Source organism: Phenylobacterium zucineum HLK1 (genome assembly GCF_000017265.1).
Classification (GTDB): Bacteria; Pseudomonadota; Alphaproteobacteria; order Caulobacterales; family Caulobacteraceae; genus Phenylobacterium; species Phenylobacterium zucineum.
In genome coordinates, this window is sequence record NC_011144.1 from 3874411 (window position 1) to 3929310 (window position 54900).

Annotated in this window: 55 protein-coding genes (1 of these 55 only partly in view); 14 read left to right on the top strand and 41 right to left on the bottom strand. The window is 71.9% G+C overall.

Translation table 11 applies throughout. The features are described 5' to 3' along the window. Positions 1-112 carry the 3' end of a 4-hydroxy-tetrahydrodipicolinate reductase gene (gene dapB / locus PHZ_RS18930; protein ID WP_041373715.1) on the top strand. Its footprint begins 662 nt before the window's first position, so the window shows 112 of its 774 coding nt (coding positions 663-774); the start codon falls outside the window, past its left edge; the stop codon is at positions 110-112. 22 nt (positions 113-134) lie between these two features. Here dapB and dut read toward each other — a convergent pair whose 3' ends face one another. Together dut and coaBC are read right to left on the bottom strand one after the other, a co-directional pair. After that, positions 135-590 carry a dUTP diphosphatase gene (gene dut / locus PHZ_RS18935; RefSeq protein ID WP_012523969.1) on the bottom strand — a complete coding sequence of 152 codons (456 nt, stop codon included), beginning with the start codon at positions 588-590 and terminating at the stop codon, positions 135-137. A 10-nt stretch (positions 591-600) separates the two neighbouring features. Next, the gene (gene coaBC / locus PHZ_RS18940; protein WP_041373716.1) at positions 601-1794 is read right to left on the bottom strand and encodes a bifunctional phosphopantothenoylcysteine decarboxylase/phosphopantothenate--cysteine ligase CoaBC; all 1194 of its coding nucleotides are present in this window, start codon (positions 1792-1794) and stop codon (positions 601-603) included. A gap of 115 nt (positions 1795-1909) precedes the next feature. On the opposite strand from coaBC, the gene PHZ_RS18945 reads away from it, so the two are divergent. Next, complete coding sequence (locus PHZ_RS18945) at positions 1910-2464, top strand: hypothetical protein (RefSeq protein WP_012523971.1); 555 nt, start codon at positions 1910-1912, stop codon at positions 2462-2464. 128 nt (positions 2465-2592) lie between these two features. On the opposite strand, the gene ubiB is transcribed toward PHZ_RS18945, so the two are convergent. Then, the gene (gene ubiB, locus PHZ_RS18950; protein WP_012523972.1) at positions 2593-4104 is read right to left on the bottom strand and encodes a 2-polyprenylphenol 6-hydroxylase; all 1512 of its coding nucleotides are present in this window, start codon (positions 4102-4104) and stop codon (positions 2593-2595) included. Positions 4105-4108: 4 nt separating this feature from the next. After that, complete coding sequence (locus tag PHZ_RS18955; RefSeq protein WP_012523973.1) at positions 4109-4867, bottom strand: class I SAM-dependent methyltransferase; 759 nt, start codon at positions 4865-4867, stop codon at positions 4109-4111. Positions 4868-4927: 60 nt separating this feature from the next. On the opposite strand from PHZ_RS18955, the gene mutM reads away from it, so the two are divergent. The 5 genes from mutM (at position 4928) to dnaA (ending at position 9705) form a co-directional block, all read left to right on the top strand. Then, complete coding sequence (mutM, locus tag PHZ_RS18960; protein ID WP_012523974.1) at positions 4928-5791, top strand: bifunctional DNA-formamidopyrimidine glycosylase/DNA-(apurinic or apyrimidinic site) lyase; 864 nt, start codon at positions 4928-4930, stop codon at positions 5789-5791. A 7-nt stretch (positions 5792-5798) separates the two neighbouring features. Further along, positions 5799-6659: a TraB/GumN family protein gene (locus PHZ_RS18965; protein WP_012523975.1), complete on the top strand. Its 861-nt coding sequence runs from the start codon at positions 5799-5801 to the stop codon at positions 6657-6659. Positions 6660-6689: 30 nt separating this feature from the next. Further along, complete coding sequence (locus PHZ_RS18970; RefSeq protein WP_012523976.1) at positions 6690-7469, top strand: enoyl-CoA hydratase; 780 nt, start codon at positions 6690-6692, stop codon at positions 7467-7469. Between the two features lie 115 nt (positions 7470-7584). Continuing rightward, on the top strand, positions 7585-7854 hold the full coding sequence (rpsT, locus tag PHZ_RS18975) for a 30S ribosomal protein S20 (protein WP_012523977.1): 270 nt from the start codon (positions 7585-7587) through the stop codon (positions 7852-7854). Positions 7855-8250: 396 nt separating this feature from the next. Further along, positions 8251-9705 carry a chromosomal replication initiator protein DnaA gene (dnaA, locus tag PHZ_RS18980; RefSeq protein ID WP_012523978.1) on the top strand — a complete coding sequence of 485 codons (1455 nt, stop codon included), beginning with the start codon at positions 8251-8253 and terminating at the stop codon, positions 9703-9705. A gap of 173 nt (positions 9706-9878) precedes the next feature. On the opposite strand, the gene pnp is transcribed toward dnaA, so the two are convergent. From pnp to PHZ_RS19010, 6 genes are all read right to left on the bottom strand, one after another. Beyond that, positions 9879-12026 (bottom strand): polyribonucleotide nucleotidyltransferase, encoded by a 2148-nt coding sequence (gene pnp / locus PHZ_RS18985; protein ID WP_012523979.1) that lies wholly within the window; start codon positions 12024-12026, stop codon positions 9879-9881. Positions 12027-12273: 247 nt separating this feature from the next. Then, positions 12274-12543, bottom strand: a complete 270-nt coding sequence (gene rpsO, locus PHZ_RS18990; RefSeq protein WP_012523980.1) for a 30S ribosomal protein S15 — start codon at positions 12541-12543, stop codon at positions 12274-12276. Between the two features lie 18 nt (positions 12544-12561). After that, entirely contained in the window at positions 12562-13491 is a 930-nt protein-coding gene (gene truB / locus PHZ_RS18995; protein WP_012523981.1) for a tRNA pseudouridine(55) synthase TruB, read from the bottom strand. After that, on the bottom strand, positions 13491-13928 hold the full coding sequence (gene rbfA / locus PHZ_RS19000) for a 30S ribosome-binding factor RbfA (protein ID WP_012523982.1): 438 nt from the start codon (positions 13926-13928) through the stop codon (positions 13491-13493). Before rbfA ends, truB begins: the two co-directional genes overlap by 1 nt. 102 nt (positions 13929-14030) lie before the next feature. Beyond that, positions 14031-14819, bottom strand: coding sequence for a dienelactone hydrolase family protein (locus tag PHZ_RS19005; RefSeq protein WP_012523983.1), 789 nt, complete (start codon positions 14817-14819; stop codon positions 14031-14033). Positions 14820-14854: 35 nt separating this feature from the next. Further along, positions 14855-15355, bottom strand: a complete 501-nt coding sequence (locus tag PHZ_RS19010) for a DUF2939 domain-containing protein (RefSeq protein WP_012523984.1) — start codon at positions 15353-15355, stop codon at positions 14855-14857. Between the two features lie 60 nt (positions 15356-15415). On the opposite strand from PHZ_RS19010, the gene PHZ_RS19015 reads away from it, so the two are divergent. Then, a complete protein-coding gene (locus PHZ_RS19015) occupies positions 15416-15916 on the top strand; it encodes a GNAT family N-acetyltransferase (protein ID WP_012523985.1) in 501 nt (166 codons plus the stop codon). Positions 15917-15987: 71 nt separating this feature from the next. Here PHZ_RS19015 and infB read toward each other — a convergent pair whose 3' ends face one another. From infB to PHZ_RS19050, 7 genes are all read right to left on the bottom strand, one after another. Continuing rightward, on the bottom strand, positions 15988-18972 hold the full coding sequence (gene infB / locus PHZ_RS19020; protein WP_012523986.1) for a translation initiation factor IF-2: 2985 nt from the start codon (positions 18970-18972) through the stop codon (positions 15988-15990). 72 nt (positions 18973-19044) lie between these two features. After that, positions 19045-19710 carry an RNA-binding protein gene (locus PHZ_RS19025; RefSeq protein ID WP_012523987.1) on the bottom strand — a complete coding sequence of 222 codons (666 nt, stop codon included), beginning with the start codon at positions 19708-19710 and terminating at the stop codon, positions 19045-19047. Positions 19711-19731: 21 nt separating this feature from the next. Continuing rightward, positions 19732-21417, bottom strand: coding sequence for a transcription termination factor NusA (gene nusA, locus PHZ_RS19030; RefSeq protein ID WP_012523988.1), 1686 nt, complete (start codon positions 21415-21417; stop codon positions 19732-19734). 14 nt (positions 21418-21431) lie between these two features. Continuing rightward, a complete protein-coding gene (gene rimP / locus PHZ_RS19035; protein ID WP_012523989.1) occupies positions 21432-21995 on the bottom strand; it encodes a ribosome maturation factor RimP in 564 nt (187 codons plus the stop codon). A 198-nt stretch (positions 21996-22193) separates the two neighbouring features. After that, positions 22194-24299 (bottom strand): TonB-dependent receptor, encoded by a 2106-nt coding sequence (locus tag PHZ_RS19040; protein WP_012523990.1) that lies wholly within the window; start codon positions 24297-24299, stop codon positions 22194-22196. A gap of 83 nt (positions 24300-24382) precedes the next feature. Further along, the gene (locus PHZ_RS19045; RefSeq protein ID WP_012523991.1) at positions 24383-24805 is read right to left on the bottom strand and encodes a hypothetical protein; all 423 of its coding nucleotides are present in this window, start codon (positions 24803-24805) and stop codon (positions 24383-24385) included. Positions 24806-24848: 43 nt separating this feature from the next. After that, positions 24849-25247: a GFA family protein gene (locus tag PHZ_RS19050; RefSeq protein ID WP_012523992.1), complete on the bottom strand. Its 399-nt coding sequence runs from the start codon at positions 25245-25247 to the stop codon at positions 24849-24851. 108 nt (positions 25248-25355) lie between these two features. Between PHZ_RS19050 and ppa the strand changes: the two genes are divergently transcribed. Next, the gene (gene ppa / locus PHZ_RS19055) at positions 25356-25889 is read left to right on the top strand and encodes an inorganic diphosphatase (RefSeq protein WP_012523993.1); all 534 of its coding nucleotides are present in this window, start codon (positions 25356-25358) and stop codon (positions 25887-25889) included. Positions 25890-25895: 6 nt separating this feature from the next. Here ppa and trmB read toward each other — a convergent pair whose 3' ends face one another. The 17 genes from trmB to PHZ_RS19140 form a co-directional block, all read right to left on the bottom strand. Next, positions 25896-26570, bottom strand: a complete 675-nt coding sequence (gene trmB, locus PHZ_RS19060; protein WP_041373718.1) for a tRNA (guanosine(46)-N7)-methyltransferase TrmB — start codon at positions 26568-26570, stop codon at positions 25896-25898. A 113-nt stretch (positions 26571-26683) separates the two neighbouring features. Further along, on the bottom strand, positions 26684-27904 hold the full coding sequence (gene metK / locus PHZ_RS19065) for a methionine adenosyltransferase (protein WP_012523995.1): 1221 nt from the start codon (positions 27902-27904) through the stop codon (positions 26684-26686). A 109-nt stretch (positions 27905-28013) separates the two neighbouring features. Next, positions 28014-28436: a helix-turn-helix domain-containing protein gene (locus tag PHZ_RS19070; RefSeq protein WP_041374442.1), complete on the bottom strand. Its 423-nt coding sequence runs from the start codon at positions 28434-28436 to the stop codon at positions 28014-28016. A gap of 57 nt (positions 28437-28493) precedes the next feature. Continuing rightward, entirely contained in the window at positions 28494-30068 is a 1575-nt protein-coding gene (lnt, locus tag PHZ_RS19075; RefSeq protein WP_012523997.1) for an apolipoprotein N-acyltransferase, read from the bottom strand. 8 nt (positions 30069-30076) lie between these two features. After that, positions 30077-30907, bottom strand: a complete 831-nt coding sequence (locus tag PHZ_RS19080; RefSeq protein ID WP_236611854.1) for a CBS domain-containing protein — start codon at positions 30905-30907, stop codon at positions 30077-30079. Positions 30908-30953: 46 nt separating this feature from the next. Further along, on the bottom strand, positions 30954-31418 hold the full coding sequence (gene ybeY / locus PHZ_RS19085; protein ID WP_012523999.1) for an rRNA maturation RNase YbeY: 465 nt from the start codon (positions 31416-31418) through the stop codon (positions 30954-30956). Beyond that, a complete protein-coding gene (locus tag PHZ_RS19090) occupies positions 31415-32374 on the bottom strand; it encodes a PhoH family protein (protein WP_012524000.1) in 960 nt (319 codons plus the stop codon). Before PHZ_RS19090 ends, ybeY begins: the two co-directional genes overlap by 4 nt. Continuing rightward, positions 32371-33723: a tRNA (N6-isopentenyl adenosine(37)-C2)-methylthiotransferase MiaB gene (gene miaB, locus PHZ_RS19095; protein WP_012524001.1), complete on the bottom strand. Its 1353-nt coding sequence runs from the start codon at positions 33721-33723 to the stop codon at positions 32371-32373. Before miaB ends, PHZ_RS19090 begins: the two co-directional genes overlap by 4 nt. Before the next feature lie 85 nt (positions 33724-33808). Then, entirely contained in the window at positions 33809-34216 is a 408-nt protein-coding gene (locus PHZ_RS19100) for a Fur family transcriptional regulator (protein WP_012524002.1), read from the bottom strand. 33 nt (positions 34217-34249) lie between these two features. Next, positions 34250-34705, bottom strand: coding sequence for a GNAT family N-acetyltransferase (locus PHZ_RS19105; RefSeq protein ID WP_012524003.1), 456 nt, complete (start codon positions 34703-34705; stop codon positions 34250-34252). Positions 34706-34715: 10 nt separating this feature from the next. Then, positions 34716-35348 carry a tRNA (adenosine(37)-N6)-threonylcarbamoyltransferase complex dimerization subunit type 1 TsaB gene (gene tsaB / locus PHZ_RS19110; RefSeq protein ID WP_012524004.1) on the bottom strand — a complete coding sequence of 211 codons (633 nt, stop codon included), beginning with the start codon at positions 35346-35348 and terminating at the stop codon, positions 34716-34718. Between the two features lie 40 nt (positions 35349-35388). Further along, on the bottom strand, positions 35389-35964 hold the full coding sequence (locus PHZ_RS19115) for a NifU family protein (RefSeq protein ID WP_012524005.1): 576 nt from the start codon (positions 35962-35964) through the stop codon (positions 35389-35391). A gap of 44 nt (positions 35965-36008) precedes the next feature. Continuing rightward, positions 36009-36485 (bottom strand): universal stress protein, encoded by a 477-nt coding sequence (locus PHZ_RS19120; protein WP_012524006.1) that lies wholly within the window; start codon positions 36483-36485, stop codon positions 36009-36011. Positions 36486-36540: 55 nt separating this feature from the next. Next, entirely contained in the window at positions 36541-37575 is a 1035-nt protein-coding gene (gene trpS / locus PHZ_RS19125; RefSeq protein ID WP_041373719.1) for a tryptophan--tRNA ligase, read from the bottom strand. Between the two features lie 125 nt (positions 37576-37700). Continuing rightward, a complete protein-coding gene (murJ, locus tag PHZ_RS19130; RefSeq protein ID WP_012524008.1) occupies positions 37701-39335 on the bottom strand; it encodes a murein biosynthesis integral membrane protein MurJ in 1635 nt (544 codons plus the stop codon). 32 nt (positions 39336-39367) lie between these two features. Next, positions 39368-41131 (bottom strand): DEAD/DEAH box helicase, encoded by a 1764-nt coding sequence (locus PHZ_RS19135; protein WP_012524009.1) that lies wholly within the window; start codon positions 41129-41131, stop codon positions 39368-39370. A gap of 9 nt (positions 41132-41140) precedes the next feature. Next, positions 41141-43957: a [protein-PII] uridylyltransferase gene (locus PHZ_RS19140; protein ID WP_012524010.1), complete on the bottom strand. Its 2817-nt coding sequence runs from the start codon at positions 43955-43957 to the stop codon at positions 41141-41143. Between the two features lie 113 nt (positions 43958-44070). Between PHZ_RS19140 and PHZ_RS19145 the strand changes: the two genes are divergently transcribed. Continuing rightward, on the top strand, positions 44071-44427 hold the full coding sequence (locus PHZ_RS19145) for a hypothetical protein (protein ID WP_148216920.1): 357 nt from the start codon (positions 44071-44073) through the stop codon (positions 44425-44427). Here PHZ_RS19145 and mutS read toward each other — a convergent pair. Next, on the bottom strand, positions 44408-47092 hold the full coding sequence (mutS, locus tag PHZ_RS19150) for a DNA mismatch repair protein MutS (RefSeq protein WP_012524011.1): 2685 nt from the start codon (positions 47090-47092) through the stop codon (positions 44408-44410). The two genes, PHZ_RS19145 and mutS, sit on opposite strands and share 20 nt — an antisense overlap. 79 nt (positions 47093-47171) lie before the next feature. Between mutS and PHZ_RS19155 the strand changes: the two genes are divergently transcribed. Continuing rightward, positions 47172-47729 (top strand): GNAT family N-acetyltransferase, encoded by a 558-nt coding sequence (locus tag PHZ_RS19155; RefSeq protein ID WP_049758351.1) that lies wholly within the window; start codon positions 47172-47174, stop codon positions 47727-47729. An 87-nt stretch (positions 47730-47816) separates the two neighbouring features. Here PHZ_RS19155 and PHZ_RS19160 read toward each other — a convergent pair whose 3' ends face one another. Then, a complete protein-coding gene (locus PHZ_RS19160; RefSeq protein WP_041373721.1) occupies positions 47817-48770 on the bottom strand; it encodes an ABC transporter ATP-binding protein in 954 nt (317 codons plus the stop codon). A 108-nt stretch (positions 48771-48878) separates the two neighbouring features. Between PHZ_RS19160 and PHZ_RS19165 the strand changes: the two genes are divergently transcribed. Next, positions 48879-49184 carry a zinc-finger domain-containing protein gene (locus tag PHZ_RS19165; protein ID WP_012524014.1) on the top strand — a complete coding sequence of 102 codons (306 nt, stop codon included), beginning with the start codon at positions 48879-48881 and terminating at the stop codon, positions 49182-49184. 143 nt (positions 49185-49327) lie between these two features. Here PHZ_RS19165 and dnaN read toward each other — a convergent pair whose 3' ends face one another. The 3 genes from dnaN to hrcA form a co-directional block, all read right to left on the bottom strand. Continuing rightward, complete coding sequence (gene dnaN / locus PHZ_RS19170) at positions 49328-50446, bottom strand: DNA polymerase III subunit beta (RefSeq protein ID WP_012524015.1); 1119 nt, start codon at positions 50444-50446, stop codon at positions 49328-49330. Positions 50447-50567: 121 nt separating this feature from the next. Then, positions 50568-51203 (bottom strand): nucleotide exchange factor GrpE, encoded by a 636-nt coding sequence (gene grpE / locus PHZ_RS19175; RefSeq protein WP_012524016.1) that lies wholly within the window; start codon positions 51201-51203, stop codon positions 50568-50570. Between the two features lie 13 nt (positions 51204-51216). Beyond that, complete coding sequence (hrcA, locus tag PHZ_RS19180; protein ID WP_012524017.1) at positions 51217-52317, bottom strand: heat-inducible transcriptional repressor HrcA; 1101 nt, start codon at positions 52315-52317, stop codon at positions 51217-51219. 79 nt (positions 52318-52396) lie between these two features. Between hrcA and rph the strand changes: the two genes are divergently transcribed. Beyond that, positions 52397-53113: a ribonuclease PH gene (gene rph, locus PHZ_RS19185; protein ID WP_012524018.1), complete on the top strand. Its 717-nt coding sequence runs from the start codon at positions 52397-52399 to the stop codon at positions 53111-53113. Here the strand turns inward: rph and PHZ_RS19190 are convergent. Further along, a complete protein-coding gene (locus tag PHZ_RS19190) occupies positions 53110-53349 on the bottom strand; it encodes a helix-turn-helix domain-containing protein (RefSeq protein WP_041373722.1) in 240 nt (79 codons plus the stop codon). The two genes, rph and PHZ_RS19190, sit on opposite strands and share 4 nt — an antisense overlap. Before the next feature lie 2 nt (positions 53350-53351). Further along, entirely contained in the window at positions 53352-53882 is a 531-nt protein-coding gene (locus PHZ_RS19195; protein WP_012524020.1) for a DUF2975 domain-containing protein, read from the bottom strand. 398 nt (positions 53883-54280) lie between these two features. Between PHZ_RS19195 and rdgB the strand changes: the two genes are divergently transcribed. Beyond that, positions 54281-54880, top strand: coding sequence for an RdgB/HAM1 family non-canonical purine NTP pyrophosphatase (rdgB, locus tag PHZ_RS19200; RefSeq protein WP_012524021.1), 600 nt, complete (start codon positions 54281-54283; stop codon positions 54878-54880). Positions 54881-54900: the final 20 nt, after the last annotated feature.

Genomic DNA, 54900 nt, shown 5'->3' on the forward strand with positions numbered 1-54900 from the left:
CCGGGACCGCAGCCTGTTCGCCCGCGGCGCCCTAGCCGCCGCCCGCTGGGTCGCGGGCCGCCCTCCGGGCGAGTACGACATGCAGGACGTGCTGGGGATGAAGGACGGCTAGGCGCCGGCCCGCCGCTGGGTTCCTACGCCGAGCCCGTCGAGCCGAAGCCGCCGGCCCCGCGGGCGGTCTCGTCCAGGCTGTCCACCTCGCGCCAGGCGGCCTGAACCACCGGCGCCACCACGAGCTGGGCGATGCGGTCGCCGCGGCGGATGTGGAAATCCTCCTCGCCGAGGTTCGCCAGGATCACCTTCACCTCGCCCCGGTAGTCGGCGTCGATGGTGCCCGGCGTGTTCAGGCAGGTGATCCCCGACTTCAGCGCCAGGCCCGAGCGCGGCCGCACCTGGGCCTCGTAGCCGGCCGGCAGGGCGAAGGCGAAGCCGGTCGGCACGGCCGCCCGCGCGCCCGGCTTGATCGTCAGGGTCTCGCCGTCGGCGACCGCCGCCCGCAGGTCCATGCCCGCCGCCTGGGCGGTCTCGTAGGCCGGCAGCGGCAGGCCCTCGGCATGGGCCAGGCGCAGGATCGGGACAGTCGGATTCACTTGGACTTCCTCAGGCGAAATGGGCGGCGATGCGCGCGGCGAGCCTCCGGGCCACCTCGGCCTTCGGCGCCCGCTCCCATCGCTCGATTCCGCCCTTGGAGACTATGGCCACGGCGTTGTCGTCGCCGCCCATGGTCCCCTGCACGCTGACGTCGTTGGCGACGATCCAGTCGCAGCCCTTCCTGTCGAGCTTGGCCCGGGCATGGGCCTCCACGTCGTTGGTCTCGGCGGCGAAGCCCACCACCAGCGCCGGCCGGGCCTTCGCCTTCGACAGCGTGGCCAGGATGTCGGGATTCTCCACCAGCGAGATCGGCGGCGGCCCGCCGTCGCCCTTCTTGATCTTCTGGGCGCCCAGGCTCTCGGGCCGCCAGTCGGCCACGGCGGCCACGCAGACGGCGATGTCGGCCGGCAGCGCCGCCTCGCAGGCCGCCAGCATCTCGCGCGCCGTCTCCACCGCCACGCGGGCGACGCCGGCGGGCGCCGGCAGGGCCGTCGGGCCGCTGACCAGCGTCACGTCCGCGCCCAGGGCCGCGAGCGCCTGGGCGATGGCGTAGCCCTGCTTGCCCGACGAGCGGTTGGTGATCAGCCGCACCGGATCGATCGGCTCGGCGGTCGGCCCCGCCGTGACGATGGCGCGCCGGCCCGTCAGCGGCCGGGCCGCCGCGCCCGTGAGCGCGTCGAGGATCGCCTGGAGGATGGCGGCCGGCTCGGCCATGCGGCCCGGCCCGAACTCGCCGCAGGCCATGGCCCCCTCGTCAGGCCCCACGAAAAGCACGCCGTCGCGCCTCAGGGTCTCGAGGTTCCGCCGGGTGGCCGGATGCTCCCACATGCGCACGTTCATCGCCGGCGCCATCAGCACCGGCTTGTCGGTGGCGAGCAGGGTCGTGGAGGCGAGGTCTCCCGCCAGGCCGTTGGCCGCCTTGGCCATCAGGTCGGCGGTGGCCGGCGCCACGACGACGAGGTCCGCCGAGCGGGACAGCTCGATGTGGCCCATCTCGGCCTCGTCGGTCAGCGAGAAGAGCTCGGAATAGACCTTGTCCTCGGCCAGCGCCGACAGGGACAGCGGCGTGACGAACTCGGCGCCCGCCTTCGTCAGGATCGGGCGCACGCCGACGCCGGCCTTGCGCAGCAGGCGCGTCAGCTCCAGCGCCTTGTAGGCGGCGATGCCGCCGCCCACGATCAGCAGGATCCGCTTGTCGTCCAAGGCCGCTTCGCCCCCGCGTTCAGGAGGGCCTGATGTAGGCCAACCGGACCGACTCGACAAACCGGCGTAGCTGTGTTCTCTCTTCGTTCCAGCTCGACTGGACGGGAGATCTTCTATGGCTCGGGTGAGGATGGGACTGGCCCTGCTGGGCGGGGCGGCGGCCCTGGCGCTGGCGGCCTGCGACAACGGCCCCTCGGCGGTGGCCCAGCAGCAGGCGGCCGGAACGCAGATGGCCACGGCCGCGCCGCCGCGCGAGGCGGCGGACGCCGGGCCGCGGGTCGACCACCGGCGCGATCCGGTGAAGCTGGTGGACGGGAAGCCGATGTGGTCGGCCAGCCGGCGCTACTCGGCCGAGGAGAACGCCCGCCGCGCCTTCGAGCGCAACGGCGAGGCCTTCGGGGCCGACACGGTGGACGAGTTCGTGAAGGCCGCCCACGCCTTCGTCGAGACGCCGCCGCGCGGCACGCTCACGCTGTCGCGCCCGAACGGCGATACGCTGTTCTACGACCCCAAGGGCAACGTCTTCGCCATCGCCACCAAGGACGGCGCGCCGCGGACGATGTTCAAGCCCGACGACGGCCCCGCCTACTGGGACGAGGTGAAGGCCCGCGAGGCCCGCCGCTCCCAGTCCCGCCGAACCGCCAGCCGCGACGCCGACGACGAGGCGTGATGCTCTCCCCTCCGCCCCCGCGGGAGAGGAAGGGAGCCGCCTCCTCTCCCCCCGCGAAGCGGAGAGGGAGAGGGCGGGGAGAGGGCGAGCGCAGCGAGAACACCGCTGCGCGGCCGGACGCGGCTCGATTAGGCGACCAGCGCGCCGACGAGGAAGGCCACGCCGGCCGCCGCGGCCCCGAGGGCGAACCACAGGGGCGAGAAGTTCGGCTTGTCCTCGCGCAGGATGTCCACCGGCACGGGGACGGGCGGCCGCTCGGCCAGCCGCGCGAGATTGCGCACCGCGGTCTCGGCCTCGCCCGCCAGCCGCTTCAGCCGCGTCGCGGGCGAGAGCTCCCGGGCGATCCAGCGGCGCACCACCGGGTCGGAGGCGGCCCAGATGTCGTGGTCGGGGTCGATGCGCCGGGCGACGCCCTCGACCGTCATCATGGTCTTCTGTAGCAGGACCAGTTCGGGGCGCAGCCGCATGTCGAAGAGGGCGGTGATCTCGAACAGCTGGGTCAGGACCCGGCTCATCGGCACCTCGGCGGCGGCCCGTCCGAAGATCGGCTCGCCCACCGCCCGCAGCGCCTGGGCGAAGGCCGAGACGCTGTGGGTCGCGGGCACATAGCCCGCCTCGAAGTGGACGCGGGCGACCTGCTCGTAGTCGCGGTTCAGGAAGCCCCACAGGATCTCGGCGAGGTAGCGCCGCTCGGGCGCGCCCAGGCGGCCGATGATCCCGAAGTCCACCGCCGTGAGCTGGGCCGGCGCGGCGGCGAACAGGTTGCCCTCGTGCAGGTCGGCGTGGAAGACGCCGTGGTCGAGCGCCTGGGCCAGGAAGGCGCGGGTCAGGTTGTCGGCCAGGGCCTTGCGGTCGAGGCCCGGCTGCTCCAGCGCCTCGTCCTCGGACAGCGGCAGCCCCTTGGCCCATTCCATGGTCAGGACGCGCTTGCCGACGCCTTCCCAGACCACCTTGGGCGCGGACATGTAGCCGTCCTGCCCCATCACCTCGGCCAGCTCGTCGGCGCCGGCGGCCTCCAGCCGCAGGTCCAGCTCGAGCTCGGTGGCGCGGATCACCGTGGCGGCGAACCCCTTCGGCTCCAGCCGCCGGGCCGCCGGGACCCACCGGTCGACCAGCCGCGCGGCCAGCCACAGCACCTCGCCGTCGTCGGCCACCCGGCGGGCGATGGCGGGCCGCAGGACCTTCACCGCCACCCGCCGTCCGTCCAGCAGCACCGCATCGTGCGCCTGGGCCAGGGACGCGGCGGCGACCGGCTCGCCGAAGCTCGCGAACAGGCTCTCGACCGGCCGGCCGAGGGTCAGCTCCACCTCGGCCCGCGCGACCGCGGTCGGGAAGGGCGCCAGCCGGTCCTTCAGCCGCGACAGGTCCAGGGCGAATTCGCGGCCGAAGATGTCGGCCCGGGTCGAGAGGAGCTGGCCCAGCTTGATCGCCACCGGCCCCAGCCGCTCCAGTGAGCGGGCCAGCCGCTCGCCCGGGCGGCCCTGGTAGGCCTGACGGCCGGCGAACACCCGCAGCAGGCGCGACAGCGTGCGCGCGCCCGACGAATAGAGGGGGTCCAGCTCGCGCGGCAGCAGGGCGTCGTTGCGGAGCAGGGTCCAGCCGGCTCCGATCAGCCGGACGAAGGCGCCGGGACCGGCCATGGGCTCAGATCGCCCGGCCGGTGTGCAGGGCCGCGACGCCCGCCGTGAAGTTCGTATAGCCCACCCGGGAGAAGCCCGCCTCGCCGATCATGCCGGCGAACCGCTTCTGGTCGGGGAAGCGGCGGATGCTCTCCACCAGGTACTGGTACGACTCCCGGTCGCCCGCGACCCGCTCGCCGATCTCGGGGATCACCTTGAACGAATAGAGGTCGTAGGCCCGCTGCAGCGGCTCGGTGACCGGGCGCGAGAACTCCAGGCACAGGAACCGGCCGCCCGGCTTCAGCACCCGGCGCGCCTCCCTCAGGGCCGCGGGAATGTCGGTGACATTGCGGATGCCGAAGCTGATCACATAGGCGTCGGCGCAGGCGTCGGGCAGCGGCAGCCGCTGCGCGTCCCCGACCGTCCAGCAGATCTCGGGCTCGAAGCCGCGCTCGCGCCCGGCGGCGATCATCTCGGCGTTGTAGTCGATCACGAAGACCTTGGCGTCGTCCCCGCCCCGCCGCTCCTGCGCCCGCCTGGCCATGCGGGCGAAACGCCTGGCCATGTCGCCGGTGCCGCCGGCCACGTCGAGGATCGTCTCGCCCGGCTGCGGATTGAGGCGGGCGGCGACGGCGTCCTTCCAGAGGCGGTGGACGCCCGCGCTCATCAGGTCGTTCATCAGGTCGTAGCGGCGGGCGACCCGGTCGAAGACGCCCCGCACCAGGCCGGGCTTCTCGCGGGCGTCCACGTCGCGGAAGCCGAAGGTGGCGGACGGTCCGGTCATGGGGGGCGTCTTAGCCGCTGAACCCTCGACGCGCCAGCGATCGCGTGCCAAGCGAAGGCCATGCCGGAGTTGCCCGAAGTCGAGACGGTCCGCGGGGGCCTCGCCCCCGTCCTGGAGGGCCGCCGGCTCGTCCGCGTCGAGGCTCGCCGGCCCGACCTGCGCTTCCCCCTGCCGCCGGGCTTCGTCCAGATCCTCACCGGCTCGACCATCGTGAAGCTGGAGCGGCGGGCGAAGTACCTGCTGGGGCGGCTGGACCGCGAGGACACCCTTGTCATGCACCTGGGCATGAGCGGCCGGTTCGAAATCGCCCACCCCGAAGGCGAGGAGCGGCCGGGCCGGTTCCACTACGCGCCGGACCCCGACCCCAAGCACGCCCACGTGGTCTTCGAGACAGAGGCGGGGGTGCGGATCACCTATTACGATCCCCGGCGGTTCGGCTACATGTCCCTCGTCAACACGGCCACGCTCGACCTGCATCCGTGGTTCGCGGGCCTGGGGCCCGAGCCCCTCTCCGACGACTTCGACGCCGCGCACCTGAAGGCCGCCTTCACCGGCCGCCGGCAGGGGCCCAAGACCCTGCTGCTGGACCAGCGGATCGTCGCGGGCCTGGGCAACATCTATGTCTGCGAGGCCCTGAACCGGGCGCGCATCTCGCCCTTCAAGCCGGCCGGGCGCATCTCGCGGCCCCGGATCGAGGTCCTGGTCGCCGCCATCAAGGACGTGCTGCGCGAGGCCATCGCCGCAGGGGGCTCGACCCTGCGCGACTACGCCCAGGCGGACGGCGCCCTGGGCTATTTCCAGCACAGCTTCCGCACCTACGACCGCGAGGGCCAGCCGTGCCGGAACGACGGCTGCCGGGGCGTGATCGGCCGCGAGGTCCAGGCCGGACGCTCGACCTTCTATTGCCCCGTTTGCCAGAGATGACGGGCGAATGAGACGCCTCGTCCTCGCCCTGCTCGCCTGCGCCGGCCTTGCCGGCCCCGCCGCAGCGCGGCCGCCGGTGTGGGTGGTGAAGGACGCCGACTCCGAAATGGTGCTGTTCGGCTCGGTGCATGTCCTGCCGCCGGGCCTGGACTGGAACCCGCCGGCCCTCTCGCGCGCCCTCGCCCGCGCCGACGACCTCTGGTTCGAGCTGCCCGCGGGCCCCGGAGCCGACCAGGAGAGCGCCCGCCTGGCGGGGGAGAAGGGGGTGCTGCCCCCCGACCGGTCGCTGTTCCGCATCCTGCCGCCCGACGACGTCGCGCGGCTGGTCGGAGTGGCCGAGGCCTATGGCGTGGACAAGACCGTGCTGGACCGGCTGGAGCCCTGGCTGGCCGAGCTCGCCCTGGCGGGCGCCGCCTACCGCCGGGCCGGCGCGGGGGTCGCCAACGGCGTGGAGGCCGCGGTCGAGGCCGCCGCCCCGCCCGCCGCCGAGCGGCGCGCCTTCGAGACCCCGGCCCAGCAGCTCGCCGTGTTCGACGAGGCGCCGCTCGAGGCGCAGATCGCCTCCCTGCGCGTCACGATGACCGAGATGGAGGACGATCCGGCGGCCTTCGAGACCCTCGTCCGCGCCTGGGCCGACGGGGACCTCGGCGTCCTCGAGCGCAAGGCCCTGCGGCCGCTGCGGCAGGCCTCGCCGCTGCTGTTCCGGCGGCTGGTCGACGAGCGCAACGCGCGCTGGGCGGCGATGCTGGACGCCCGGCTCAAGGGCGCGGGCCGGACCGTGGTGGTGGTCGGCATGGGCCACCTGATCGGCGAGGGCGGCCTGCCCGGGCGGCTCCGGGCGCTTGGCTATTCGGTCGAGGGGCCTTAATCCGCGGGCGATCCATCAGCGGAGCCGGCCATGAGCTTTGAGACCATCCTCGTCGAGAGCCCCAGCGCGGGCGTCACCCTGATCCGCCTGAACCGCCCCGAGGCGCTGAACGCCCTGAACACCCAATTGCTGGGCGAGCTCTCGCAGGCGCTCGACGCCGCCGAGGCGGACGAGACCGTCCGCTGCGTGGTGCTGACCGGCTCGGAGAAGGCCTTCGCCGCCGGCGCCGACATCAAGGAGATGTCGGACAAGACCTACGCCCAGATGTTCTCGATGGACTTCTTCACGCCTGCCGCCCGGCGGCTGGAGCAGTTCCGCAAGCCGGTGATCGCCGCGGTCGCCGGCTACGCCCTGGGCGGCGGCTGCGAGCTCGCCATGCTCTGCGACTTCATCATCGCCGCCGAGACGGCGAAGTTCGGCCAGCCCGAGATCAACCTCGGCGTCATGCCCGGCATCGGCGGCACCCAGAGGCTGACGCGTTTCGTCGGCAAGTCCAAGGCCATGGACATGATGCTGACCGCCCGGATGATGGACGCGGCCGAGGCCGAGCGCGCGGGCCTGGTCTCGCGCGTGGTGGCCGCCGACAAGCTGCTGGACGAAGCCCTGGCGGCGGCGGCCAAGATCGCCTCCCAGTCGCCGCTGGCGGTGATGATGAACAAGGAGCTGGTGAACACCGCCTACGAGACCACGCTCTCCACCGGCGTGGCCGTGGAGCGGCGCCTGTTCCACTCGCTCTTCGCCTTCGAGGACCAGAAGGAGGGCATGGCCGCCTTCGTCGAGAAGCGGAAGCCCGACTTCAAGGGCCGCTGATCCGCAGGGCCGCTTCCGGCATTGACCCGGGAGCCCGCCTTGCGTATATCCGCGCCTCCAATTTTGCCCGCCCGGCTACCCGGCCGGGCGCGATCCGTTTCGAGAGCTTAGACGAATGGCCAATACGCCCGGCGCCAAGAAGGCGGTCCGCAAGATCGCCCGCCGCACCGAAGTGAACACCGCCCGCCGCTCGCGCGTGCGCACCTTCCTCCGGAAGTTCGAGGAAGCCCTGGCTTCGGGCGACGCCGGCGCCGCGAAGGCGGCGTTCGTGCAGGCCCAGTCCGAGCTGATGCGCGCCGTCAGCAAGGGCGTGGTGCACAAGAACACCGGCGCCCGGAAGGTCTCGCGCCTGGCCGCCCGGCTGAAGAAGCTGTCGGCCGCCTGAGTCCGGCCTGGAGGGGGCGCCGTTCCCCTCCTTCACCACTAGGATTTCGGTACGCAGCGCCCGGTTTCGGGCGCTGTTTTTTTGTGCTCGCGAGACGCCGCCGGAACCGGCCCCGCGACAAATCTGCTCAGCCCCCGGACCGGTTTTTCGACCTTTCCCTTGGCCTCAAAAGGGTCCGCTGGGAGTCAATCAAAATATCCGTCGACAGCGCGAAGAATCACCGTTGACCGACGGGGCCCCCCGACTAGTCTCGGGGTTCTTACAGGCGTCTTTGGACTGTTCTCGGGTCACAACGAGACGCCGGCGGAGCTCTTGCGTTCGCCGGATAAGAGCCTGTGTGTATTGAGAAAATTCCAGTCGGGGGGTTCGGGGCCCTGGCTGGATGTCGACAGGTCGATGGGGTTGCGAGGGATGACGAGCAGGGGGGCTGCGGGAGCTATGGCAGGTGCGCCGGCGGGGGCCGTGTGGACGAAGACCTGCCAGGTCCTCAAGCGGGAACTTGGCGAGGCGACCTTCGGGTCCTGGCTGGGCCAGGCCGCGCTGCGCGAGTCCGGGGACGAGGTGTGCCTGGTGGCCGCCACCGGCGTCGCGCGCGACTGGATCCGCCGCCATGCATGGCGCCGTATCGGCGAGCTGTGGGCGCAGAATGACCCGCTGGGCCGGCGCCTGGACCTGAAGTCGCGGATGGAGGTGGAATCCGTTGGCGCCGTCGCCCCCGCGCCCGCCGCCCCGCCCCGGGCCGCCAACGCCGAGCCCGCCGCCGAGGTGTTCGAGGTCGAGGCCGTGGCGCCCGTCGCGGCCCGCCAGGGCCGCCTGCAGGGCCTGCAGGAGCGGTTCTCGTTCGACACCTTCGTGTCGGGCCCCGCCAACGAATTCGCCTTCGCCGTGGCCCGCCGCGTGGCCACCTGGGCCGACGGGCACTTCAACCCGGTGCTGTTCCACGGGCCCTACGGCTTCGGGAAGACCCACCTGCTGAACGCCCTGGCCTGGGAAGCCATGCGCACGGCCCCGGACAAGCGGGTGGTCTACCTGACCGCCGAGCGGTTCACGACGACCTTCGTGAAGGCGCTGCAGGACCGCCAGACGCAGGCGTTCAAGGACGACCTGCGCAACGCCGACCTGCTGCTGATCGACGACGTCCACTTCGTCGCCGGAAAGACCCAGACCCAGGAGGAGCTGTTCCACACGCTCATCGCCCTGGTCGAGGACGGCCGCCGGGTGGTGCTGACCGCCGACCGCTCGCCCACCGAGCTGTCCGAGATGGAGCCGCGGCTGCGCTCGCACCTGCAGGCGGGCCTCGTCTGCGGCATCGAGCCGGCCGACCGGAGCCTTCGCCTGGGCATCCTGGAGCGCAAGCTGCTGACCCTGGCGACCCAGGGCCGCTTCCACCCCTCGGCGCGGCCCGAGGTGCTGCAGTTCCTGGCCGACCGCTTCACCGACAGCGTGCGCGAGCTGGAGGGGGCCCTGAACACCCTGGTGGCCCGCGTGGGCGGCGACATCGCCCGCCTGACGCTGGACGAGGCCCAGGCGATCCTTCGGCCCCACCTGTCCTGCACCGAGCGCAAGGTGACCGTGGACATGATCCAGAAGACCGTCGCCGAGCACTACGCGCTGAAGCAGGCCGACCTGATCTCCGAGCGCCGCGCCCGCGCGGTCGCCCGGCCGCGCCAGGTCGCCATGTGGCTGGCCAAGCAGATCACCACGCGGTCCCTGCCCGACATCGGCCGCCGCTTCGGGGGGCGCGACCACACCACCGTGCTGCACGCGGTGCGCCGCATCGAGGCCCTGAAGGCCGAGGACGCCGCCATCGCCCGCGACATCGACGTGCTGCTGCGAAAGCTGCGCGGCTGACAAGTTTCCAGGAGAGCGACTGACGAGAGGCCCGCCGGCGACGGCGGGCCTTTTCTCTTGCCGCCACCTCGCCGCGGCGGAGGCGCGAGCCGCCGCGAGGCGGCCACGAACCACACGAAAAAGGCGGCCGGATTGCTCCGGCCGCCTTCTCGCATTCCCGAAGGATGGGGCGCTTACGCGTCCGCCGGCTCTTCGGCCTTCTCGTTCGACTTCGACAGGTCCTCGCCGGTCTCCTGGTCGACGACCTTCATGGAGAGGCGGGTCTTGCCGCGGTCGTCGAAGCCCAGGAGCTTGACCTTCACCTGCTGGCCTTCGGTCAGCACGTCCGAGACCTTGGCCACGCGCTCGTTCGAGATCTGCGAGACGTGGACCAGGCCGTCCTTGGCGCCGAAGAAGTTCACGAAGGCGCCGAAGTCGACAATCTTCACGACCTTGCCGGTGTAGATCTGGCCGACCTCGGGCTCGGAGGCGATCGACTTGATCCACTCCTTGGCCGCGTCGATCTTGGTCTGCTCGGCGGCCGCGATCTTGATCGTGCCATCCTCGCCGATGTCGATCTTGGCGCCGGTCTTCTCGACGATCTCGCGGATCACCTTGCCGCCCGAGCCGATCACTTCCCGGATCTTGTCGACCGGGATCTTGATGGTCTCGATCTTCGGCGCGAACTCGCCCAGCTCGGCGCGGGGCGCCGTCATGGCCTTGTTCATCTCGGCCAGGATGTGATCACGGCCGCCCTTCGCCTGCTCGAGGGCCTTCTTCATGATCTCCTCGGTGATGCCGGCGATCTTGATGTCCATCTGCAGGGACGTGATGCCGTCGGCGGTGCCCGCCACCTTGAAGTCCATGTCGCCGAGGTGGTCCTCGTCGCCCAGGATGTCCGAGAGGACCGCGAAGCCGTCTTTCTCGAGGATCAGGCCCATGGCGATGCCCGACACCGGCTTCTTCAGCGGCACGCCGGCGTCCATCAGGGCCAGCGAGGAACCGCAGACCGTGGCCATCGACGAGGAGCCGTTGGACTCGAAGATCTCGGACACGATGCGGATCGTGTACGGGAACTCCTCGTAGGACGGCAGCATCGGGCGGAGCGCCCGCCAGGCCAGCTTGCCGTGACCGACTTCACGCCGGCCGGGCGAGCCCATGCGGCCCGTCTCGCCCACCGAGAACGGCGGGAAGTTGTAGTGCAGCATGAACTTCTCGAAGTACTTGCCTTCGAGGGCGTCGATCAGCTGCTCGTCGTCGCCGGTGCCCAGGGTGGTCACGCAGAGCGCCTGGGTCTCGCCGCGGGTGAACAGCGCCGAGCCGTGGGCCCGGGGCAGCACGCCCACTTCGCCGAGGATCGGACGGACCTGGTCGACGGTGCGGCCGTCGATGCGCTTGCCGGTCTCCAGGATCGAGCGCCGGACGATGTCGGCCTCGATCTCCTTGAAGACGCCGCCCAGCTTGTTGGCGTCGTAGCCTTCGGGGTTCGCCTCGGACTTGGCGAAGGCCGTCATGGCCTTCTCCTTGGCCGCGCCGATGGCGGCGTGGCGCTCGGACTTGCCGGTGATCTGGTAAGCGGCGCGCAGGTCGCCGCCGATCAGGTCCTTCACCTTGGCGGCGATCTCGTCGGTGTCGTCCGGCTGGAAGTCGAACGGCTCCTTGGCCGAGTGCTCGGCCAGCTCGATGATCGCGTCGATCACCGGCTGCATGCCCTTGTGGGCGAAGGTGACGCCGCCCAGGACCTGCTCTTCCGTCAGCTCCTTGATCTCGGATTCGACCATCATCACGGCTTCGGCGGTGCCGGCCACGACGAGGTCCATCGCGCTTTCCTTCATCTCGTCGAGAGTGGGGTTCAGCACGTACTCGCCGTTCACGTAGCCGACGCGCGCGGCGGCGATCGGGCCCATGAAGGGCACGCCCGACAGCACCAGGGCGGCCGAGGCGGCGACCATGGCCACGATATCGGGGTCGTTCTCGAGGTCATGGGCCAGGACGGTGCAGATCACCTGCACTTCGTTCTTGAAGCCCTTCACGAACAGCGGGCGGATCGGACGGTCGATCAGGCGCGAGGTCAGCGTCTCCTTCTGGGAGGGCGCGCCTTCGCGGCGGGGGAAGCTGCCGGGGATCTTGCCGGCGGCGTAAAACTTCTCCTGGTAGTTCACCGTCAGGGGGAAGAAGTCCTGGCCGGGCTTGGGAGACTTGGCGAACACCGCGGTCGCCAGCACCATGGTCTCGCCGTAGGTGGCGAGCACCGCGCCGTCGGCCTGGCGGGCCATGCGGCCGGTTTCGAGCGTGAGGGTCTTGCCTCCCCACTCGATCGTCTTGCGCTTGATATCGAACATTTTGGCTTCTTTCTCATCCCGCGGGCGTATTCCCGGCGGGGGCGGACAGGGCGTCGGACTTCCGAAATCCTCTCCAGGTCAGACAGGCAAGGCGAGGATTTCGTTCGAACCCTCACGTACGAAAAGGGGAAGCCCGACGTTCGGGTCCCCCTGGCCGCCGCTTGGCCCTCCGGCCTGTCGCGGAGGAGCAGCGGTAAATGTGGCGAGGACCCGACGGCGGCTGCCGAACGGGTCCTCGGTAAACCAACTAGCGACGCAGGCCGAGCTTCTCGATCAGGTCCTGATAGCGGGCCTGGTCGGCCTTCTTCAGGTGGTCGAGGAGCGACCGGCGCTGGGAGACCAGCTTCAGCAGGCCCCGGCGCGAGTGATTGTCCTTCTTGTGCGTCTTGAAGTGTTCGGTGAGGTTCGAAATCCGTTCGGAAAGGATCGCCACCTGGACTTCGGCGCTGCCCGTGTCCGCTTCGCCGCGGGCATGGGTCTTGATGAGTTCAGCCTTGCGTTCGGCCGTGATCGACATCGGGTTTCTCCGCTCTCGTCAAAGGTTGAAGACGCGCGAAGGTTCGAGCCGGCCCGCACGCATCTCGCAGAGAGCGACCAACGATCCGCCCGCCATCGCCGAAACGGTGCGCGAGCCCGGCTTGAGCCCGGCCTTCACGGTTTCGACCTGTCGGGGAACGAGAACGATCGACCGTCCCTGCTTCAATCGGAAGGCGTCTTCGTCGGTCACGGCCAGCGCCGGGATGTCGTCCAGCGCGGTCTCGACCGGAAGCAGGGCCTCCGATTGGCGGGCCTTATGCCCTAAATCCTCAAGGATATCCAGCGTGACGGCGTTCGCCTCGGTAAACGAGCCCACCCGCGTCCGGCGAAGCTCGCTCACGTGGCCGCAGGCGCCCAGCGCTTCGGCCAGGTCGCGGACGATCGCCCGCACGTAGGTGCCCTTGCCGCATTCCACCTCGAGGGTGACGTGATCGGCGTCCACGGCGTCGGCGATCCGGGCCGCGTGGATGACCACCGTCCGCGGCTCCAGCTCCACCGTCTCGCCCGCGCGGGCGAGGTCGTAGGCGCGCTCGCCGTCCACCTTGATCGCCGAATAGGCCGGCGGGACCTGCTGGATCTCGCCCACGAACCGCGGCAGCACCGCCTCCACCTGGGCCAGCGTCGGGCGCACGTCCGACGAGGCCAGGGTCTCGCCCTCCCGATCGTAGGTCGCGGTGGTCCGGCCCCAGGCGATGGTGAAGCGGTAGGCCTTGTCGGCGTCCATCAGGAACGGGACGGTCTTGGTCGCCTCGCCCAGGGCGATCGGCAGGACGCCGGTGGCCAGGGGGTCCAGCGTGCCGGCGTGGCCCGCCTTCTGGGCGTCGAAGATCCGCCGCACGCGGCTCACCGCCTGGGTCGAGCCCAGGTCGTAGGGCTTGTCGAGGTTGATCCAGCCCGAGACGGCCTGGCCGCGCTTGCGACGCGCCATCAGTCCTCGTCCTTCCAGCTGTCCGACGGCGGCTGCGGCGTCAGGTCCTGGCGCACCTTGGGATCGTCGAACAGTTTCGCCATGCGGGCGGCCTCGTTGAAGCTCTCGTCGTGCAGGAACTTCAGCTCGGGCGTGAAGCGCAGCTCGATGGCGCGGCCGAGATGGCCCCGGAGGAACCGAGCGTGCCGGTTCAGCGCCTGCACGACCTCGTCCGCATGCTCGCCGCCCAGGGGCTCGACGAACACCGTCGCGTGCCGCAGATCGGGGCTGACCCGCACCTCGGTGACCGTGACCGAGACGCCGGCCAGGACAGGATCGTTGATCTCTTCCTCGCGGAAGATCTCGACCAGGGCGTGGCGCACCAGCTCGCCCGCGCGGAGCTGGCGCTGGGACGGGCCTTGCGGCGGGCGCCGGCCGTGTGAGGAGGGGCGTTTCATGGTCTCGAACCTTTCGGCCTGAGGCGCGGGTCGGACGCGCCCGTCAGGGAAGGGCGGGCTTCTAGTGAGGTCGACCCGCGAAGTCCAGAGTTCAGGGGGGGGTCAGGCCGCACCCGTGCGCTCCCGGAAGAACGCAATCACCCGCTGTTCGGCCGCCTTGGTCGGGCCGTCCTCCTTCAGGTTGATGGTCAGCACCGAGTGCGGATGCTTCAGCCCGCCGGGCCGGGCGTCGGCAGGATCGATCTCGATCGCCTCGAAGGCCTCGCCCAACTCGCGCCGATAGGTCTCGAACCGCGCGTCCGGCACGAAAGGGTCTCCCGTGAAGCGCAGGCCCAGAACCTTCAGGCCCTCCTCGGCGTGCCGCCGGCGCGCGCAGGCGACCCCGGCCGGGGCCGCATCGATCCCGGCGGCGTTGCGCCTTCCGAGCGGCAGCGAGGGCTGGGACAGCACCGGGGCCACGACCGCGGGCTCCGTCACCATCGCCAGGGCGAAGCCGCCCGTGAAGCACATGCCCACCGCGCCGACGCCCCTGCCGCCGCAGTCGGCATGGGCCTGCCGGGCCAGGGCCCGCAGCCAGTCCACGATCGGGCTGGAGCGCCCCGCCCGCCAGGCGTTGAACTCGAAGCGGACGCACAGGCCGCCCAGCATCGTCAGCGCGCCCGCGGGATGGGTCGCGGGCCGGCCCGGCGCGCCGAACAGCACCGGGCAGTAGACGCTCATCCCCGCCTCGGCCACGCGGTCTGCGAAACGGATGACGTCAGGGTGCAGGCCCGGCATCTCGTGGATGACGATCACCGCCGGGCCCGAGCCGCGGCGGTAGACGTCCCGCACCCAGCGGCCGTCCCCGAAGCTGAACCGGTCGTAGTCCGACAGCGCGGCCGCGTATGCCATGGAAGCCCTCCCCCGTTGCGGAGAGCCTAGCCCCATCAGCCCTTCAGGCGCAGCTCCTTGATGTCGCCCTCGAACCCCGAGAGCCGCCAGCGGTCGTCGGGGCCCTTGGTGAAGATCAGCAGGCAGGGGCCGTCCTGCTTGCGGGTGGCGCAGATCCGCCCGTCCGGCAGGGGCTTCAGGGCCTGGGAGATGGCCAGAGGGCCGGGGATCTTCGTCTCGCGCGTGTAGCCGTAGTACTCGGCGACGCCCCGGAAGACGCTGGGCTGCACCAGCGTCTCGCCGGCGAGGTCGGCCAGGGCGGGGGCCAGGATGGCCGCCAGGCCGCCGAGGCGCTCGTCCTTGCGCCCTTCCGCCACCAGCCGGGCCTCGATCTCCTGCTTGAGGGCGGCGCGGTCCACGTGGGCGTCGAAGGCGGCCTGGTCGTCGTCGCGGATGGCGATCAGCAGGGCGTGGACGTCGTTCGCCGCGTCCAGCTTGCGCACCGAGGCGCAGGCGGTGAGCGCCAGGGCGATCAGGCTCAGAATGACGATGCGCATGGGACCTCCGTCGCCGCTTCCCCTGACATAACGCACGCGGGCTGGCTACAAGGCCAGGGCATGGCTGAACCGATCCTGACCACCGAGCGCCTCGTCTTCCGCCCGTTCGCGGCGGACGACTTCGGCCTGCTCGCCCGCCTGCATCAGGACGCCCAGGTGGGCCGCTACTTCGGCGGCGTCTGGAGCGACGCGCAGGTGGCCGAGACGCTGGCGCGGTTCGTCGCCGAACAGGCGGCCCGGGGCCATTCGAAGTGGGCGGTCTTCACGCGGGACGGCGCCTTCGCCGGACGGGCCGGCGTGAGCTTCTGGCCCCCGACGGGCGAGCTGGAGCTGGGCTACGCGCTCCTGCCCGCGTTCTGGGGCGGGGGCCTGGCCACCGAGGCGGCGCGGGCGGTCGCCGCCTGGACGTTCGCCAACACCGCAGCCACCCATGTCATCGGCTTCACCGACCTCGCGAACCGGGGCTCCCAGCGGGTGCTGGAGAAGATCGGCATGGTCCGTCAGCCGGACGCCGACCTCGGCAAGGGCCTGAGCGCGGTCTACCGCCTGGAGCGCCCCTAGACCGAAAAACGCCTGAAATGAAAAACCCCGGAGGAGACCTCCGGGGCTTCACATCGTCATAGAGCTCAGGGCTACAGCGACCGCTTGACCTCTTCGAGGTTGAAGCACTCGATGACGTCGCCGGCCTTGATGTCCTGGAAGCCTTCGAAGGCCATGCCGCACTCCTGTCCGGCCTGCACCTCGTTGACCTCGTCCTTGAAGCGCTTGAGCGTCTTGAGCACGCCCAGCTCCAGGATGACCACGTCCTCGCGCACGATCCGCACCCGCGCGCCCTTGCGGACGACGCCTTCGGTGACGCGGCAGCCGGCGACGCGGCCGACCTTCGTGATGTCGAAGGCCTGCAGCACCTCGGCGTTGCCCAGGAAGGTTTCGCGCTGGATCGGCGCCAGCATGCCCGAGAGCACGCCTTTGATGTCGTCGATCAGGTCGTAGATGATCGCGTAGTAGCGGATCTCGACGCCTTCGCGTTCAGCCAGGTCGCGAGCCTGCTTCGAGGCGCGGACGTTGAAGCCCAGAATCGGGGCTCCGGCGCCCTTGGCCAGCAGCACGTCGCTCTCGTTGATCGCGCCGGCGCCCGACAGGATGATCCGCGCGCGGACCTCGTCGGTGGCCAGCTTGTCCAGCGAGCCCACGATGGCTTCGGCCGAGCCCTGCACGTCGGCCTTGATGATGACCGGCAGCTCCGAGACCTTCTTGTCCGCGAGCTTGGCCATCATGTCGGCCAGCGAAGCAGAGGCGACCGGCGCGCCGGCCTTCTCGCGCTTCACGCGCTGGCGGTATTCCGTCAGCTCGCGGGCGCGGGCCTCGTTCTCGACCACGGCGAAAGGCTCGCCCGGATCGGGCGTGCCGTCGAGGCCGAGGATCTCCACCGGAGTGGACGGCGTCGCCTCCTGAAGCTGCTCGCCGCGCTCGTTCAGCAGGGCGCGCACGCGGCCCCAGCTCGAGCCGGCCACGACGATGTCGCCGCGCTTCAGCGTGCCGCGCTTGACCAGCACGGTCGCCACGGCGCCGCGGCCCTTGTCGAGCTTGGCCTCGATGACCGAGCCGTCCGCGGTGCGGTCGGGGTTGGCCTTCAGGTCCAGGACCTCGGCCTGCAGCAGGATGTTCTCGATCAGGTCGTCGAGGCCCATCTTCTGGGTCGCCGAGACCTCGACCGCCTGGGTCTCGCCGCCCAGGCTTTCGACCACGATCTCGTGCTGCAGCAGCTCGTTGATCACCCGGGTCGGGTCAGCGTCGGGCTTGTCGATCTTGTTGATCGCCACGATGATCGGGGCGCCGGCCGCCTTGGCGTGCTGGATCGCCTCCACCGTCTGCGGCATCACGCCGTCATCCGCCGCCACCACCAGGATGACGATGTCGGTGACGTTGGCGCCGCGCATCCGCATGGCCGAGAAGGCCGCGTGGCCGGGCGTGTCCAGGAAGGTCACGCGCTGGCCGTCGGCCAGACGCACCTGGTAGGCGCCGATGTGCTGGGTGATGCCGCCGTGCTCGCCCGACACGACGTCGGTGGAGCGCAGGGCGTCCAGCAGGCTGGTCTTGCCGTGGTCGACGTGGCCCATCACGGCCACGACCGGCGGACGCGGCAGCAGGTGATCGTCAACGTCCTCGGCGCCGATGAAGCCCTCTTCGACGTCGGCCTCGGACACGCGCTTGACGGTGTGGCCGAACTCGGTGGCCACCAGCTCGGCGGTGTCGTTGTCGATGACGTCGTTGATCTTCAGCATCACGCCCTGACGCATCAGGAACTTGATGACCTCGACGCCGCGGGTCGCCATCCGGTTGGCGAGCTCGCCCACGGTGATGACGTCGGGGATGACCACCTCGCGGGCCACGCGGGCCTGCTCCTGGGCGCCGCCCTTGCGCTTCTCGCGTTCGCGCTCGCGGGCGCGGCGGACCGAAGCCAGCGACCGCATCCGCTCGGCGCCGTCGGCGTCCCCCGCCACGGCCTGGATCGTCAGCCGGCCTTCGCGGCGGTTCGGCGCGCCCTTGGCGCGGCTGATCGCCTTGCCGGGATCGCGGCGGCGGTCGTCCTCGTCCGGCCGGCGGTCGACGCCCATGCCGGGGCGCGGCGCCTGGCGGGCGGCGCGCTGGATCTCGGGGGTCGCCGGCGGGGCGGCCGCGCCAATGCGCGGGCCGCCGGGACCGCGGGGCCCGCCGGGGCCGCGAGGACCACCGGGCGCGGGACGCGGAGCCAGGGCCGAATAGCGGACGGTGCCGCCGCCCTCGGGCCGGGCGCCCTGGGGACGATCGTCGCGGCGCGGGCCGCGGTCGTCGTCACGGCGCGGCGGACGCGGACCGCGGTCGTCGTCGCGGCGCGGCGCGCGCTGGTTGAAGGTCGAGGTGTCGAAGCGGTTGCTCGGACGCTCGGGACGATAGGTCGTCGTGCTGGGCCGGTCGTCGCGCCGATCGGGCGACGGCTGGTAGGTGCGGGTCTGGCCGGCGCCGGCCTGGCGGGGCGGGGCCTCGGCGGCCGGGCGCGCAGCCTGCGGCGCAGGCGCGGACGGCGGGACCGGCCGGGGCGAAGGGGCCGGCTTGGGCGCGGGCGCCGCCTCGGCGGCCGGCGCAGCCGGAGCCGCGGCGGCGGGCGGAGCGGCAGGTGCAGGCGGCGGCGCAGCGGGAGGCTCGGCGGCCGCCTGGGCCGCCTTCTGCTGGGCCGCGCGGGCGGCTTCGGCCTCGGCGCGGGCCCGCTCCTCGCGGGCGCGGCGGTCGGCCTCCTGCTGGCGGGCGAGCTCGATCGCCCGCTGGCGGGCGGCGCGCTCCTCGGCCGACAGGCCGTCGCCGGCGCCCTGCGGGGCGCGCGGCGCCTGGGCGGGCCCGGCCGGCTTCTGCGGCTCGAACACGCGGCGCTCGGCGGCGGACGGCGCGGCGAGGTTCCCGCCCGCCGGCGCATGGGTGCGGGCGCGCTTGGTCTCGACGACCACCGTCTTCGTCCGGCCGTGGCTGAAGCTCTGCTTCACCGTGCCCGAGCTGACCGAACCCGCGGCTCGCGGCTTCAGGGTCAGGGGCTGACGTCCGCCCGGGGCGGAGTTGCGGCCGTTGTTGTTCTCGTCGCTCATGCGCTCGCTTTACTCACCGGCCGGGCGGATCCCGGCCCATCTTTCTCAAACGGTTCGAGGGCGGGACCCCTCTTAAGGCTCCCGCCTAGCCTCGATAGGCTCCTCGCGCCAATCCTCAGGAAGGAGCGGACTGAACCCCTCGAAACGCCGGACATCCCAGGTCCAGCGCTCGGCGGCTCGCCCCGCAAGGAAGGCGGTGTGTATCACATTCTCGCCGCCCAAGGCCAAATTCAATTCCTCGGCGGCGAAGACGCCGAACAGCCCCGGTGGCCTCGGCTGCTTCCGGACGAGCGCCAGGAGCTTGCGCCGGCCGTCCGCAGCGCCGTCGCGCGCTTCGATCAGCCAGGCGGCCTTGCCCGATGCGATTGTGGCGGAAACCTTTTCGAACCCCGAGGTAAGGTCGCCGGCGCGCCGCGCAAGGCCCAGGGCCGACAAAAGCCTGGCCCGCAACAGCTTTTCCACCCGATCGGCGAGGTCGGGCGGCGCCTGGACCTTGGCCTTGGCGGCGCGGGCGAACAGGCCCTTCCTCGCCGCCGTCTCCACCGACGCGCGGTCGGCGGCGACCCACAGGCCCCGTCCGGGCAGCTTGCGGGCCAGGTCGGGAACGACCTGCCCGTCGGGGCCGACCACGAAGCGGATCAGCCGCGCTTCCTCCATGACCTCGCCCGAGACGATGTCGCGCCGCTGGCGCGAGGCCTCGGCGTGGGTGGAAGGAGCCTTAGCGGCGGATTTCTCCATGGTCGGACACCTCTCCGACCCTTAGGCGTCGCGGGCTTCGCCGGCCATCTCGGCCTCGGCGAAGTCTTCGTCGGTCGGCTCCTCGGCCTCGGGCTCTTCCGGCGCCTCGACCCAGCCCATGACGATCCGGGCGCGCATGATCAGCAGCTCGGCGTCCTGGGCGTCCAGGCCGAAGGTCTCGAGGATGCCCGGCTCGCGAACCCGTTCGCCGTTCTTGGTCTCGAACCAGCCGCGCAGGTCGTCGGGCACCAGGCCCGCCAGATCCTCGACGGTCTTGATCCCGCCCTCGCCCAGCGCCACCGCCATCGGCAGGGTGATCCCCTCGATGTCCAGCAGGCCGTCCTCGACGCCCAGTTCGCGGCGCTTGGCGTCGTACTCGGCGGCTTCCTTCTCCAGATACTCGCGGGCGCGGGTCTGGATCTCTTCGGCGGTGTCCTCGTCGAAGCCCTCGATCGCCGAGATCTCGGACGGATCGACGTAGCCCACGTCCTCGACGGTGGCGAAGCCCTCGGTGACCAGCAGCTGGGCGATGACCTCGTCCACGTCCAGGGCCTCCTGGAACAGGGCCGTGCGCTCGGTGAACTCGCGCTGACGGCGCTCGCTCTCCTGGCTCTCGGTCATGATGTCGATCTGCCAGCCGGTCAGCTGGCTGGCGAGGCGCACGTTCTGGCCGCGCCGGCCGATCGCCAGCGAGAGCTGCTCGTCGGGCACCACGACCTCGACGCGCTCGTCCTCCTCGTCCATCACCACCTTGGAGACTTCCGCCGGGGCCAGGGCGTTGACGATGAAGGTGGCGTCGTCCTGGCTCCACTGGATGATGTCGATCTTCTCGCCCTGCAGCTCGGCCACGACCGCCTGGACGCGGCTGCCGCGCATGCCGACGCAGGCGCCGACGGGATCGATGGAGCTGTCGTTCGACACCACCGCCATCTTGGCGCGCGAGCCCGGGTCGCGGGCCACGGCGCGGATCTCAATGACGCCGTCGTAGACCTCGGGCACTTCCTGGGCGAACAGCTTGGCCATGAAGCCGCCGTGCGCGCGCGACAGCAGGATCTGCGGGCCCTTGGTCTCGCGGCGGACGTCGTAGATGTAGCAGCGGATCCGGTCGCCGATGTTGAAGTTCTCGCGCGGAATCGACTGGTCGCGGCGCATGATGCCCTCGCCGCGGCCGAGATCCACGACCACATTGCCGTACTCGACGCGCTTGACGGTGCCGTTGACGATCTCGCCGACCCGGTCCTTGTACTCCTCGTACTGGCGCTCGCGCTCGGCGTCGCGGACCTTGCCCATCACCACCTGGCGGGCCATCTGGGTCTGGACGCGGCCGAACTCGAACGGCGGCAGCAGCTCCTCGTAGACCTTGCCGACCTCGGCGTCCTTGTCGCGGCGCTTGGCCTCGGCCAGGCGGATGATCCCCGGCGGCTCCTCGATGGGCAGCTCCTCGCCGGTCTCGGGGTCGACCCCGCCGCCGAAGGTGGCGTCGTCGGCCACCACCGTGACCACGCGCTTGATGGTGGTCTCGCCGGTCTTGGGGTCGATGTGCACGCGGATGTCGTGCTCGGCGCCGTAGCGGGCGCGGGCGCCCTTCTGGATCGCCTCTTCGATCGCCTCGATGACGATCTCCTTGTCGATCGCCTTTTCGCGGGCCACGGCCTCGGCGATCTGCAGGAGTTCAAGCCGGTTGGCGGATATGCCGGTCAGGCTCATGGGGGTCCGTCCCTCTACTCGGAAGTCTGTTGTTCGTCGGATTCAAGCCGGGCGGCGCGCGTCTGCGCCCCCCGCTTCATCAGCTCGTCGGTCAGCACCAGCTTGGCCTCGACGATCCAGGCGAAGGGGACGAGCGCCGTCTCCTCCTCGCCTTCCAGATCGATCGCGACCTGGTCGCCTTCCACGCCGGCCAGCACGCCCCGGAACCGCTTGCGGCCCTCGGCCAGGCGGTCCAGCTCCAGGCGCGCTTCGTAGCCCTCGTAGGTGTCGAAGTCCTTCAGCCGGGTCAGCGGCCGGTCCACGCCGGGAGATGAGACCTCCAGGGTGTACTCGCCCGAGATCGGGTCGGCCGCGTCCAGCACCTCGGAAACCGCGCGCGACAGCTTGGCGCAGTCCTCGACGTTCATGTCGCCGCCCGTTCCGTCTTCAAGAAGGGGGCGCTCGGCCATGATCTGCAGGCGACGCTGGTTGCGCTCGCCGCCCATCAGGCGCAGGCGCACGATCTCGTAGCCCACGGCCTCGGCCACGGGATCGAGCAGGTCCAGCAGTTTCAGGTCCTCGGCGGTCTTCCCGCGCATGAAAGGCCCAGGCCTCCGGCAAAGAAAAAAGCGGTCGGGCCGGAGCCCGCCGCTTGAAAGCGCCATCCAGCGCTATCAGCGATGTTGGGAAGGAATATAGCGGCCGATCAGGCGCTTGTCAGCCCCATTACGCGGGGGCGCGACGACCTGCGCCCGCCGTCGCCTCGACCGAGGTCCAGGGACGGCGGGCGCACGGCCTTACCTCGCCATCGACAGGCGCACGAACACGCTCCGGCCCGCCCCCGGCAACCGGGCGCCGACCGGCACGTCCGAACCGGCGATCCGGTTGTAGCCCGCCAGGTGGTCCGAGTAGCGGCGATCCAGCAGGTTCTCGACGCCCGCCGAGACCCGCACGCCCTGGCGCACCCGCCAGTCGCCGTAGAGGTTCACGAGGCCGTAGCCGCCGGTCCGCTGCTCGTCGTTGGTGCCCGAGACCTTGTCCTGGTCGGCCACCAGCCGGGTCTCGGCCGTCACCGACCAGGCGTCGGCGTCGTAGCTGACGGCGGCGGTCAGGCTGGGCGGGGAGATGCGGTAGAGATCGTCCGGGACGTCCCGCCGCTCGCCGCGCACGTACGAGGCCACCGCGTCCAGGCGCCAGCGCTCGGACAGCTTCACCCCGCCGGCCACGTCGAAGCCCCACAGCCGCGCGTCCACGTTGGCGAACCGCAGCGGCGTGGGATCTCCGTTCATCGCCGCCACCCGCTCGTGAAGGGTGTCCAGCACGCCGGGGGTGGCGTCGAAGGGAACGCCCTGGATGTAGTTGTCGACCTCGCGCACGAAGACGGTCGGCCGCGCGTAGGCGCGGTCGCCGGCCCAGTCGAACCCGGCCTCGGCGATCCAGGCGACCTCCGGCTCCAGCGCCAGGTCGCCGACGTAGATGTTGCCGTCGGCGAGGCCCCCGCTCGTGTTGCCCGGGAGCCAGCTGTAGCGCTCCACATAGCCGGGGACCCGGGTCTTGCGGGCCAGGGTGAGCCGCCACGACAGGCCGTCGCGCTCGGGGGTCCAGAAGCGGGCCGAGACGTCCACCGTGTCGTCGTCGCGGCTGCGGTCGGCGGCGTTGAACGCGGCCGCAAGGGAGACGGGACCCGCCGGCAGGGCCGGGCCCAGGACCGTGCGCCCGGCGTCCGCCTCGTGGCGGTCGAAGCGCAGGCCGAGCTCGCCCATCACCGGTCCGAGGCCGCCGGTCCATTCGGCGTAGGCGCCGGTCCGCGTGGCCTCCACGTCGGGCAGCGAGGTCACCAGGAACGCCGGGTTGGCCGGATTGAGGATCTGGACGTTGCGGTCGGTGGCCTCCGCGTCGGCCCCCAGGCGCAGGCGCCCGCCGGCGGCGGGGAACGAGACCGCGCCTTCCGCCGCCCGCGTGTAGGCCTTCGCCAGGGCCTCGCGCCGATCCATCGGCGAAGCCGGGGCCGGGCGCAGGCCGAAGTTGTTCATGGCGTGGTCGACGCCGGCGTAGCTGAACGCAGCCTCGGCCTGCACCTCGCCGAACTCGCCCCGCCAGCCCACGCGGGCGAAGTCGCTGTCGAAGTAGCGGATGTCCATCGGGAACGGCGGGTTGCCGGTCGGGCCGGTGTGCTGGCGCCGCACGTCGAGCGAAACCTCCTGGTCCCCCGCCCGCGCGCCGGCCGAGAGCCCGTAGACGCTGCGCTCGAAGCGGCTGGCGCGGATCGTCCCGCCGGGGAACTCGGCGTCGTCCCCCTTCTCGTAGGCGCCCAGCAGGTTCAGCCGCCAGGCCTGCCCCGCCGCCCCGGCGATGCCGCCGACCGAGCGGCTGTCGTCGCCCGACCGGGCTTCGGCGGTGAGGTCGTAGCCCAGTTCGGGCTCGCCGCCCTGGGTGAAGTCCAGCCGCTTGAAGACCGCGTTCATGCCGCCGGCCAGGCCGGGCCCCTCCCGCACCGGGCTGACGCCGCGATCCACCTCCAGCGCCGAGACCAGGGAGGTGGGCGCGTAGTGGAACGGCGGGTCCATCAGGTTGGGGCCGCCCGAGGCGAAGCGCTGGCCGTCGACCCGAAGGTTCAGCCGGTGGCCGAACAGGCCCCGGTACTGGGCCTGGCCCGACAGGGCGCCGTTGCCGACCCGGGCGCCGCCGGGCACGCGGGCCAGCAGGGTCGTGGGATCGGGGCCCTCCACTGGGCGGGGGGCGATCGTCTGGGCCGTCGGCGTCGTGCGCTCGATGCGCGGGGCGGTGACGACGATGACGTCGAGCAGCGGCGCGGGCGCCTCCTGGGCGGCGGCGGGCATGGCGGCGCCCATGCCGCCTCCCAGGGCCACGAGCGCGGCCGAGGCGAAGAGTCGAAGGTTCATGATGCTGTCCACGGCGCGCCTTCGCGGGCGCGCGTCCTTGTTCGATGATGCTGAGAGACGAGGCGCCGCGGCGGGCGCGAGGGTCAGGCGGCGAGCCCCGGCGGTCCCCGCGCCGGCGGGGGCGGCGCGCAGAGGCCGCGGCCGGGGGCCAGCGACGCCGGAGCCGAGCGCGTGAGCGCGGCGCAGGCGGCGAACGCCACCCTCGTGGAATGGTCGAGGGCCGGCGGCGGGGCGAGGTGCTGGGCGGCGGCGAAGACGCACGGGACATGGTCTGCGCGCTGGCCCGAAGGACCGGCCGGCTCGCCGCCGTCATGAGCCGGCGAGGCGTGCGCCCCGACGGCGACCATGCCCTGCGGCGTGCAGAGGACCAGGGGGAAGGGCGCGGCCTCGGCCGGCGCGGCGGCCATGAACCCGGGCGGCACGAGGAGCTTCATCGCCAGGGCCAGGCAGGCGAGCGCCAGCCCGAGGGCCGGCAGGTTCCGCTTGAGGCGCAGGGCGAAGGTCACGCGCGCTTGCTACCGCATCGCGGCGCGGCCGTGTTGAGCTGGGTCAATCGAGACGTTCGATGGGGCCCTCGGTCTGGATCCGCGCCCAGGGATGCCGGCGGGCCTCGTAGACGCTGACCCGGGGCTCGGGGAAGCCGGGATCCGCAAAACCGCCCACCGGCACGCTCACCATCCCCGGCCGCCGCTCGATGCGGTACCAGACCGTGCCGCCGCACGCCGGGCAGAACGCGGCGGTCATCCAGTGGCCTTCGTCGCCGTGGCGGGTGAACTCGCGCGCCTCCCCCTCGAACGCCACCTGGTCCTGGGCGAAGGTCGCCTGGACCCCGAAGGCCGAGCCGGTGCGGCGCTGGCAGTCTAGGCAATGGCAGACCGAGATCCGCGCCGGCTCCCCCCGGCAGTGGGCCTTCAGCGCGCCGCACGCGCATGTCGCCGTCCGCAGCATCCCCGGCCCCCTTCCGTTTTCGACCTTCGCGGACCTTTACTCAGGCCGGGACTTCGCCCAAGAGGCGCGCCTCGACTCTTGTGTGTCGCACCATAAGGCCAGCTCCCCATGGACCTCTCCAAGATCCCCGTCGGCGAGAACCCGCCGTACGACGTCAACGCCCTCATCGAGATCCCGCAGGGCGGCGAACCGGTGAAGTACGAGATCGACAAGGAATCCGGCGCGATCTTCGTCGACCGCTTCCTGCACACCGCGATGTTCTATCCGGGCAACTACGGCTTCATCCCGCACACCCTGGCCGACGACGGCGACCCGATGGACATCATCGTGGTGGGCCCGACCCCGGTGGTGCCCGGCGCCATCATTCGCGCCCGTCCGGTGGGCGCGCTGATCATGCGCGACGAGGCCGGCGGCGACGAGAAGATCCTGGCCGTGCCGGTGGACAAGCTGCACCCGTTCTACGCTGGCGTGGACTCCTGGCGCGCCCTGCCCGCCATCCTGACCGAGCAGATCGCCCACTTCTTCAAGCACTACAAGGATCTGGAGAAGGGCAAGAGCGTCGACATCGTCCGCTGGGCCGACCCGGAAGAGGCCGCCGACCTGATCCGCACCTCGATCGAGCGCTACAAGAAGGAAGGCTGACGCCGCCTAGCGGCGGACGAAGTCGAGGAACACCGGGGCGCAGTCGCCCAGGCGCTTCTCCTCGTAGCGGGTGGTGACGTGGTCGGCCGGCGGGAGCCGCCAGTCGTCCGCGCGCCCGGCGGTCCAGTCGAACCGGCCGTCCTTCAGGATGCGCTCCAGGCTCCAGTCCACGTAGTCGGCCCAGTCGCTGGCGAAACGCAGGGCGCCGCCCGGCTTCAGCACCCGGGCGAGCTCGGCTGCCGTCTCGGCCTGGACGAGGCGGCGCTTGTTATGCCGCGCCTTGGGCCAGGGATCGGGAAACAGGATGAACACCCGGTCCAGGCTGGCGTCCGGCAGCCGCGCGATCAGCTCGCGCACGTCGCCGTCGTGGATGCGGACATTCTGGAGCCCCTGCTCCTCCACATGCCGCAGGGCGCTGGCCACCCCGTTCTGGAAGGGCTCGGCGCCGATCACCAGCACGTCGGGCCGGCGGGCGGCCTGGGCGGCCATGTGCTCGCCGCCGCCGAAGCCGATCTCGAGCCACGTCTCCGCCGCGCCTGGCATGAGGTCCTTGGGCGCGAACGGCTCCAGCGGCGCGCGGATGGCCGGCAGCAGGGTGTCCATCAGCGCGGCCTGCCGCGGCTTGATGGCGCGCGACTTCAGCCGGCCGTAGGACCGCAGCGGCGGATGGGGGTCGGTCATCAGATCGATCCTACCTGAAACGCAAACGGCGCCGCTGAGCGACGCCGTCGACATCTGGCGACGATGGGTCCCGGCGCTCCGCTCCGCGGACACCGGGACGACATCGCCAAGGCTCAGACCAGCTTGCGCAGCTCGTCCACCAGGTCGGTCTTCTCCCACGAGAAGCCGCCCTCGTTGTCCGGCTTGCGGCCGAAGTGGCCGTAGGCCGCCGTGCGCGCGTAGATCGGCCGGTTGAGGCCCAGGTGCTCGCGGATGGCCCGCGGCGTGGCCCCGCCGATCATCTGCGGCAGCGCCTGCTCCAGCTTGGCCGGGTCGACTTCGCCGGTGCCGTGCAGGTCGACGTAGAAGCTCAGCGGCTGGGCCACGCCGATCGCGTAGCTGATCTGGATGGTGCACTTCCGGGCCAGGCCCGCGGCGACCACGTTCTTGGCCAGGTAGCGGCAGGCGTAGGCGGCCGAGCGGTCCACCTTGGTCGGGTCCTTGCCCGAGAACGCGCCGCCGCCGTGCGGGGCCGCGCCGCCGTAGGTGTCGACGATGATCTTGCGGCCGGTCAGGCCCGCGTCGCCGTCGGGGCCGCCGATCTCGAAACGGCCGGTCGGATTGACCAGCCATTTGGTCTTGCGGGTGACGAGGCCCTCCGGGAAGACGCTCTCGACGAACGGCTGGATCACCGCCTGCAGGCGCTTGGGCGTGCAGATCTGGTCGTCGAGGCGCTTCTTGTGCTGGGTCGAGACGACGATCTTCAGCACCTCGACGGGGCGGCCGTCCTCGTAGCGGATGGTCACCTGGCTCTTGGCGTCGGGCTCGAGCACGGGGCATTCGCCCGAGTGCCGGACCTCGGCGAGGCGGCGCAGGATGTTCTGCGAGAACTGCAGGGTCGCCGGCATCAGCTCGGGCGTCTCGTCGGTCGCATAGCCGAACATGATGCCCTGGTCGCCCGCGCCCTCGTCCTTCTTGTCCGAGGCGTCCACGCCCTGGGCGATGTGGGCCGACTGCTCGTGCAGGAAGCAGGCGTACTTGGCCTTCTCCCAGTGGAAGCCCTTCTGCTCGTAGCCGATGTCCTTGACCGCGGCGCGGACCTTGGGCTCGAGCGACTTCACGATCTCCTTGGTGAGCGCCTTGTTCTCGGCCTTGGACGCGCCGGGACGGCCCGCCCGGACCTCGCCCGCCAGGACGATGCGGTTGGTGGTCACCAGGGTCTCGCAGGCGACGCGGGCCTCGGGCTCGACGGCCAGGAAGGCGTCGACGACAGTGTCCGAGATACGGTCCGCCACCTTGTCGGGGTGGCCCTCGGACACGGACTCGCTGGTGAAGATGTAGTTGGAACGGCTCAAGACGCTTAGCTCCGGAGACTTTGGGCCCCGCGCGAAGCGGCGGCCGGTCGAGAGGTCGGCCAGCCTATAAAGAAATCTTTATGTCCCAACAAGCGCGCCGAGGGCGACGTTACGCCTCGGCGGTCTCCGGCGTCTCGGCGACGGCCCGGACGAGATCCAGGATCCGTCGGCGGACCCGCGCCTGGCGGATGCGCGGGAAGGCGTGGGCCAGCTCCATGCCGTCGTGCGACATCAGGAAGGTCTGCACCTCGTCGCTGGGCGGCGAAGCCTCGCCCGCGCCGGCCTCCTCCAGGCCCTCGTAGAAGTAGGCGATCGAGGTCTGCAGCGCGCGGGCCATCTCGAACAGCTTGGAGGCGCTCACCCGGTTGGTGGCGCGCTCGTACTTCTGCACCTGCTGGAACGTCAGGCCGATGGCTTCGGCGAGGCGCTCCTGGCTCATGCCCAGCTCCTTGCGGCGCATGCGGATGCGCAGGCCGACGTGCCGGTCGACGGGGTTGGGGCCTTCGGTCTCAGCGTCGTGCGAGGTCTTCATGCGGCGATGCATACCGGACGTTCAAGGAATCGCAACCTGTGCGAGCGTGCCGCAGGCTCACCGTCTCCGCGCGCGCGACGCCAGCAGGGCCAGCGCCGACAGGAGCAGCATGCCCCCGAACGGCCAGCCTCCCACCCGCGCGTAGAGGGTCGGCGGCAGGGCCGGCGGAAGGCGCGCATCGATGACCCCGAGCTCGCCCAGGCCAAGACGCGCGCCGGGCAGGATGCGGCCGTGCGCGTCGATCACCGCCGAGACGCCGGTCGGGGTGGAGCGGACGATCGGCAGCCCCTCCTCGATGGCCCGGTAGCTTGCGATGTTCAGGTGCTGCAGCGGGCCCGACGTGCGGCCGAACCATGCATCGTTGGAGACGTTGAGGATCCAGGACGGCCGGATCCCGTCGCCCTCGGCCGGCGGCGGCCGGGAGAAGCCCGGGAACAGGGCCTCGTAGCAGATCAGCGGCTGCAGGGCGGGCACGCCCCAGGGCGCGAGCGGCCGCGGCGGCGGGCCGGCCGAGAAGTCCTCCGGCATGTGGACCAGGCTGCGGAAGCCGACCCGCGTGGCGAGGTCGCCCAGCGGCAGGTACTCGCCGAACGGCACCAGCCGGTGCTTGTCGTAGACGCCGGTGACCCGCAGGCCCTCGTTCTCGCGCCGGAACGCCACCAGGCTGTTGAAGTACCGCACCTCGCCGTCGGGGGCCGCCTCGGCGCGGTTGGCCCCCATCAGCAGCGTCTGGCCCTCGGCCAGGGTGTCGCGCAGCAGGGGTCCGTAGATCGACTGCGGCGCCAGCAGATCGTCGATCACCGCCGGCAGCGCGCCCTCTGGCCAGATGACGATGTCGGGCCTGGCGGCGGCCTGGCGGCGGGTCAGCCCGGCGTAGGCGTCGAAGATCATCCGCAGGTTCTCGGGCCGCCACTTGTCCTTCTGGTCGATGTCGGCCTGGACGATGCGGATCAGGGGCGCGTCGGCGGCGATGGCCGGCCCGGCCGGCGCGGCCCGCAGGCGCAGGTGGCCGTGGGCGTAGAGGCCGGCCAGGGCCATAAGGGCCAGCCCCAGCGCCGCGGCCCGGCTCCGGCGCCCGACCGAGAGGCCCAGCACCGCCGGCGCCGCGGCGATCGCGATGGTGATCCAGCTCAGACCATAGGCGCCGACGAGGGCGGCTGCCTGCGAGGGCGCCGAGCCCGCCCGCCAGCTCTCGCCCGGCAGGTCCCAGGGAAAGCCGGTCAGCACGTGGCCGCGCAGCCACTCGAAACCGGCGTAGCAGCCGGCGAACACCAGCACCTTCCAGGCGCCCTGCGGTTTCAGCGCCCGGTAGGTCAGTCCCGCCAGGCCCCAGAAGAGGGCAAGGCCGCCGGCCAGGAACACCAGGCCGAAGGGCGCCATCCAGCCGTGGACGCGGACGTCCACCAGGAAGGGCTCGACGATCCACCAGGTGGAGACGCCGAAATAGCCCAGCCCGGCCAGCCAGCCGCGGAAGAACGCCGAGCGCAGGGGACGCGGCCCCTCCGTCTCCAGCGCGAGGAGCACGACGGCGTAGCCCAGCAGGCCAGGCAGCAGGCCGAAGGGCGGATGGGCCAGCCCGGCGGCCAGCCCGCCGAGCAGCGTCCAGAGTCGGGGAAGCCAGGCGCCGCGCAATGAAAGGCTCAGGCCTCGACCGGCGCGGCGCGGCGGACCCGCACGCGCTTCACGCGGCGGGGATCGGCGGCCAGGACCTCGATGGAGAAGCCGTCCGGATGCGGGATCAGCTCGCGCTTCTGCGGCACCCGGCCGGCCAGCGCGTTGACGAGGCCGGCGACGGTCTCGATCTCCTCGTCCACGTCGTCGGGCGCCAGGTCGACCCCCTCGCCGATGGCGTGCTCCAGCTCCTCGAGCGGGGCGCGGCCGTCGGCGACCCAGCCATCGTCGTCCTCGACGATCGGCGTGAAGCCCACGTCGCCCTCCTCGTCGTGCTCGTCGGCGATCTCGCCCACCAGCTTCTCGAGCAGGTCCTCCAGGGTCACCAGGCCATCCACCCCGCCGAACTCGTCGATCACCAGGGCCATGTGGGTGCGCCGCGAGCGCATCAGGGCCAGGAGCTCGGCGGCGGCCATCGAGGGCGGCACGTAGAGCACCTTGCGGACCAGCTGATAGCGGCCCTGCAGGATCTGGTCCTCGGGCTTGGGCTTGCGGCTCTTGCGCGCCAGCAGGCGGAAGACGTCCTTCACGTGGACCACGCCCACGGGCTCGTCGAGGGTCTCCTTGTAGACCGGCATCCGCGAATGCTCGGCCTCGAGGAAGCGGGCCACCACCTCCGAGAACGAGGCGCTCCGGTCGATGGCGACGATGTCGGCCCGGGGCTTCATCACGTCCTCGACCCGCAGCCCCTGGAAGGCGCGGGCCTGGTTGACCAGCTCCCCGGCGGATTCGGTTTCCGGCTCGGGCCCCGCGGCGGCGGCGGTCTCGGCGCCGCGCCGGAAGAAGTCGACGAGGCCCATGAGCCCACGCCGGCGGCCCGGGCCGGGCCTACTCAAAGGATCGGGGTCAGTCATGCTCTCCCTCGCTGACCGCGTAGGGGTCGGGAACCCCCAGTCCGGCCAGGATGTCGCGCTCGAGGCCCTCCATGGCCTCGGCCTCATCTTCTCTCATGTGGTCGTATCCGAGAAGGTGCAAGACGCCATGGACGACCAGATGTTGCAGGTGATGCGCCAGCGGCTTGCCCTGCTCGGCCGCCTCGCGGGCGCAGACGCCGCAGGCCAGGGCCACGTCGCCCAGGTGCCTCTCGGGGTTGGGCGGCGCGGGGAAGGAGAGCACGTTGGTCGCGCTGTCCTTGCCGCGGAAGCGGGCGTTCAGCTCGCGCACGGCCGCATCGTCCGCCAGCAGCAGGGTGACGCCCTCGCCGCCCGCGCCCTCGGACGCGAGCGCCGCCTTCGCCGCCGCCCGGACCAGGGCCTCGGCGTCGGGAAGCGCGGCCGTCCAGGCCGGATCCTCGACCTCGATGTCGATCAAACCGCGCGTCCGCCCCGCTGGCGCGCCGCGTCGGCGTCGTAGGCGCGCACGATCCGCTCCACCAGCGGGTGGCGGACCACGTCCTCGGACGAGAAGCGGACGACGCCGATGCCCTTCACGTCCTCCAGCAGGCCCACCGCATGGGCGAGCCCGGAATCATAGGCGTTCACCAAGTCGATCTGGGTCGGATCGCCGGTGATGACCATGCGGGCGCCCTCGCCCAGGCGGGTCAGCACCATCTTCATCTGCAGCCGGGTGGCGTTCTGGGCCTCGTCGACGATGACGTAGGCGTGGCTGAGCGTGCGGCCGCGCAGGAAGGCGATGGGCGCGACCTCGATCTCGCCCTTCTCGCGCCGGCGGCGCAGCTGGTCGGCGCCCAGGATGTCGGTCAGCGCCTCCCAGACGGGGGCCATGTAGGGATCGACCTTCTCGGTCAGGTCGCCCGGCAGGAAGCCCAGGCGCTCGCCCGCCTCGACGGCCGGACGCGAGACGATCAGCCGGTCCACCTCGCCGCGCAGCAGCAGGCCCGCGCCGTGCGCCACGGCCAGGAAGGTCTTGCCCGTGCCCGCGGGGCCGAGGCCGAACACCATCTCGCACTTGGCCAGGGCGTCGAGGTACTTGGCCTGGGTCGCGGTCTTGGGCGCCACCTGGCCCCGCCGGCCGACCGGCAGGGCGCCGGGCGCGCCGCCCGAGCCCGTCCGCACCCGGCCGATGGCCACGCGGATGTCGGCCTCGGCCACCTCCAGCCCCTGGTCGGCGCGCTCGGCGATGGCCTGCACGGCCTTCTTGGCGAGACCTCGGCCCTTGGCGTCGCCGCTCAGGCTGACGCCGCCGCCGGGCGTCTCGACCAGCACGCCGAAGGCGTCCTCGATCAGCGCCGCATGGCGGCTGTTGGCGCCGGCCACCGCGCGGACCGCGGCGTCGGACAGGGCGATGAATTCGGGCGCTCGGCTCACGCCGTCTCCAGTTCCAGCACGCCGGCGAGGCTGTTGCGCCCGCCGCTCTCGACCTTCACCGGAACGATCTGGCCGATCAGGCGATCCGGCGCGTGCGCATGCACCGCCTGCAGATAGGGGCTGCGGCCGATGAGCTGGCCCGGATGGCGGCCCGTCTTCTCGAACAGCACGGGCAGGACGCGGCCGGCCTGGGCGGCGTTGAAGGCGAGCTGCTGCTGCTCCAGGAGGGCCTGCAGGCGCTGCAGCCGCTCCTCCTTGACCTCCTCGGCGACCTGGCCGGGCAGGGCGGCGGCGGGCGTGCCGGGCCGGCGCGAGTACTTGAACGAGAAGCAGCTGGCGTAGCCCACCTCGCGCACCAGCTGCAGGGTGGCCTCGAAGTCGGCCTCCCGCTCGCCGGGGAAGCCGACGATGAAGTCGCCCGAGATGGCGATGTCGGGCCGCGCGACGCGGACCTTCTCGATCACCCGAAGGTAGCTCTCGGCCGTGTGCGCCCGGTTCATGGCCCGCAGGATGCGGTCCGAGCCGGCCTGCACCGGCAGGTGCAGGTAGGGCATCAGCTCCGGGACCTCGGCGTGGGCGGCGATCAGGTCGTCGTCCATGTCGCGCGGATGGCTGGTCGTGTAGCGGATGCGGTCCAGCCCCGGGATCTTCGCCAGGCGCCGGACAAGGCCGGCCAGCCCAGCCCCTTGGCCGTTGGCGCCGTCATAGGCGTTGACGTTCTGGCCCAATAGGGTGACCTCGCGCACGCCCTTCGCGGCCAGCGCCCGGGCCTCGGCCTCGATCGCTTCGGCCGGGCGGCTCCACTCGCCGCCGCGGGTGTAAGGGACGACGCAGAAGGTGCAGAACTTGTCGCAGCCCTCCTGCACGGTCAGGAAGGCGGTCACGCCCGTCGGCCGGCGCTCGGTCGCCAGGGCGTCGAACTTCTCGTCGGGCGCGAAATCGGCCGCCAGCCGCTCGCCGCGGGCGCGGTGGGCGCGGGCGATCAGCTCGGGCAGCTGGTGATAGGCCTGCGGCCCGACCACGAGGTCCACGGCCGGCTGGCGGCGCATGATCTCCTCGCCCTCGGCCTGGGCGACGCAGCCGGCCACGGCGATGGTCATGCCCTGGCCTTCGGCGCGCCGGGCCTCCTTCAGCCGCTTGATCTGCCCGAGCTCGGAATAGACCTTCTCGGTGGCCTTCTCGCGGATATGGCAGGTGTTCAGCACCACGAGGTCCGCCGCGGCCGGATCGTCGGTCACGCCATAGCCCAGCGGCGCAAGGACGTCGGCCATGCGCTCGCTGTCGTAGACGTTCATCTGACAGCCGTAGGTCTTGATGTAGAGGCGCTTGGCGGGCGCGGGCTCGGACATGGGCCGCGTTATGGGGTTCCGCAGGGGCCGGCGCAAGTTTCCGCCCCGCCGCACGCGCGACAGGCGGACCCGTCGGCCTCGCCGGCTATTCCTCGATCGGCATGCCGTAGAGCTCGAGGCGGTGGTCCACCAGCTTGTAGCCGAGCTTGCGGGCGATCGCCTCCTGCAGGGCCTCGATCTCGGGATCGACGAACTCCACCACCTTGCCGGTCTTCATGTCGATCAGGTGGTCGTGGTGCTCGCCCGAATGCTCCTCGTAGCGCGAGCGCCCATCGCGGAAGTCCAGCCGGTCGATGATCCCCGCCTCCTCGAACAGGCGGACCGTGCGGTAGACCGTGGCGATGGAGATGTGCGGGTCGATGGCGTGCGCCCGACGGTGCAGCTCCTCGACGTCGGGATGGTCGTCGGACGAGGAAAGCACGCGCGCGATCACCCGGCGCTGCTCGGTCATGCGCATGCCCTTTTCGAGGCAAAGCTTCTCGATGCGATCCACGGCTCTCCCACTCCTCCTTACGCAGGGATAGGTCTACTGGCCTTGCGCCGCGAGGTCGAGACGCATGACGAGCGCGTCGGCCCGCCCCGCCGCGCCCCGGTCGTAGTAGGCTTTGCGCAGGCCGGCCCGCTCGAAGCCCAGGCCCTCGTAGAGGCCGATGGCGGCGACGTTGTCCACGTCCACTTCCAGGAACGCCTGCGTCGCCCCGGCCTGCCGCGCGGCGCCGAGGGCGGCGGCCATCAGCGCCTTGGCCACCCCCTTGCGGCGCGCCCACGGCGGGACCGCCAGCGTCAGGACCTCGGCCTCGCCGGCGATGACCCGGCAGAGCACGACCCCCAGCGGATCGCCGTCCAGGGCCACGAAGCCGTAGACGCCGGTCTCGCCCAGCATGCGGGCGAAGGTCGCCTCGTCCCACGGGCGGTCGAAGGCCGGGGCATGCGCGCTCGCCATGGCCGGGGCGTGCTCGGCCGTCGCCCACTCCAGCTTCATGCCGGGAATCTCATGAGGGCAGCTTTGCGTCCGGCGCGCGCAGGTAGAGGGGTTTCAGCGGCGCGGGGGCGCGGGCGGCGGCGAGTTCCGCCACCTTGCGCGCGTCGCAGCCTTCGGGCGTCAGCACTCGGGCCGCCGGCGCCGCATCGGCCAGCAGCGGCGCGCCCGAGCCCACCAGGGTGAGCGGGCGGCCCATGGAGAGCTCGACGATGCGGGCGGCCGCCTGGCCGAGCGGCAGGGCGTCGGGCGCCATCAGCGGGCGGCCCGCATCGAACGCCTGCAGGTAGACCTGGTCGCGGCGGGCGTCGATCGCGGCGGCCACCAGCCCCTCGCCTCCTTCGGCCGCGAGCGCCTCCAAGGCGCCCACCGGGACGGCCGGGAGGCCCAGCGCCGAGGCCAGCCCCTTGGCGAAGGCGACCCCGACCCGCAGACCGGTGAACGAGCCCGGCCCGACGGTGACCCCGATCCGCCCCAGCGCCGCGAACGGCAGGCCGGCGTCGGCCATCACCGCCTGGGCCATCGGCGCCAGCCGCTCCTGGTGGCCGCGGGCCATCACCTCGCTGCGGTGCGCGAGCACGCGCCCGCCGTCCACGACGGCGACCGAGCAGGCGTTCAGGCAGGTGTCGAGCCCCAGGACGATCATGCGCGGGTCGGGTTAGCCGATCGGCCGGGGCGCGGGAAGGCTAACCCAGCGTCTGCTCGACCCGGGTCACTTCCGGCACATAGTGCTTCAGCATGTTCTCGACCCCGGCCTTCAGCGTGGCGGTCGAGGAGGGGCAGCCCGAGCAGGCGCCGCGCATGTTCAGCCATACGACGCCGGTGTCGGGCTCGAACTTGTGGAACAGGATGTCGCCGCCGTCCTGGGCCACGGCGGGCCGGATGCGGGTGTCGAGCAGGTCCTTGATCTCGGCGACGATCTGGGCGGTCTCGCCCTCGTAGGCGCCCTCGTCATGGCCGCCGGCCTGCTCGCCCGCCTCGGCGAACAGCGGCCGGCCCGAGGTGAAGTGGTCCATGATCGCCGCCAGCACCGGCGCCTTCAGGTGCGGCCAGTCGAACGAAGGGTGCTTGCCGACGGTCAGGAAGTCGGGCCCGAAGAAGACCCGGGTGACGCCTTCGATGTCGAAGATGTCGGCCGCCAGCGGCGAGGCCTGCGCCTCCTCCATCGAGCCGAAGTCGCGCGTCCCCTCGCCCAGCACCGCACGGCCGGGCAGGAACTTCAGGACCTCGGGGTTCGGCGTGGCTTCGGTCTGGATGAACATGCGCCAGATGTGGCGTCCGCGCGACCGCGACGCAAGTTCCCCGATCAGGCCAGGTCGGTGATCTCGTCGTCGGTGAGGTCGCCGGGGACGATGGTGACCGGCACCTTGCGCGCGCCCCACTTCACCCCGTCCTTGGCGATGGACGAGACCAGGGGCCCGGGGCCGCGGCCGCCGACCGCGGCGGCGACGACCAGGATCTTGATGTCCTCGTCCTCGCTCAGCACCTGCTTCAGCGCCGCGCGCACGCCGTCGGCGTTGACGATCAGGAACTCGGGCGGCAGTCCGGTCTCGGCCAGCACGAACTCGGCGCACTTCTGCAGGGCGGCCTCGGCCTCCTGCCGCTGCTGGCGCTCGATCTCGTCGCGCACGCCGGACCAGTGCTCGAACACCGCCGGCTCGATCACCCGCAGCAGGGCCACGTGACCGCCGGTCGAGCGGGCGCGCCGGCAGGCGAAGCGCAGGGCCGCCTCGAACTCCGGCGTGTCGTCGGCGACGATCAGGAACTTGCGCTTGCTGCTCATGGCTGGCCCTTCCCGGGACGGACGGTGCGGCGCCGCGACCTGCGAGGCAAGCGGCTCAGCCGGCCCAGAAGCCGACCAGCCGCCGCACCTCGGCCATGACCGGGGCCGCGATCTCGCGGGCGCGGCCGGCGCCCTCGGCCAGGACGCGGTCGATCTCGCCCGGGTCGGCCAGCAGGCGGCGCATCTCGCCTCCGATCGGCGCCATCACGGAGACGGCGAGGTCGGCGAGCTTGGGCTTGAACGCCCCGAAGCCCTGGCCGGCGAACTCGGCCAGCACCTCGGCGTCGGTCTTGCCCGAGAGGGCGGCGTAGATGCCGACCAGATTCTTCGCCTCCGGCCGGCCCTCGAGGCCCTCCATCGTCTCGGGCAGCGGTTCGGGATCGGTCCTGGCCTTCTTCACCTTCTGGGCGATGGCGTCGGCGTCGTCGGTCAGGTTGATCCGCGAATAGTCGGACGGGTCCGACTTGGACATCTTCGCCGACCCGTCGCGCAGGCTCATCACCCGCGCTCCCGGCCCCTGGGTCAGCGGCTCGGGCAGCGGGAAGAAGCCGGGCGCGGCGAAGTCGTTGTTGAACTTCTGGGCGATGTCCCGGGTCAGCTCCAGGTGCTGCTTCTGGTCCTCGCCGACCGGCACGTGGGTGGCCTTGTAGATCAGGATGTCGGCGGCCTGGAGCACCGGGTAGGTGTAGAGGCCGACGCTGGCCCGCTCCTTGTGCTTGCCGCTCTTCTCCTTGAACTGGGTCATCCGGTCGAGCCAGCCGAGGCGGGCGACGCAGTTGAACACCCAGGCGAGTTCGGCGTGCTCGGGCACCGCCGACTGGGCGAAGATGCTGGCGACCTTGGGGTCGAGACCGGTGGCGAGATAGGCCGCGGCGATCTCGCGCACCTGCTGCTTCAGCTTGGACGGCTCCTGCCAGACGGTGATCGCGTGCAGGTCGGCCACGAAGATGAAGGTCGGCGCCTCGTGCTGGATGCGCGCGAACTTGGCGAGGGCGCCCAGATAATTGCCGAGGTGCAGGTCCCCCGAGGGCTGGACGCCCGAGAGCACGCGCTGGGGGCCCGCGTAAGGGGCGGGAGCTTGGTCGGTCATGGGATGAGGCTTCTGGAAGAAATGGACGTGCGGGCGCAAGCCCGAAGGGACGGGATCAGTCGCGGGTCAGGGCCGCCATCGCCAGGTCAGCAAAGCCATGGCCGGCGCATACGCTCTGGCGCGGCTCACGGCAAGTCCGCCGGCGGCGCGGGATCGGCCGCCGGACTTCCGCGCCGGCGGCGCAGCAGGGCCCTGGCCTCGGCGAGCGTGACGCCGCCGAACGAGAACAGCAGCACAGGATAGATGGCGAGGCCCGCGGCCGAGAGCGCGAGCACCACGATCTCCTTGGCCGGGAGGCCCGCGAGCGGCGCCTCCAGCGCCGGGCGGAAGTGGTTGGCGAGCGCCAGCAGGGCGCCCAGAACCAGGCTCGCGGCCGTCACCCGGCCGATCTTGAAGAGGGCCCGCGCCGAGGGGCGGTAGACGCCCCGCCGGCCCAGCGCGGCCCACATCTGGAAGACGGTGATCCAGGCGGCGATGCTGGTCGCCGCGGCGATCCCCCAGAAGCCCACCGTGTAGAAGAGGGCCACGCCGAGGGCGATGTTCACCCCCACCGAGATGAGCGAGAAGCGCATCGGCGTCTTCGTGTCCTGGCGGGCGAAGAAGGCCGGCTGCAGGATCCGCAGCAGCACGAACGCCGGCACCCCCCAGGCGTAATGGAACAGGAGCTGGCCGGTGGCCAGGGCGTCCGCGCGGACGAACTCGTCGCGGGTGAACAGGCCGTCGATCAGATAGACCGGCATGGCCATCAGGGCGGCGGCGGCCGGCAGGCTGAGCGCGAGAGCCCAGACCAGGCCCTGGTCCATCGCCGTCTGGGCGTCGTCGTGGTCGTCCTTCTGCAGGGCGGCCGAGAGCCGCGGCAGCAGCGCGATGCCGATGGCCACGCCCACCAGGCTCATCGGCAGCTGGTAGAGGCGGTCGGCGACGTTCATCCACACCCGCAGGCCGTCCACCTGCGAGGCCAGGATGCCCGAGATGAAGATGTTGATCTGGGTCGCCGAGTTGGCGATGGCCGCCGGCACCGCCAGCTTGATCATGGCCCTCATCTCGGGCGTCAGGCGGGGGCGCACGAGACGGATGCGCCCGCCGGTGCGCCGCGCGCCCCACCAGCAAAGGGCCGCCTGGCCCACGCCGGCCACGACCACGGCGATGGAGGCCGCATAGGCGGCGCGCACCGGGTCGTGCTGGGGCAGGACCACCGCCAGCATCACCACGTTGAGTATGGTCGGATAGAAGCCCGAGACGATGAACCGCCCGTGGGCGTTCAGCACGCCCGAATAGAGCGCGGCGATCGCCATGCACGGCAGGTAGGGCATGGTGATCTGGGTGAGCACCACCGCCAGCTTGAACTTGGCAGGGTCGTCCGCGAAGCCCGGGTTGATGACGTACATCAGCCACGGCATGGCGAGCTGGCAGGCGATGGTCAGCGCCACCGTCGCGGCGGCGACCGTGGCCAGGGCGTCGGCGGCGTAGCGGTCGGCCGCTTCCTCGCCCTCGCCAGCCAGCTTGCGCGAGTAGCTCGGCACGAAGGCGGCCGCGAAGGCGCCCTCGGCGAAGATCCGCCGGAACAGGTTCGGGAACGCCAGGGCCGTGTAGTAGGCGTCGGCGGCGATGGTCTGGCTGGCCCCGAGCCTCGCCGTCACCACCAGGTCCCGCGCCAGGCCCATGACGCGGCTGACGAGGGTCAGCCCCGCGAAGATCGCCGAGGAGCGGATCAGACCGCCGCGCTTCGGCGTCGGATTGGTCGCGGGGTTGTCGGTCACGGCCTGTTTGGTCGGCTGAGTGGCGCCCGCCGTCAAGCGCGCTCGCGCGGGCCCGGCTTGCGGCCTTTCGGCGGGGCGCCGCGGGGAGGCGGACCCTTGCGGTGGGCCCCCTTGGGCGGCGGACCCTTCGACGACGGCCCCCTGGACGGCGGACCGCGGCGCGGCGGGCCGCCCCGCGGCGGCGGCCGCTCGCCGGGCGGGCCCGAGGGCTCGACGCGCATCTCGCCGCGGCCGCCGGCGGCGGCTACCGCCTCACGGAATCGGGACTCGGCGTCCGCGGCGATCTCGAACTTCGTCTCGTGATCGAAGATGCGGATCTGGCCGATGTCCTTCTTCGTCACGTGGCCCAGGCGGCAGATCAGCGGGACCAGCCATTTGGGATCGGCGTTCTTGGACCGGCCCACCGGCAGGCGGAACCAGGCCCCGTCTCCCATGACGACGTTGGGCTCGCGGGGCGGGCGCTCGCGCGGGCCGGACGGCCGGTCCTGGACCTGTTCGAACATCTCCTCGGGCTCGGGCAGACGGGCGCGGTAGAGACGCACCAGGGCGGCGGCCACGGCCTCGGGGGCGCGCCCCTCCAGCACCTTGCGGGCGAGGGCCAGATCCTCGTCCGAGGGAGCCTCGGTGAGGATCGGATCCTCCAGCATCCGCACCTGATCGCGTTCGCGGATCTCGTCGGCCGAGGGCGCGCCCGACCACTGGGCGTCGACGCCCGCCGCGTTCAGCAGCATCTCGGCCTTGCGCCGGCGGGTGTAGGGGACGAGCAGGACCGAGACGCCCTTGCGGCCGGCGCGGCCGGTGCGGCCCGAGCGGTGCAGCAGGGCGGCCTTGTTGACCGGCAGTTCGGCGTGGATGACGAGGCCCAGGTCCGGCAGGTCGAGGCCGCGGGCGGCCACGTCGGTGGCGACGCAGGCACGGGCATGCCCGTCGCGCAGCGCCTGCAGGGCGTCGGAGCGTTCCTTCTGGCCCATCTCGCCCGAAAGCGCGACCACCGGGAAGCCGCGCTCGCGCAGCGCGCCGTACAGGTGGCGCACCGCCTCGCGCGTTGCGCAGAAGATCAGCGCGCTGGGGGATTCGAAGTAGCGCAGGACGTTGACGACGGCGTTCTCGAGCTCGTTCGGCGCGACGCGGACGGCGCGGTACTCGATGTCGCCGTGCGGCTCGTCGCGGCGGACGGTGTCGATGCGGACGGCGTCCTGCTGGTAGCGCCGGGCGAGCGCGACGATGTCCTTGGCGAGGGTGGCCGAGAACAGGAAGGTGCGGCGCTCCTTCGGGGTCGCGTCGAGGATCTCCTCGAGGTCCTCGCGGAAGCCGAGGTCCAGCATCTCGTCGGCCTCGTCCAGCACCACGACCCGCAGGGCCGACAGGTCCAGGTTGCCGCGCTCCAGGTGGTCGCGCAGGCGCCCCGGCGTGCCGACCACGAGGTGGCAGCCGGCGGCCAGCGCCCGCTGCTCGCGCCGGGCGTCCATGCCGCCGACGCAGGTCACAACCCGCGCGGCCGTTTCGGCGTAGAGCCACTCCAGCTCGCGCGCCACCTGCAGGGCGAGCTCGCGGGTGGGGGCGATCACCAGGCCCAGCGGCGCGGCGGGCGCTTCGAACCGCTCGCCTCCGTCCAGCAGGGCGGGGGCGGCGGCGAGGCCGAAGGCGACGGTCTTGCCCGAGCCCGTCTGGGCAGAGACGAGCAGGTCGCGGCCGGGCTCGGCCTCGAGCACGGCGGCCTGGACGGGGGTCGGCTCGGCATAGCCGCGCGCGGCGAGCGCCCGGCCGAGCGCCGGGTGGGTGTCTGGAAACGGCATTCTGGTCCTTTAACGCGCGACGCTGGCTCGCGCCCGCTGGAGATTGGTCCGCCGCGCCTGGGCGGTTTCCGCCTCGGCCTTGGTGAGGGCGGCGAGGAGCGCGCTCTTCAGCGCGTTGCGCTTGCGCGCGTCGGTGAGTTTCCGGCCGTCGGCGTCGACGACGTAGAAGGCGTCCACCGCTCGCTCGCCGTAGCCGTCGATGTGGGCCGAGAGGATCGACAGCCCGGCGTCCGAGATGGTGCGGGCCAGCGCCGCCAGCAGGCCCGGCCGGTCGCGGCCGGACGCCTCGACGACGGTCGAGGTCTCTGAGGCCTCGTTGTCCAGCATCACGGCCGGGGTGATCGCGAAGGCCGCCGTGCGGCCCAGGTCCTGCGGCTTGCGCGGCTCGCGCGCCACCGGCTCGCCGCGGGCGGCGCAGGCCAGGGTCTCGGCGAGGCGGGCCAGCGCCCGGGGATCGTGCGAGCCGAACGGCTGGCCCGAGGCGTCCTGCACGTAGAAGACGTCCAGCGCCTGGCCCGCGCGCGAGGTGAAGACCCGGGCGCCCATGACGTTGGCGCCGGCGGCGGTGATCGCCTCGGCCAGGTCGACGAACAGCCTCGGCCGGTCGGCGGCGGCGACCACCACCTCGGCGGCGTTCAGCTCGGACCGGATGCGCCCCTCGGCCGCCGCCCCGCCCCCGGCCTGCTGGGCCAGCCGCGCGTGCGCCAGCACCTCGGCCTCGGAGAAGGCGGTGAAGTAGGCGTCCTCCATGGCGTCGGCCCACGGCTCGGCCAGGGGATCGGCCTTGGCCAGGCTGACGCGGGCGTCGTAGGCGGCGTTCTCCTGGTAGCGCTTGAGCGCGGCGGCGGCGTCCGACCCGCGGCCGCCGCGGAACACCGCCTCGGTGGCGGTGTAGAGCTCGCGCATCAGCTGGCCCTTCCAGCCGTTCCAGACGCCCGGGCCCACGGCGCGGATGTCGGCCACCGTGAGCACCAGCAGCAGGCGAAGGCGCTCGGGGCTCTGCACGATGCGGGCGAAGTCGGCGACGGTGCGCGGGTCCGAGACGTCGCGCTTCTGGGCGTAGTCGCTCATGACGAGGTGGTGCTCCACCAGCCAGGCGACCAGCTCGATCTTGGAGCGCTCCAGTCCCAGGCGCTCGCAGGCCTGGCGCGCGGCGCGGGCGCCGGCCAGCTCCTGGCCGCCCGCCCCGCCCTTGCCGGTGTCGTGCAGCAGCATGGCCAGGAACAGCGCCTCGCGGTCGGCGATCAGCGGCATGGTCTGGACCGCCAGCGGGTGGTCCTCGGCGAGGCGCCCGGCGGCGATGTCGGCGATCACCCCCACCGCCCGCAGGGTGTGCTCGTCCACCGTGTACGAGTGGTACATGTTGAACTGCATCTGGGCGACGATGCGCCCGAACTCGGGGACGAAGCGGCCCAGCACGCCGGCCTCGTTCATCAGCGCCAGGGTCCGCTGCGGGTCGCGCCCGCGGGCCAGGATGTCGAGGAACACCTTGGCGGCGTGGCGGTCGCGGCGCACAGCCGAGGTGATCAGGCCGCTGGCGCGGCTGGCGGCGGTGAAGGCGTCCGGGTGCAGGTCGAGGTTCCGCTGGTCGGCGATGCGGAACAGCTTGAGCAGGTTGACGGGATCGGCCTCGAAGATCTCCGGATCGACGCCCAGGCGCCCGCCCACCTCGTGGAAACCGGGTTCGTCCAGCGGCTTGCGCTTCTGGGCCCGGCCCGGGATGAAGCGCGAGATGCCCTTGGGCGCGGTCTTGACCCGGTCGGCCTCCAGCTTGGCGGCGAACACCCGGGTCAGCGAGCCGACGTCCTTTGCGAAGAGGAAGTAGCGCCGCATGAACCGCTCGACGGCCGGCGCGTCGCCCCGATCGCCGTAGCCCATCCGGCGGGCGATCTCGGGCTGCAGGTCGAAGGACAGCCGCTCCTCCGGCCGGCCGGTGGCGAAGTGCAGGTGGCAGCGCACCGCCCACAGGAAGTCCAGCGCCTGGATGAACGTGCGGACCTCGCGCCGGTCGAAGATCTCGAGGTGCATCACCTTCTCGAGGCTCTCGCCGGGATGCAGGTACTGGGCGATCCAGAAGAGGGTGTTGAGGTCGCGCAGGCCCCCCTTCCCCTCCTTCACGTTCGGCTCGACCATGTAGCGGCTGGCGCCGGCGCGGGCGTGGCGCTCGTCCCGCTCCTTCAGCTTGGCGGCGACGAACTCGGCGCCCGTGCCCTTGACCACCTCCTTGCGGAAGCGCTCGACCAGCTCGCCCGCCAGCTTCTCGTCGCCGGTCAGCCGCCGCGCCTCGAGGATCGAGGTGCGGATGGTGAAGTCCTCGCGGGAGAGCTTCAGGCACTCGTCGATGGTGCGGGAGGCGTGGCCGACCTTGAAGCCCAGGTCCCACAGCGCATAGAGCATGTACTCGATCACGCTCTCGGCGTGCGCGGTCTGCTTGTAGGGGCGCACGAAGAGCAGGTCGATGTCCGAGAACGGCGCCAGGGTCCCGCGGCCGTAGCCGCCCACCGCCATCAGCGCCAGGCGCTCGCCCTCGGTGGGGTTGCGGGCGCGGAAGACGTGCACCGTCGTGAAGTCGTAGAGCGCCGAGACCACCTCGTCGGTGACGCCCGAGAGCAGGCGGGCGGTCTCGATGCCGCCGGCCCCGTTCTCCAGCCGCTCCTTGGCGATCATGCGGCCGCGGAACAGGGCGTTCTTCAGGATCTCCAGCGCCGCGCGCCGCTGGGCCAGCTCATCGCCCGCATGCTCCAGCGCCGCCGCCGAGAGCTGGCTGCGCAGCTTCACGCCGTCGACGACGTATTCGAGGTGGGTGGGCCTGAGGCGGGGCGGCATTCTGGAGACGCATATAGGCGACTTCCGCGAAAACGCGCAGCGCTTCGACGCTTCCGCCGCCGGGGGCGCGGCGCTATGCCCGCCCGTTCGGCAGGTTCAGGCGTTCGGGTCGGATGAGCAGGGGATCGTACAGGGGCGGCTCGACGCCGGTGGGGTGGAACGCCAACCGCTATGTCGCGCCCTCGCTGACCGGCCGCACGCGCAAGGGCAAGGCCCTGATCAAGGACCTCACTGCCCGCACCGCCCAGAGCCGCGCCGAGCAGGCTGAGCAGGACGCCCGCGCCCGCAAGCGGCACGGGATCGCCGAGCCCAAGGCCAAGACCGGCGTGACCACCGCCACGGCCGCCAGCACGGGCCGCTCGGGGGTGGCGGGCGAGGCCCGCAAGCGCCTGAAAGCCGGCGGCCGCCAGGCCTTTACCGTGACCGTGGTGCGCCGGAAGCGGCCGCGGACTAAGCCAGCAGGCCCTTGAGGCGGTAGAGGGCGTCCATGGCCTCGCGGGGGCTCATGCCGTCGGGGTCGAGGGCGCGGAGGGCCTCCTCCACCGGCGAGGGGCCGTACTTCGCCTCGGGTTCGGCCACGGCGGCGAAGAGGGGCAGGTCCTCCAGGTGCGCGGGCGCGCCGGCCTCGCGCTCCAGCCGCTCCAGCACCTGCTTCGCCCGGGCGACCACCGCGGGCGGCACGCCGGCCAGCTTGGCCACCTGCACGCCGTACGACCGGTCGGCGGGGCCGGGGCCGGCCTCGTGCAGGAAGATCAGCTCACCGTTCCACTCCTTGGCCTTGAGCGACAGGTTGGAGACGTACGGCAGCCGGTCCTCCAGCACCGCGAGCTCGTGGTAGTGGGTGGCGAACAGCGCCCGGCAGCGGCTGGTCTCGTGCAGGTGCTCGACGCAGGCCCAGGCGATGGCCAGGCCGTCGTAGGTGGCGGTGCCGCGGCCGATCTCATCCAGGATCACCAGGCTGCGGGGCGTGGCCTGGGTCAGGATCGCGGCGGTCTCGACCATCTCCAGCATGAAGGTGGAGCGGCCTCGGGCCAGGTCGTCGCCGGCCCCGACGCGGCTGAAGAGGCGGTCCACGACCCCGATCCGCAGCCGCCTGGCCGGCACGAAGCAGCCGGCCTGGGCGAGCACGGCCAGCAGCGCGTTCTGGCGCAGGAAGGTCGACTTGCCGGCCATGTTCGGGCCGGTGACGATCGAGAGCCGCGCGGCGACCACGCCCTGGCCGTCGAGGCGGCAGTCGTTGGGGGTGAAGGCCTCGCCCGCGCGGCGGACGGCGGCCTCGACCACCGGATGGCGGGCGGCCTCGGCCTCGAAGGCGGTGGAGCGGTCCACCACCGGCCGGGTCGCGCCGGCGTCCTCGGCCCACTCGGCGAGGCCCGAGGCGACGTCCAGCCGCGCGGCCGCCTCTGCGGCGGCCTGGATCGGGGCGGCGACGGCTCTGGCGGCCTCACGCCAGGCCTCGAAGGTCTCGACCTCGATGGCCAGCGCCCGCTCGGCGGCCTGGGCGATCCTAGCGTCCAGTTCGGCCAGCTCGACGGTCGTGAAGCGGACCTGGTTGGCGAGCGTCTGGCGGTGGATGAAGGTGGCGTTCAGCGGCGGCGCCATCAGCGGCTCGGCCGCCTTGGCGGTGCATTCGACGAAATAGCCCAGCACCGCGTTGTGGCGGACCTTCAGGGCCACGCCGCTCTCCTCGGCCAGCCGCGCCTCGAGCTGGGCGATCACCCGCCGGCTGTCGTCCCGCAGGGCCCGGGCCTGGTCCAGCTCGGGGCGGACGCCTTCGGCCACGAAGCCGCCGTCGCGGGCCAGCGCCGGCAGGTCCGCGCCGAGGCCGGCGGCCAGCAGGTCGCGGAACGCCGCGAGCTCGGGCCGGCGCGAGACGTCCAGCGCCGCCACCGCCTCGGCAACCTCTGCGGGAAGGTCCACCAGCGGGTCCTTCGTCGCCGCGAAGAGCCCGGTCACCGCCTCGCCGGCCGCCAGGCCGTCGCGCAGGGCGCCCAGATCGCGCGGGCCGCCCCGGCCGAGCGCCAGGCGCGAGAGGGCGCGGGCCATGTCGGGCGTCCGCTGCAGCGCCTCGCGCAGCCTCTGGCGCTGGGGGCGGTGCTCGCAGAACCAGGCGACCGCGTCGAGGCGGGCGTCGATGGCGGCGGGATCGAGCAGCGGCCGGGCCAGCCGCGCGGCCAGCAGGCGCGCGCCGGGAGCGGTGACGGTGCGGTCGATAGCCGCCAGCAGCGAGCCCTCGCGCGCCCCGGACGTGGCCTTCTCGATCTCCAGGCTGGCGCGGGTGGCCGGGTCGATGACCATGACGTCGGCCTCGCCCGCGCGGCGCGGGGCCGACAGCGCCGGGACCTTGCCGGCCTGTGTGGTCTCGAGGTGGGCGGCGATCAGGCCGAGGGCCGAGACCTCGGCGCCGGAGAGCTGGCCGAAGCCGTCCAGGGTCTCGACGCCGTAGAGGCGCTTCAGGCGCGTCTCCGAGGCCGAGGGCTCGGCCAGCGCCTGCGGCAGCGGCTGGACGAAGCCGCCGGCGGCCTTCAGCGCGGCGTTCACCGCCTCGTCCGAGAACAGCCGGTCGGGGATGAGGATCTCGGAGGGCCCCAGGGCCGCCAGGGTCGAGGCGAGGCCCGCGAGCGTGACGGCCATGCACTCCACCTCGCCGGTGGAGAGCTCGACGCTGGCCACCGCCGCGGCCCCGGCCCGCACGGACACAGCGGCCAGCCGGTTCGCGCCGCGGGCGTCCAGCAGGCCGTCCTCGGTGAGGGTGCCGGGGGTGACGACGCGCACCAGGTCGCGGCGGACCACCGACTTGGAGCCGCGCTTCTTGGCCTCGGCGGGGTCCTCCATCTGCTCGCACAGCGCGACCTTGAAGCCGGCGCGGACGAGCTTGGCGAGGTAGGCCTCGGCCGCATGGACCGGCACGCCGGCCATGGGGATCGGGGCGCCGCCGTGCTGGCCACGCGAGGTCAGGGTGATGCCGAGCGCGGCGGCCGCCTTCTGGGCGTCCTCGAAGAACAGCTCGTAGAAGTCGCCCATGCGGAAGAAGACCAAGGCGTCGGGCTGGCGCGCCTTGGCCTCGAAGAACTGCGCCATCACGGGCGAGGCGCCGGCGGGATCGGGCGTGGCGGTGGTCGTGGGCGCATTCATGGGCGGGCGGAGGTTAACGGGTGCGGGCGAGTCCGGCGACCCCTTGAACCCCGGCCCCGCAGCGCCAAGCTGTGGATGGATGCCGCACTCCGCCCCCAGGAACTCGATCTCGGCGCCGGCCTACGTGATCTTCCCGGCCGGCCCCTCCGACGCCGAGGCGCTGGCCCATGTGCATGTGACGAGCTGGCGCGAGACCTACACGGGCCTGCTGCCGGAAGCCTTCCTGGCGCGGATGTCCGAGGCGGGCTTCGCGCGCCGCTTCGGCCGGGCGCTGAGCCTCGGCGAGGAGGTGACGCTCGCCGCCGGCGACCGGTTCGGCCTAGTGGGCTACGCCTCGGGCGGTCCCTCGCGGCGCGGCGTCCGCGGTGAGGGCGAGATCACCGTCCTCTACCTGCTGCGCCAGGCCCAGGGCGTCGGCCTCGGCCGGCGGCTGCTGGCGCAGACGGCCCGGGCGCTGGCGGCGCGCGGGGCGACTTCGCTGATGATCTCGGTGCTGCGCGAGAACTACGGCGCCCGCGGCTTCTACGAGCACCTGGGAGGCCAGCCCGAACCGGCGCGGCGCGAGCCCGGCCCCGGCGGGACCCCGGTCCACGAGGTCCCCTACGTGTGGCCGGACATCCGGACGGTGACGGGGTGAGCGGACGGCCTTCTTCTCCTCTCCCCCCGCGAAGCGGAGAGGGAGAGGCAGGGAGAGGGTTCGAGCGCAGCAAGGAAACCGCCGCGCTCAGATCGCGCCGGCTTCCTCGGCGGCGTAGGTGAGGGAGACGAAGACGTCCTCGAGGTCGGGGTCCTCGGTGGAGATGTCCTTGATGTGGATCCCCGCCTTGCGGATCGCGGCCAGCACCTGTTCGACGCTGGACTGGCCCGTGCGGTAGCCGACCGAGAAGCCGCCCGAGCGGAGCAGCTTCGTTTCGAAGCCCGGCAGGTCGGGGGCGGCCGCCAGCGGGGACTCGGGCGTGACGAGCACGTTGCGGGTGTCCATGCGGCGCAGCAGGGTCGTCGTCGGCTCGCAGGCGACCACCTGGCCGCGGTTGACGATGGCGATCTGGTCGCAGAGCTCCTGGGCCTCTTCCAGGTAGTGGGTGGTGAGCACGATGGTCACGCCCTGGCGGTTCAGCTCCAGCACATAGTTCCAGAGCTGGCGGCGCAGCTCGACGTCGACCCCGGCGGTGGGCTCGTCGAGGATCAGCACCGGCGGATTGTGGACCATGGCCTTGGCCACCATCAGCCGCCGCTTCATGCCCCCCGAGAGCTGGCGGACGTAGGCCTTGGCCTTGTCGGCGAGGCCAAGGGCGGCGAGCAGCTCGTCGGTCCGGCGCTCCGACTTCGGCACGGCGTACATGCCGGCCGCCACCTCCAGCGCCTCGCGCGGGGTGAAGAACGGGTCGGCGGCGATCTCCTGGGGCACCACGCCGATGGCCGCGCGCGCGTCCCTGGGCCGCTCGTCGATGTCGCGGCCCCAGATGCGGACCGTGCCGGAGGTCTTCTTCGTCAGGCCCGCCAGGATGTTGATGAAGGTGGACTTGCCCGCCCCGTTCGGTCCCAGGAGGCCGAAGATGGATCCCCGGGGAATGGCCAGATCGAGGCCCCTCAGGGCGCGCATCTCGGGCGTGGTCTTGGTGGCGGCGTAGGTCTTGACCAGGCCCCTGGCCTCGATCGCGTATTCTGGAAGGTCCATGGAGTCCAACTTTGGGGAGGGCCGTCGTTGACGGCGAAAGCCGCGGTCGCATAGGTAGGCCCACGCCGCGCCCGAGCCAAGGCGGCGGCTTCAGAGGTTGGTTTTCCGATGGCCCGTAAACTCGTGTCCGCCAAGTCCGCCAAGGCGCAGAAGCGGCCCGAGCCGGCGCCCGCCAAGCCGGCGGTGACGCCCGACCTGCCCCCGCCCGAAGTGGTGACCGTCCGCTCCGGCCGCATCGCCTGCGACGGCGTCGGCGGCGCCCTGGGCCATCCGCGGGTGTGGCTGGAGATGGGCGAGGCGACCTTCGTCGAATGCCCCTACTGCGACCGCCGCTTCGTGCTGGCCGAGGGCAGCGAAGGCGCCGAGGACGAGCGCCTGGCGCCGGGCGTCTACGAAGGCCCGCACGGACACTGACTTCCCTCCCCGCTGGGGAGGGTGCGAGCGCAGCGAGACGGGTGGGGCGGCCTATCCGGCGATGCGGCGCGTGATCGTGACTCCCCCACCCTGCGCGCCTTTCGGCGCGCTGTCCCTCCCCACGAGGGGGAGAGGGCGGGTCGTCAGACCCGGAGCGGCATCAGGATGTACTGGACGTCGGCGTCGGCCGGATCGAGCACCAGGGCCGGGTCGTTCGGGCCGCCGAAGCGCAGCTCGGCCTGCTCGCCCGAGATCTGATCGGTGATGTCCAGCAGGTAGCGGGCGTTGAACGACAGTTCGAAGGGCTCGCCGTCGTAGTCGATCTCGAGCTCCTCGACCGCCTGGCCGGCCTCCATGTTGCGGACCGTGAGGACGACCTTGCCGGCCTCGATGGCCATGCGCACCGAGCGGCTCTTCTCGGCCGAGATGGTGGCCACGCGGTCCACCGCCTGGGCGAACAGCTTGGCGTCGACCATGACGATGCGGTTGTTGTCCTTCGGGATCACCCGCGCGTAGTCGGGGAAGTTCCCGTCGATGACCTTGGAGGTCAGGGCCGCGCCGTCGAACTCGAAGCGGATCTTCTGCGGGCTGACCTGCAGCTCGACCTGTTCGCCGGCGTCCTCCAGCAGGCGGCGGGCTTCGCCGACCGTCTTGCGCGGCACGATCACGCCGGGCGCGCCGGCGGCGCCTTCCGGCGCCGGCATGTCGGCCAGGGCCAGGCGCGAGCCGTCGGTGGCCACCGCCCGCAGGCGCGGCGAGCCGTCCACCACGATCGTGTGCAGGTAGAGGCCGTTCAGGTAGTAGCGGGTCTCCTCGGCCGAGATCGCGAAGCGGGTCTTGTCGATCAGCCGGATGAGGTCGGTGACGTCCACGCCCATGCGGCCCGAGAAGCCCTCGGCCGACATCACCGGGAAGTCGCCCGCCGGCAGGACCGGCAGGTTGAACCGCGAGCGGCCGGCCTGGACCGCCAGCCGCGGGTCCTCGCCCGTGAAGCTCAGCGAGACGTCGGCGCCTTCCGGCAGCTTACGCACGATCTCGTAGAGGGTGTGCGCCGGGGCGGTGATCTGGCCCGGCTGGTCCACCTGAGCCATCGCCTCGTCGATGATCTCCATGTCGAGGTCGGTGGCCGAGAACGTCAGCCGGTCGCGCTCGGCCGACAACAGCACGTTCGACAGGATCGGAATGGTGTTGCGGCGCTCCACCGCGCTCTGCACGTGGCCCAGGGCCCGGAGCAGCGCGGCGCGTTCGATCGTCAGCTTCATTCTTAGGTCCCGGCTCGCCTCTATGCGGGCGCGCGAATCAACCGCGGGCGCCCGCACCCCGAAAGGAAGGGACCTGCGACATTAGCCAAAATCCCCGGTCGGGAAAGAGGCGGCGCCGTCTTTAGGCGCGGGTGTCCACAGACCCGCCTGAAGACCCGCCGGACCCGTCCTCCTCACCGGAGGCGTAAGGATTGCCCTGGGCGTCCCTCTGGCCGCCGCCGTCGGACGCCGCGCCCGCGGCCTTGGCCGCGACCACCACCATGGCCGGCCGCACGAGGCGGCCCAGGAGTTCGTAGCCGGGCTGCAGCACCTGGATGACGCCGCCGGGGGCCACGTCCGAGCCCGGCTGCTCCATCATCGCCTGGTGCTTGTGCGGGTCGAACTTCTCGCCCTTGGGCGGGTCGATCTTCTTCAGGCCGTTGCGCTCGAAGGCGCCCAGCAGCTCCTTGGCGGTCATCTCGACCCCGACGACGAAGTTCTTCACCGCCGTGTCGGCGTGGTCGGCGGGGGCGGCGGTCATCGCCCGGTCGAGGTTGTCGGCGACGCCCAGCAGGTCGCGGGCGAACTTCTGGATGGCGTAGGCGCGGGCGTCGTTCGCCTCGCGCTCGGCGCGGCGCTTGGTGTTCTCGGCCTCGGCCGCATAGCGCAGCACCTGATCCTTCAGGGCCTGGATCTCCGCCTTCAGCGCCGCAACGTCTTCGCCCCCGAAATCGAAGGCCTCGTCGCCGCCCTCGGGCGGGGTGTTCTCTTCGGACATGTCCTACCTGGTCTTACGCGTTCATCACCTGGCCAAGCACGCGGGCGGTGTAGTCCACCAACGGAATGACCCGGGCATAGTTCAGCCGGGCCGGGCCGATCACGCCGATCGCCCCGACCACCCGCTGGGTGCCCGTCATATAGGGCGCCGCGATCACGGCGGAACCGGAAAGCGAGAACAGCCGCGTCTCGGCGCCGATGAAGATGCGCACGCCCTCGCCCTCGCGCACCCCGTCCAGCAGCTGGATCAGCTGCTCCTTCTGCTCCAGGTCCTCGAAGAGGGAGCGCACCCGTTCCAGGTCCTCGATCGCCTCGCGGTCCTCCAAGAGGTTCGCCCGGCCGCGGACGATCAGCGCCCGCTCGTCGCCCTCGCCGCCGCCCCAGGCCGCCAAACCGTCCTCGACGAGGCGGGCGGCGGTGTCGTCCAGCTCGCGGCGGGCTCGCTCCAGCTCGTTCTTCAGGTCGATCTTGGCCTCGGCCAGGGTGCGGCCGCGCATGCGGGCGTTGAGGAAGTTTGACGCCTCCTGCAGGGCCGAGGGGGTCACGCCCATCGGCCGGCGGATCAGCCGGTTCTCCACCGTGCCGTCGTCGAACACCATGATCGCCAGCGTCCGCTCGCCGGACAGCGGCACGAACTCGACGTGTGTCACGCCCGCGTCGCGGATCGGCGTCACCACCACCCCCGCGCCGCCGGCCAGCCCCGAGAGGATCGCCGAGGCCTCGTTCAGCGCGTCCTCGTAGTTGCGGCCGTGGGCGCGCAGGCGGGCCTCGATGTCCCGCCGCTCGGCCTCGGCCACGTCGCCCACCTCCAGCAGGCCGTCGACGAACAGCCGCAGGCCCGCATGGGTCGGCAGGCGGCCGGCGCTGACGTGCGGCGCGCCCAGGAGGCCGAGCTGGGTCAGGTCCTGCATGGTGTTGCGGATCGAGGCCGGCGACAGCGGCAGGCCGCCCTTGGACAGGGTCCGCGAGCCCACCGGCTCGCCCGTCTCCAGATAGCTCTCCACGATGCGGCGGAAGATCTCCCGCGCACGCTCGTCGAGCTCGGCAAGGCCGGCCCCAGGGGCGAAGATCGAATGGGTCACGTCAGCGTTCGAAACCGGTTTCGGGGCGCCCATGGACTGGACCTTCCTGATCTAGGATAAGCGCGGCCTCCACCGGCGCAAGACGCCTGGTCCTTCCGAGAGTTCCCAAGCCATGCGCCCGTCCGACCGCCGCCCCGACCTGCTTCGCCCCGTCACCCTGGAAACCGGCGTCAACCGCTACGCCGAGGGCTCGTGCCTGGCGAGCTTCGGCCACACCAAGGTGCTGGTGACCGCGAGCCTGGAGGAAGGCGTGCCGCCGTTCCTGCGCGGCAAGGGCCAGGGCTGGGTCACCGCCGAGTATGGCATGCTGCCCCGGGCCACCCACACCCGCGGCCGGCGCGAGGCCGCCCAGGGCAAGCAGTCGGGCCGCACCCAGGAGATCCAGCGCCTGATCGGCCGCAGCCTGCGGGCGGTGGTGGACCTGAAGGCGCTCGGCGAGCGGCAGATCACCGTGGACTGCGACGTGGTCCAGGCCGACGGCGGCACGCGCACGGCCGCCATCACCGGCGCCTGGGTCGCCCTGCGGCTGGCCACCCGCTACCTGCTGGAGGAGGGCGTGATAGCCACCGATCCGATCCTCGACCAGGTGGCGGCGATCTCGTGCGGCGTGTTCTCGGGCACGCCGGTCCTCGACCTCGACTACGAGGAGGACTCCAACGCCGAGGCCGACGCCAACTTCGTGCTGACCGGCGCCGGCGACATCGTGGAGATCCAGGCCACCGGCGAGAAGCGCGGCTTCTCCGAGGCGGAATTCGAGGCGCTGTTCGCCCTGGCGCGCAAGGGAATCGGCGAGCTGTGCGAGCTGCAGCGCGCCGCGACCGGCGGCTAATCCAGCTCCTCGTCCAGCGGCGCGTCGTCGGGGCCGGCCTCGTAGACCAGCAGGTCGCCGGGCTGGCAGTCGAGCTCGCGGCAGAGGGCCGCCAGCGTCGAGAAGCGCACCGCGCGCGCCTTGCCGGTCTTCAGGATCGACAGGTTGGCGATGGTGACGCCGACGCGGTCGGCCAGCTCGGTGAGCGACATGCGCCGGTCGAGCAGGACGCGGTCGAGATGCACGCGGATGGGCATGGTCAGATCGTCAGCTCGGCTTCGCGGCGCAGGCGCGCGCCCTCGCGGAACACCTCGGCCAGCACGAAGACCACCAGCACCGAGAACCAGGCGGTGAGGCTGAAGCTGGGCTCGACGTCCGAGACGTCGGGCAGCGCCCAGGCGGTCAGGGCCCAGAGGGCGTAGCGGCCGAGCTCGAGGCCCGCGAGGATGACGCCGATGAGGCGCAGGCGCGCGACGTTGTCGGGATGGAAGGGATCGCCCGCGGTCAGCGTGGCGAAGATGCGGCGCAGGCAGCCCACGATGACCAGGATGCCGGCGAGATAGAGGGCGGCGGCCATCAGGCCGGCGGCGAGGACGGGACCGCGCCGGACGACCTCGCCGGCCTCGGAGTCCAGGGTGACGCCCGACAGGAGATCGGGGTTGAAGCTCAGCAGCACGGCCGCGAGCGTGATGAGGGCGAGCGCGGCGACGCCGATCCACAGGGCGCCGAACACCACGTCGAGGATGATCTTCAGGAAGCTCGAGACGGAACCCGGACCCAAGGCGCGCATGCCGACCCCCAAGAACGTCTAGACCCGCCGCGGCCCGCTCGTCGTCGCCCGGAAGAGGGGCGGGAGCGGGGCCGGGACGGGTCGGACAAACCCCACGCGCCGGAGCCTAGAGGTGGCTGGAGACGATGGCCAGCATGGGGAAGGCGGCCAGGACGACCACGAAGCTCATGGCGGCGCGGTCGATGAAGTTCATGGCGGACGAAAGCATGTCGACGCTCCTTGTGTTGGATGCTGCGCTGCAGCATCTGGGTGGCGGGACCCGATGTCCCTATGGCGATAATCGATACAGCCGCATCGTTTCTCGATCAAATGAACATCGAGTAACGATATTAAATTTTTGCAATGCAACACGGCGGGGCGGCGCTATGGTCCCGCGCCGGTAAAGATGGAGTTAAGCGATGGCCCTGAAGCTCGAGCCCGGGACGCGGCTGGTGGTGGCGACCCACAACCCCGGCAAGGCGCGCGAGCTGGCCGAGATCCTGGACGGCCGCTTCGAGCTGGTGAGCGCGGGCGAGCTCGGCCTGTCCGAGCCCGACGAGACCGAGGCGACCTTCTCCGGCAACGCCCTCCTCAAGGCGCGTGCGGCGGCCGAGGCCAGCGGCCTCATCGCCCTGGCCGACGATTCCGGCCTGTCCGTGGCGGCGCTGGACGGCGCTCCCGGCGTCTATTCCGCCCGCTGGGCGGGACCCGAGAAGGACTTCGCCGCCGCCATGCGCAAGGTCGAGGAACGGCTGGAGGAGGCGGGCGCCGAGGACGTCTCGGCCTGGTTCACCTCGGCCTTGGCGGTGGCCTGGCCAGGCGGCCCGGCGGTCGTGGTGGAAGGCCGGGTGGACGGGATGCTCGTCTTCCCGCCGCGGGGGACGCGGGGCTTCGGCTACGATCCCATCTTCGTCCCCGAGGGCTTCGACCAGACGTTCGGCGAGATGGAGCCGGCGGCCAAGGACGCCATGAGCCACCGCGCCCGGGCGTTCGCCAAGCTGAAGGCCGCGCTGTTGTGACGAGCCGGCCGCGGCCGCTC

Excerpts from the sequence above, each read along its gene's own strand:
- PHZ_RS19165 (WP_012524014.1), top strand. The coding sequence starts at position 48,879 with ATGGCCCGTAAACTCGTGTCCGCCAAGTCCGCCAAGGCGCAGAAGCGG.
- PHZ_RS19005 (WP_012523983.1), bottom strand. The coding sequence starts at position 14,819 with ATGGCATACGCGGCCGCGCTGTCGGACTACGACCGGTTCAGCTTCGGG.
- PHZ_RS19015 (WP_012523985.1), top strand. The coding sequence starts at position 15,416 with ATGGCTGAACCGATCCTGACCACCGAGCGCCTCGTCTTCCGCCCGTTC.
- pnp (WP_012523979.1), bottom strand. The coding sequence starts at position 12,026 with ATGTTCGATATCAAGCGCAAGACGATCGAGTGGGGAGGCAAGACCCTC.
- rpsO (WP_012523980.1), bottom strand. The coding sequence starts at position 12,543 with ATGTCGATCACGGCCGAACGCAAGGCTGAACTCATCAAGACCCATGCC.
- rpsT (WP_012523977.1), top strand. The coding sequence starts at position 7,585 with ATGGCCAATACGCCCGGCGCCAAGAAGGCGGTCCGCAAGATCGCCCGC.
- dnaA (WP_012523978.1), top strand. The coding sequence starts at position 8,251 with ATGGGGTTGCGAGGGATGACGAGCAGGGGGGCTGCGGGAGCTATGGCA.
- PHZ_RS19120 (WP_012524006.1), bottom strand. The coding sequence starts at position 36,485 with ATGAGCAGCAAGCGCAAGTTCCTGATCGTCGCCGACGACACGCCGGAG.
- ubiB (WP_012523972.1), bottom strand. The coding sequence starts at position 4,104 with ATGGCCGGTCCCGGCGCCTTCGTCCGGCTGATCGGAGCCGGCTGGACC.
- grpE (WP_012524016.1), bottom strand. The coding sequence starts at position 51,203 with ATGTCCGAAGAGAACACCCCGCCCGAGGGCGGCGACGAGGCCTTCGAT.
- ppa (WP_012523993.1), top strand. The coding sequence starts at position 25,356 with ATGGACCTCTCCAAGATCCCCGTCGGCGAGAACCCGCCGTACGACGTC.
- rdgB (WP_012524021.1), top strand. The coding sequence starts at position 54,281 with ATGGCCCTGAAGCTCGAGCCCGGGACGCGGCTGGTGGTGGCGACCCAC.
- dnaN (WP_012524015.1), bottom strand. The coding sequence starts at position 50,446 with ATGAAGCTGACGATCGAACGCGCCGCGCTGCTCCGGGCCCTGGGCCAC.
- PHZ_RS19025 (WP_012523987.1), bottom strand. The coding sequence starts at position 19,710 with ATGGAGAAATCCGCCGCTAAGGCTCCTTCCACCCACGCCGAGGCCTCG.
- trpS (WP_041373719.1), bottom strand. The coding sequence starts at position 37,575 with ATGACCGACCAAGCTCCCGCCCCTTACGCGGGCCCCCAGCGCGTGCTC.
- PHZ_RS19070 (WP_041374442.1), bottom strand. The coding sequence starts at position 28,436 with ATGAAGACCTCGCACGACGCTGAGACCGAAGGCCCCAACCCCGTCGAC.
- nusA (WP_012523988.1), bottom strand. The coding sequence starts at position 21,417 with ATGAGCCTGACCGGCATATCCGCCAACCGGCTTGAACTCCTGCAGATC.
- rbfA (WP_012523982.1), bottom strand. The coding sequence starts at position 13,928 with ATGAAACGCCCCTCCTCACACGGCCGGCGCCCGCCGCAAGGCCCGTCC.
- trmB (WP_041373718.1), bottom strand. The coding sequence starts at position 26,570 with ATGACCGACCCCCATCCGCCGCTGCGGTCCTACGGCCGGCTGAAGTCG.
- truB (WP_012523981.1), bottom strand. The coding sequence starts at position 13,491 with ATGGCGCGTCGCAAGCGCGGCCAGGCCGTCTCGGGCTGGATCAACCTC.
- infB (WP_012523986.1), bottom strand. The coding sequence starts at position 18,972 with ATGAGCGACGAGAACAACAACGGCCGCAACTCCGCCCCGGGCGGACGT.
- PHZ_RS19155 (WP_049758351.1), top strand. The coding sequence starts at position 47,172 with ATGCCGCACTCCGCCCCCAGGAACTCGATCTCGGCGCCGGCCTACGTG.
- PHZ_RS19195 (WP_012524020.1), bottom strand. The coding sequence starts at position 53,882 with ATGCGCGCCTTGGGTCCGGGTTCCGTCTCGAGCTTCCTGAAGATCATC.
- PHZ_RS19040 (WP_012523990.1), bottom strand. The coding sequence starts at position 24,299 with ATGAACCTTCGACTCTTCGCCTCGGCCGCGCTCGTGGCCCTGGGAGGC.
- PHZ_RS18970 (WP_012523976.1), top strand. The coding sequence starts at position 6,690 with ATGAGCTTTGAGACCATCCTCGTCGAGAGCCCCAGCGCGGGCGTCACC.
- PHZ_RS19105 (WP_012524003.1), bottom strand. The coding sequence starts at position 34,705 with ATGAAGCTGGAGTGGGCGACGGCCGAGCACGCCCCGGCCATGGCGAGC.
- PHZ_RS19135 (WP_012524009.1), bottom strand. The coding sequence starts at position 41,131 with ATGCCGTTTCCAGACACCCACCCGGCGCTCGGCCGGGCGCTCGCCGCG.
- hrcA (WP_012524017.1), bottom strand. The coding sequence starts at position 52,317 with ATGGGCGCCCCGAAACCGGTTTCGAACGCTGACGTGACCCATTCGATC.
- tsaB (WP_012524004.1), bottom strand. The coding sequence starts at position 35,348 with ATGATCGTCCTGGGGCTCGACACCTGCCTGAACGCCTGCTCGGTCGCC.
- PHZ_RS19115 (WP_012524005.1), bottom strand. The coding sequence starts at position 35,964 with ATGTTCATCCAGACCGAAGCCACGCCGAACCCCGAGGTCCTGAAGTTC.
- mutM (WP_012523974.1), top strand. The coding sequence starts at position 4,928 with ATGCCGGAGTTGCCCGAAGTCGAGACGGTCCGCGGGGGCCTCGCCCCC.
- mutS (WP_012524011.1), bottom strand. The coding sequence starts at position 47,092 with ATGAATGCGCCCACGACCACCGCCACGCCCGATCCCGCCGGCGCCTCG.
- PHZ_RS18965 (WP_012523975.1), top strand. The coding sequence starts at position 5,799 with ATGAGACGCCTCGTCCTCGCCCTGCTCGCCTGCGCCGGCCTTGCCGGC.
- PHZ_RS19160 (WP_041373721.1), bottom strand. The coding sequence starts at position 48,770 with ATGGACCTTCCAGAATACGCGATCGAGGCCAGGGGCCTGGTCAAGACC.
- PHZ_RS19140 (WP_012524010.1), bottom strand. The coding sequence starts at position 43,957 with ATGCCGCCCCGCCTCAGGCCCACCCACCTCGAATACGTCGTCGACGGC.
- PHZ_RS19050 (WP_012523992.1), bottom strand. The coding sequence starts at position 25,247 with ATGCTGCGGACGGCGACATGCGCGTGCGGCGCGCTGAAGGCCCACTGC.
- miaB (WP_012524001.1), bottom strand. The coding sequence starts at position 33,723 with ATGTCCGAGCCCGCGCCCGCCAAGCGCCTCTACATCAAGACCTACGGC.
- PHZ_RS19190 (WP_041373722.1), bottom strand. The coding sequence starts at position 53,349 with ATGCCCATCCGCGTGCATCTCGACCGCGTCCTGCTCGACCGGCGCATG.
- PHZ_RS19010 (WP_012523984.1), bottom strand. The coding sequence starts at position 15,355 with ATGCGCATCGTCATTCTGAGCCTGATCGCCCTGGCGCTCACCGCCTGC.
- PHZ_RS18945 (WP_012523971.1), top strand. The coding sequence starts at position 1,910 with ATGGCTCGGGTGAGGATGGGACTGGCCCTGCTGGGCGGGGCGGCGGCC.
- rimP (WP_012523989.1), bottom strand. The coding sequence starts at position 21,995 with ATGCGCGGGAAGACCGCCGAGGACCTGAAACTGCTGGACCTGCTCGAT.
- PHZ_RS18955 (WP_012523973.1), bottom strand. The coding sequence starts at position 4,867 with ATGACCGGACCGTCCGCCACCTTCGGCTTCCGCGACGTGGACGCCCGC.
- PHZ_RS19145 (WP_148216920.1), top strand. The coding sequence starts at position 44,071 with ATGAGCAGGGGATCGTACAGGGGCGGCTCGACGCCGGTGGGGTGGAAC.
- PHZ_RS19080 (WP_236611854.1), bottom strand. The coding sequence starts at position 30,907 with ATGGGCCTCGTCGACTTCTTCCGGCGCGGCGCCGAGACCGCCGCCGCC.
- rph (WP_012524018.1), top strand. The coding sequence starts at position 52,397 with ATGCGCCCGTCCGACCGCCGCCCCGACCTGCTTCGCCCCGTCACCCTG.